The 56,225-nt window shown below is 64.2% G+C and carries 53 protein-coding genes and 1 pseudogene (1 of these 54 running past the window's edge); 26 read left to right on the top strand and 28 right to left on the bottom strand.

What is annotated here, in order from left to right:
- Positions 1-73: 73 nt before the first annotated feature.
- From FJ424_RS19790 to FJ424_RS19810, 5 genes are all read right to left on the bottom strand, one after another.
- Positions 74-1,324 (bottom strand): ATP-binding protein, encoded by a 1,251-nt coding sequence (locus FJ424_RS19790; protein WP_140654468.1) that lies wholly within the window; start codon positions 1,322-1,324, stop codon positions 74-76.
- Positions 1,325-1,699: 375 nt separating this feature from the next.
- Positions 1,700-1,846 carry a hypothetical protein gene (locus FJ424_RS19795; RefSeq protein ID WP_112096623.1) on the bottom strand — a complete coding sequence of 49 codons (147 nt, stop codon included), beginning with the start codon at positions 1,844-1,846 and terminating at the stop codon, positions 1,700-1,702.
- A gap of 51 nt (positions 1,847-1,897) precedes the next feature.
- Positions 1,898-2,095, bottom strand: a complete 198-nt coding sequence (locus FJ424_RS19800) for a hypothetical protein (protein WP_140654466.1) — start codon at positions 2,093-2,095, stop codon at positions 1,898-1,900.
- 52 nt (positions 2,096-2,147) lie between these two features.
- A complete protein-coding gene (locus FJ424_RS19805) occupies positions 2,148-2,771 on the bottom strand; it encodes a ribonuclease D (protein WP_140654465.1) in 624 nt (207 codons plus the stop codon).
- A gap of 92 nt (positions 2,772-2,863) precedes the next feature.
- A complete protein-coding gene (locus FJ424_RS19810) occupies positions 2,864-4,249 on the bottom strand; it encodes a M20/M25/M40 family metallo-hydrolase (RefSeq protein WP_140644597.1) in 1,386 nt (461 codons plus the stop codon).
- A gap of 426 nt (positions 4,250-4,675) precedes the next feature.
- On the opposite strand from FJ424_RS19810, the gene polA reads away from it, so the two are divergent.
- Entirely contained in the window at positions 4,676-7,630 is a 2,955-nt protein-coding gene (gene polA, locus FJ424_RS19815) for a DNA polymerase I (RefSeq protein ID WP_181182055.1), read from the top strand.
- Between the two features lie 157 nt (positions 7,631-7,787).
- Here the strand turns inward: polA and FJ424_RS19820 are convergent, their stop codons facing one another.
- The 8 genes from FJ424_RS19820 to FJ424_RS19855 all read right to left on the bottom strand — a co-directional run bounded on the left by FJ424_RS19820 (position 7,788) and on the right by FJ424_RS19855 (position 15,671).
- Positions 7,788-8,192 carry a Fur family transcriptional regulator gene (locus tag FJ424_RS19820; protein ID WP_041003614.1) on the bottom strand — a complete coding sequence of 135 codons (405 nt, stop codon included), beginning with the start codon at positions 8,190-8,192 and terminating at the stop codon, positions 7,788-7,790.
- A 149-nt stretch (positions 8,193-8,341) separates the two neighbouring features.
- Positions 8,342-9,388 carry an L-glyceraldehyde 3-phosphate reductase gene (mgrA, locus tag FJ424_RS19825; RefSeq protein WP_140654461.1) on the bottom strand — a complete coding sequence of 349 codons (1,047 nt, stop codon included), beginning with the start codon at positions 9,386-9,388 and terminating at the stop codon, positions 8,342-8,344.
- A gap of 111 nt (positions 9,389-9,499) precedes the next feature.
- Positions 9,500-10,642: a Gfo/Idh/MocA family oxidoreductase gene (locus tag FJ424_RS19830; RefSeq protein ID WP_140654460.1), complete on the bottom strand. Its 1,143-nt coding sequence runs from the start codon at positions 10,640-10,642 to the stop codon at positions 9,500-9,502.
- Between the two features lie 5 nt (positions 10,643-10,647).
- Positions 10,648-11,400: a sugar phosphate isomerase/epimerase gene (locus FJ424_RS19835; protein WP_140654458.1), complete on the bottom strand. Its 753-nt coding sequence runs from the start codon at positions 11,398-11,400 to the stop codon at positions 10,648-10,650.
- A 31-nt stretch (positions 11,401-11,431) separates the two neighbouring features.
- Entirely contained in the window at positions 11,432-12,532 is a 1,101-nt protein-coding gene (gene ugpC, locus FJ424_RS19840) for a sn-glycerol-3-phosphate ABC transporter ATP-binding protein UgpC (protein WP_140654475.1), read from the bottom strand.
- A 2-nt stretch (positions 12,533-12,534) separates the two neighbouring features.
- On the bottom strand, positions 12,535-13,467 hold the full coding sequence (locus FJ424_RS19845) for a carbohydrate ABC transporter permease (protein ID WP_140654456.1): 933 nt from the start codon (positions 13,465-13,467) through the stop codon (positions 12,535-12,537).
- Positions 13,460-14,353 carry a sugar ABC transporter permease gene (locus tag FJ424_RS19850; RefSeq protein WP_140644603.1) on the bottom strand — a complete coding sequence of 298 codons (894 nt, stop codon included), beginning with the start codon at positions 14,351-14,353 and terminating at the stop codon, positions 13,460-13,462. Before FJ424_RS19850 ends, FJ424_RS19845 begins: the two co-directional genes overlap by 8 nt.
- Positions 14,354-14,432: 79 nt before the next feature.
- Positions 14,433-15,671 (bottom strand): ABC transporter substrate-binding protein, encoded by a 1,239-nt coding sequence (locus FJ424_RS19855; protein WP_140654454.1) that lies wholly within the window; start codon positions 15,669-15,671, stop codon positions 14,433-14,435.
- Between the two features lie 387 nt (positions 15,672-16,058).
- Between FJ424_RS19855 and FJ424_RS19860 the strand changes: the two genes are divergently transcribed.
- Positions 16,059-17,105 carry a LacI family transcriptional regulator gene (locus FJ424_RS19860; RefSeq protein WP_140654453.1) on the top strand — a complete coding sequence of 349 codons (1,047 nt, stop codon included), beginning with the start codon at positions 16,059-16,061 and terminating at the stop codon, positions 17,103-17,105.
- Here FJ424_RS19860 and gndA read toward each other — a convergent pair.
- From gndA to FJ424_RS19890, 6 genes are all read right to left on the bottom strand, one after another.
- On the bottom strand, positions 17,102-18,592 hold the full coding sequence (gene gndA / locus FJ424_RS19865) for an NADP-dependent phosphogluconate dehydrogenase (RefSeq protein ID WP_281405441.1): 1,491 nt from the start codon (positions 18,590-18,592) through the stop codon (positions 17,102-17,104). The two genes, FJ424_RS19860 and gndA, sit on opposite strands and share 4 nt — an antisense overlap.
- Positions 18,593-18,650: 58 nt before the next feature.
- A complete protein-coding gene (locus FJ424_RS19870; RefSeq protein WP_140654449.1) occupies positions 18,651-20,288 on the bottom strand; it encodes a copper resistance CopC/CopD family protein in 1,638 nt (545 codons plus the stop codon).
- Between the two features lie 51 nt (positions 20,289-20,339).
- A complete protein-coding gene (locus FJ424_RS19875; protein ID WP_140654447.1) occupies positions 20,340-20,855 on the bottom strand; it encodes a YcnI family protein in 516 nt (171 codons plus the stop codon).
- A gap of 30 nt (positions 20,856-20,885) precedes the next feature.
- Positions 20,886-21,440, bottom strand: a complete 555-nt coding sequence (locus FJ424_RS19880) for a copper chaperone PCu(A)C (RefSeq protein ID WP_140654445.1) — start codon at positions 21,438-21,440, stop codon at positions 20,886-20,888.
- A gap of 90 nt (positions 21,441-21,530) precedes the next feature.
- Entirely contained in the window at positions 21,531-21,878 is a 348-nt protein-coding gene (locus tag FJ424_RS19885) for a hypothetical protein (protein ID WP_140654443.1), read from the bottom strand.
- Positions 21,879-22,173: 295 nt separating this feature from the next.
- Positions 22,174-23,076 (bottom strand): GntR family transcriptional regulator, encoded by a 903-nt coding sequence (locus FJ424_RS19890; protein WP_140644611.1) that lies wholly within the window; start codon positions 23,074-23,076, stop codon positions 22,174-22,176.
- Positions 23,077-23,546: 470 nt separating this feature from the next.
- On the opposite strand from FJ424_RS19890, the gene FJ424_RS19895 reads away from it, so the two are divergent.
- From FJ424_RS19895 to FJ424_RS19915, 5 genes are all read left to right on the top strand, one after another.
- Positions 23,547-25,052, top strand: a complete 1,506-nt coding sequence (locus tag FJ424_RS19895; protein ID WP_140654441.1) for an altronate dehydratase family protein — start codon at positions 23,547-23,549, stop codon at positions 25,050-25,052.
- A 318-nt stretch (positions 25,053-25,370) separates the two neighbouring features.
- Positions 25,371-26,366, top strand: coding sequence for an ABC transporter substrate-binding protein (locus FJ424_RS19900; RefSeq protein WP_140654439.1), 996 nt, complete (start codon positions 25,371-25,373; stop codon positions 26,364-26,366).
- 159 nt (positions 26,367-26,525) lie between these two features.
- On the top strand, positions 26,526-28,079 hold the full coding sequence (locus FJ424_RS19905) for a sugar ABC transporter ATP-binding protein (RefSeq protein WP_140654437.1): 1,554 nt from the start codon (positions 26,526-26,528) through the stop codon (positions 28,077-28,079).
- Entirely contained in the window at positions 28,076-29,041 is a 966-nt protein-coding gene (locus tag FJ424_RS19910; RefSeq protein ID WP_140644615.1) for an ABC transporter permease, read from the top strand. Before FJ424_RS19905 ends, FJ424_RS19910 begins: the two co-directional genes overlap by 4 nt.
- Before the next feature lie 70 nt (positions 29,042-29,111).
- Positions 29,112-30,131, top strand: a complete 1,020-nt coding sequence (locus FJ424_RS19915; RefSeq protein ID WP_140654435.1) for a zinc-binding alcohol dehydrogenase family protein — start codon at positions 29,112-29,114, stop codon at positions 30,129-30,131.
- 295 nt (positions 30,132-30,426) lie between these two features.
- Here the strand turns inward: FJ424_RS19915 and phnF are convergent, their stop codons facing one another.
- Entirely contained in the window at positions 30,427-31,161 is a 735-nt protein-coding gene (gene phnF / locus FJ424_RS19920; RefSeq protein ID WP_246677310.1) for a phosphonate metabolism transcriptional regulator PhnF, read from the bottom strand.
- 133 nt (positions 31,162-31,294) lie between these two features.
- Between phnF and phnG the strand changes: the two genes are divergently transcribed.
- The 3 genes from phnG to FJ424_RS19935 are packed head-to-tail and all read left to right on the top strand — an operon-like array spanning position 31,295 to position 33,484.
- Positions 31,295-31,756, top strand: a complete 462-nt coding sequence (phnG, locus tag FJ424_RS19925) for a phosphonate C-P lyase system protein PhnG (protein WP_140654432.1) — start codon at positions 31,295-31,297, stop codon at positions 31,754-31,756.
- Positions 31,756-32,367 carry a phosphonate C-P lyase system protein PhnH gene (gene phnH / locus FJ424_RS19930; RefSeq protein WP_140654430.1) on the top strand — a complete coding sequence of 204 codons (612 nt, stop codon included), beginning with the start codon at positions 31,756-31,758 and terminating at the stop codon, positions 32,365-32,367. Before phnG ends, phnH begins: the two co-directional genes overlap by 1 nt.
- Before the next feature lies 1 nt (position 32,368).
- Positions 32,369-33,484 carry a carbon-phosphorus lyase complex subunit PhnI gene (locus FJ424_RS19935; protein WP_140654428.1) on the top strand — a complete coding sequence of 372 codons (1,116 nt, stop codon included), beginning with the start codon at positions 32,369-32,371 and terminating at the stop codon, positions 33,482-33,484.
- Between the two features lie 2 nt (positions 33,485-33,486).
- On the opposite strand, the gene FJ424_RS19940 is transcribed toward FJ424_RS19935, so the two are convergent.
- Complete coding sequence (locus FJ424_RS19940) at positions 33,487-33,681, bottom strand: hypothetical protein (RefSeq protein WP_140654426.1); 195 nt, start codon at positions 33,679-33,681, stop codon at positions 33,487-33,489.
- Positions 33,682-33,740: 59 nt separating this feature from the next.
- Here FJ424_RS19940 and FJ424_RS19945 point away from each other — a divergent pair, with 59 nt between their 5' ends.
- From FJ424_RS19945 to phnE (FJ424_RS19985), 9 genes are all read left to right on the top strand, one after another.
- Complete coding sequence (locus tag FJ424_RS19945) at positions 33,741-34,640, top strand: alpha-D-ribose 1-methylphosphonate 5-phosphate C-P-lyase PhnJ (RefSeq protein ID WP_140654424.1); 900 nt, start codon at positions 33,741-33,743, stop codon at positions 34,638-34,640.
- Complete coding sequence (gene phnK, locus FJ424_RS19950) at positions 34,637-35,413, top strand: phosphonate C-P lyase system protein PhnK (protein ID WP_140544515.1); 777 nt, start codon at positions 34,637-34,639, stop codon at positions 35,411-35,413. Before FJ424_RS19945 ends, phnK begins: the two co-directional genes overlap by 4 nt.
- Positions 35,414-35,481: 68 nt before the next feature.
- Entirely contained in the window at positions 35,482-36,189 is a 708-nt protein-coding gene (gene phnL, locus FJ424_RS19955) for a phosphonate C-P lyase system protein PhnL (protein ID WP_140654423.1), read from the top strand.
- Positions 36,186-36,797 carry a DapH/DapD/GlmU-related protein gene (locus FJ424_RS19960; protein ID WP_140654421.1) on the top strand — a complete coding sequence of 204 codons (612 nt, stop codon included), beginning with the start codon at positions 36,186-36,188 and terminating at the stop codon, positions 36,795-36,797. The genes phnL and FJ424_RS19960 overlap by 4 nt, the downstream gene beginning before the upstream one ends.
- A gap of 115 nt (positions 36,798-36,912) precedes the next feature.
- Positions 36,913-37,623: a DUF1868 domain-containing protein gene (locus FJ424_RS19965; protein ID WP_140654419.1), complete on the top strand. Its 711-nt coding sequence runs from the start codon at positions 36,913-36,915 to the stop codon at positions 37,621-37,623.
- A gap of 116 nt (positions 37,624-37,739) precedes the next feature.
- Positions 37,740-38,597 carry a phosphonate ABC transporter ATP-binding protein gene (phnC, locus tag FJ424_RS19970; protein WP_140654418.1) on the top strand — a complete coding sequence of 286 codons (858 nt, stop codon included), beginning with the start codon at positions 37,740-37,742 and terminating at the stop codon, positions 38,595-38,597.
- Positions 38,598-38,737: 140 nt separating this feature from the next.
- Positions 38,738-39,646, top strand: a complete 909-nt coding sequence (gene phnD, locus FJ424_RS19975; RefSeq protein WP_140644626.1) for a phosphonate ABC transporter substrate-binding protein — start codon at positions 38,738-38,740, stop codon at positions 39,644-39,646.
- A 58-nt stretch (positions 39,647-39,704) separates the two neighbouring features.
- Complete coding sequence (gene phnE, locus FJ424_RS19980) at positions 39,705-40,658, top strand: phosphonate ABC transporter, permease protein PhnE (protein ID WP_140654416.1); 954 nt, start codon at positions 39,705-39,707, stop codon at positions 40,656-40,658.
- 1 nt (position 40,659) lies between these two features.
- On the top strand, positions 40,660-42,024 hold the full coding sequence (gene phnE / locus FJ424_RS19985) for a phosphonate ABC transporter, permease protein PhnE (protein WP_140654414.1): 1,365 nt from the start codon (positions 40,660-40,662) through the stop codon (positions 42,022-42,024).
- A gap of 290 nt (positions 42,025-42,314) precedes the next feature.
- Here phnE (FJ424_RS19985) and FJ424_RS19990 read toward each other — a convergent pair whose 3' ends face one another.
- From FJ424_RS19990 to FJ424_RS20000, 3 genes are all read right to left on the bottom strand, one after another.
- The gene (locus FJ424_RS19990; RefSeq protein WP_140654412.1) at positions 42,315-43,166 is read right to left on the bottom strand and encodes a sugar phosphate isomerase/epimerase; all 852 of its coding nucleotides are present in this window, start codon (positions 43,164-43,166) and stop codon (positions 42,315-42,317) included.
- 223 nt (positions 43,167-43,389) lie between these two features.
- A complete protein-coding gene (locus tag FJ424_RS19995) occupies positions 43,390-44,577 on the bottom strand; it encodes a Gfo/Idh/MocA family oxidoreductase (protein WP_140654410.1) in 1,188 nt (395 codons plus the stop codon).
- A gap of 145 nt (positions 44,578-44,722) precedes the next feature.
- Positions 44,723-45,778 (bottom strand): sugar phosphate isomerase/epimerase, encoded by a 1,056-nt coding sequence (locus tag FJ424_RS20000; RefSeq protein WP_140654409.1) that lies wholly within the window; start codon positions 45,776-45,778, stop codon positions 44,723-44,725.
- A gap of 400 nt (positions 45,779-46,178) precedes the next feature.
- Between FJ424_RS20000 and FJ424_RS20005 the strand changes: the two genes are divergently transcribed.
- The 4 genes from FJ424_RS20005 to FJ424_RS20020 all read left to right on the top strand — a co-directional run bounded on the left by FJ424_RS20005 (position 46,179) and on the right by FJ424_RS20020 (position 50,055).
- Positions 46,179-47,066, top strand: coding sequence for a sugar phosphate isomerase/epimerase (locus tag FJ424_RS20005; RefSeq protein WP_140654407.1), 888 nt, complete (start codon positions 46,179-46,181; stop codon positions 47,064-47,066).
- 57 nt (positions 47,067-47,123) lie between these two features.
- Positions 47,124-48,293 (top strand): mandelate racemase/muconate lactonizing enzyme family protein, encoded by a 1,170-nt coding sequence (locus tag FJ424_RS20010; RefSeq protein WP_140654405.1) that lies wholly within the window; start codon positions 47,124-47,126, stop codon positions 48,291-48,293.
- A gap of 2 nt (positions 48,294-48,295) precedes the next feature.
- Positions 48,296-49,012, top strand: a complete 717-nt coding sequence (locus FJ424_RS20015; protein WP_140644634.1) for a FadR/GntR family transcriptional regulator — start codon at positions 48,296-48,298, stop codon at positions 49,010-49,012.
- Between the two features lie 62 nt (positions 49,013-49,074).
- Positions 49,075-50,055 (top strand): hydroxyacid dehydrogenase, encoded by a 981-nt coding sequence (locus FJ424_RS20020; RefSeq protein ID WP_140654403.1) that lies wholly within the window; start codon positions 49,075-49,077, stop codon positions 50,053-50,055.
- Positions 50,056-50,127: 72 nt separating this feature from the next.
- On the opposite strand, the gene FJ424_RS20025 is transcribed toward FJ424_RS20020, so the two are convergent.
- Complete coding sequence (locus tag FJ424_RS20025) at positions 50,128-51,423, bottom strand: amidase (RefSeq protein ID WP_140654401.1); 1,296 nt, start codon at positions 51,421-51,423, stop codon at positions 50,128-50,130.
- Positions 51,424-51,541: 118 nt separating this feature from the next.
- Here FJ424_RS20025 and FJ424_RS20030 point away from each other — a divergent pair, with 118 nt between their 5' ends.
- The gene (locus FJ424_RS20030; protein ID WP_140654399.1) at positions 51,542-51,889 is read left to right on the top strand and encodes a GFA family protein; all 348 of its coding nucleotides are present in this window, start codon (positions 51,542-51,544) and stop codon (positions 51,887-51,889) included.
- A gap of 69 nt (positions 51,890-51,958) precedes the next feature.
- Here FJ424_RS20030 and FJ424_RS20035 read toward each other — a convergent pair whose 3' ends face one another.
- Positions 51,959-53,176: an MFS transporter gene (locus tag FJ424_RS20035; protein ID WP_140654397.1), complete on the bottom strand. Its 1,218-nt coding sequence runs from the start codon at positions 53,174-53,176 to the stop codon at positions 51,959-51,961.
- A 171-nt stretch (positions 53,177-53,347) separates the two neighbouring features.
- Here FJ424_RS20035 and FJ424_RS20040 point away from each other — a divergent pair, with 171 nt between their 5' ends.
- Together FJ424_RS20040 and FJ424_RS20045 are read left to right on the top strand one after the other, a co-directional pair.
- The gene (locus FJ424_RS20040; protein WP_140644639.1) at positions 53,348-54,316 is read left to right on the top strand and encodes an AraC family transcriptional regulator; all 969 of its coding nucleotides are present in this window, start codon (positions 53,348-53,350) and stop codon (positions 54,314-54,316) included.
- 104 nt (positions 54,317-54,420) lie between these two features.
- Positions 54,421-54,824, top strand: a pseudogene (locus FJ424_RS20045) (DUF4437 domain-containing protein).
- On the opposite strand, the gene FJ424_RS20050 reads toward FJ424_RS20045, so the two are convergent.
- Both FJ424_RS20050 and FJ424_RS20055 read right to left on the bottom strand, forming a co-directional pair.
- A complete protein-coding gene (locus FJ424_RS20050) occupies positions 54,802-55,905 on the bottom strand; it encodes an ABC transporter ATP-binding protein (protein ID WP_140654395.1) in 1,104 nt (367 codons plus the stop codon). The pseudogene FJ424_RS20045 and the gene FJ424_RS20050 overlap by 23 nt on opposite strands.
- Positions 55,905-56,225, bottom strand: partial view of an ABC transporter ATP-binding protein gene (locus tag FJ424_RS20055; protein ID WP_140644641.1) — the end only. Its footprint extends 783 nt past the window's final position; the window shows 321 of its 1,104 coding nt (coding positions 784-1,104); the start codon falls outside the window, past its right edge; the stop codon is at positions 55,905-55,907. Before FJ424_RS20055 ends, FJ424_RS20050 begins: the two co-directional genes overlap by 1 nt.

Here is a 56,225-nt window from a genome sequence, read left to right on the forward strand (position 1 = left end):
CGCCAACTTCATGGGCTTCGTCAAACTCGCCGCTATCGCCATCTGGCTCAAATAGTTAAATCGTCACCACCGCCTAGTCACAGTTGAGGCTAAGGTTCGGCCCAAGCCGCATGTCAGAACAGTCGATGTCGAGGCCGCACGCCCAGCCGATCTGTTCCGCAAACAGCTGGGCCACATCGTCGAACTCGCCATCTCGACCAAGTTCCAGCCGGTCGGTGCAAGCTGGACTGATCGGCGCTTTCACTTCACCATCAAATTCGGTGACGAACACAACCTCTCCATCCTTTGATCCAAGAATTTCGGCTTCCATAAAAAGAGGGACTTCGACGCGACCTATGTGCCGCCGAAAACGCATCGCGTTGTACAACAACCAAAGTGCCCCGACGGAATACCAGCCGGGGTAATGACGTTCCCGTATTGCAATATGTCGACACATTAGATTCCAAGTGCCATCGCTCGAAACGCTCAGTTGTCTGAACTCTGTATTGTCTCCCTCACGCGCCGTGACACCGCCCGCCATTGGGCGCCAAATCGGACCGCCGAACGTTAGGGCCAGCGGCTGCGCCGATTGAAAGGGGATATGGCTGGACTGAAACGTCCGCCGGCCGAAAATGGAAGGCAGATGCGGGATTTGAAAATGCCGGCCCGGCACAACGGTAGCGCGAAAAAGAACGTGGCTCGGGAAGGACGGTGCCAGGAAGCGATCTACCAGGTCTCTCGCAAACAATTCTCGCCTGATCCTGAAGGTCTCATTCACCCGATCGATTGCGGTTCGAGCCTCCCAAAAGACAGATTGCAAATCACGCATGGTCATCGGTTCGCACGAAGAACCTCGCCGAACATAGCCGGCGGCGGGTCGTCCCACTCCATGCGGCGCCGAAAGCGATTGCGGGACCTTAAAGACTATATAGCCAGCCCCGTCCTCCGTTGCCTTAATGGCCTTGACCTCAAGCAAAGGAAGCGGAGGGTCTATGACGGCACGCAGACTGCTCTCAAGCCTCTCCGCGCACTGCGACACCGAAGGAATGACGGAACCCAAGCCGGCCGAAACCTTGATCCCATCGCCGTTGACTTCTTCCTTGATGCCCAGCAGCAAAACGCCCCCGTAGGCATTTGCAAAGGCAACTATCTCCTCGGCCAACCGATCGCGGCTTCTAGCAGAAATTTGATCTTGGCTCTTGCGCCAACGCTCGTCCGCGCCAGCTTCGAAATCTCCTTTAAATTCAAGGGTGAGCGATTCTGGCAATGCCCTTTTGGCTACAGTCTCGAAGTCAGCAAAGCTCCATTCAACCGCCGGCCGGTTGATCATAGTCACGATTTCCATGCTCGCACCCGCCGAAATTGATGAGACAGATTATACTTTCCCAAAGCGCAAGCCTAGATGCGTCTCCAGAGCATTCACAGTAATCGAGTATAATGAAAGCAACCGCCTAACTTAGAGGTGGATCAAACCAGGACTTATGCAGCCCTTTGAAAATCCCTAAAGCGCGTCGCGATTAATTGGCCTCATGACGAAGAAGATGTCGACCCCGACATAGCCGCCGGGAAGTGCTGCCGGCCAGATATGGAAGATCACCACAAAGGCTACGGCGAGCCCGCGCAGCCCCTGTATCTCCGGCCGAAATCCCCCCGGCGCAATGTCGTCTCGCAAAGCCGGCCTAGCCCCTCACGGCGCCGGTCTCCCGGCTGGCCACCATGGTCAATTCTGCTGGATCGAAATGCCCTTGTCGTCGATCTTGAGCTCGACGCCTTTCGGCCTGGTCTGCTCGCGATAGACATAGATACCAAGCGCGATGACCACCGCGATCAGCGCCCCGATGATGAGATAGAGCGTGTTCTGCCTCATTGCGCCCCCTTGTTTCGGTCGAGACCCGCCTTGAAGCCTGCACGCAGCCTACTAGTCGTCGTCATTTGATGCTGGGCGCCAGCTCGTCGGATCGACCTTCTTTTGCGTGTCGCTGTCGGTGTAGATCCACCAGCCGCCGTCGCGATACTGACCGATGGATTCATTGACGACGCCGTCGCTGTCTTTCCACAGGATGGTGACCTTCGAGCCGTCCTTCGGCGCGCTTTCTATCGGTTTGCGCTCTGCCATCTCACTCCCTCCACGAACCGGCCCCAACGTCCTTTCGACGCGCCGGGTTCCGTCAGCTATGCGCGAAGATGTCTTCCTCGGCCCAGCCCATCAGGTCGAGCTTGGCGCGCGTCGGCAGGAAACGGAAGCAGGCGTCCGCCTCCTTGGTGCGGTTTTCGCGCGCCAGGCGCGCGCCCAGCACCTCATGCAGCCTGTGCAGGTAGAGCACGTCCGAGGCGGCATATTCGAGCTGTTCGGGCGAGAGCGTTTCGGCCGCCCAGTCGGAGGATTGCTGCGCCTTGGAAAGGCCGATGCCGAGCAGTTCGTTGCAGAGATCCTTCAGCCCGTGACGATCGGTATAGGTGCGGGTGAGCCGCGAGGCGATCTTGGTGCAGAACACCGGTTCCGCCATCACGCCGAATGTATGATAGAGCACGGCTATGTCGAAGCGGCCGTAATGGAACAGCTTGGTGATCGCGCGATTCTCGAGCAGGCTGGCGAGGTTCGGCGCCTCTTTCTGGCCTGGAGCGATCTGGATGACGTCGGCGCTGCCGTCGCCGGGCGAAATCTGCACCACGCAGAGCCGGTCGCGATGCGGGTTGAGCCCCAGAGTTTCCGTGTCGATGGCCACCGCGCCGACATTGTAGCGCGACAGGTCAGGCAGATCGTTTTTGTGGAAACGGATGTCGGCGGTCATTCTCTTCTCCGGGTCGGCTTAACCCGTCCTCGCCGCGATCCGGAGAAAAATCAACAAAAAGTTGAATGTCACGTCTTTCGTGAAACCGCGCCTTAGCGGGTCAGCGCGTCGAGAATGCGCGCCCAGGACCGCTGCCCCTTGTGGAAGGAGGTCAGCTCGTATTTCTCGTTCGGCGAGTGGATGCGGTCGTCGTCGAGGCCGAAGCCGACCAGCAGCGATTCCATGCCGAGATAGGTCTGGAAATCGCCCACCACCGGGATCGAGCCGCCGCCGCCGGTGGTCACGGCCTGCCTCTCCCACTCGTCCGACAGCGCGTCCTTGGCTTTGGTCAGGAACGGTGAGTCATAGGAAAGCTGGATCGCCGGCGAGCCGCCATGCGGGTGGAATTCTACCGAGCAGTCGCCGGGGATGCGCTCGCGCACAAAGGCCTGGAAGGCGGCGCGGATCTTCTTCGGATCCTGCCTGTGAACGAGCCGGAACGACACTTTCGCCGACGCTTCCGCCGCGATCACCGTCTTGAAGCCCCTGCCGGTATAGCCGCCGATGATGCCGTTGAATTCCGCGGTCGGCCGCGCCCAGGTGAGCTCGAGCACCGAGCGCCCTTTTTCGCCGGCCGGAATGGAAAGTCCGACCGGTCCAAGGAAGGTCTCGGCCGTTTCGCCGAGCCCTTCCCAGGATTTCAGCACCTGCGAGGGCGTCTCCTCGACGCCGTCATAGAAGCCCGGAATGGTGACATGGCCGTCCTTGTCGTGGACGTCGGCCAGCACCTTGGCCAGGATGCGGATCGGATTGGCGGCCGGCCCGCCATAGAGACCCGAATGCAGGTCGCGGTTGGCTGCCTTGACGGTGATCTCCTCGCCGACCATGCCGCGCAGCGACACGCAGATCGACGGCGTCTCGCGATTCCACATGCTGGTGTCGCAGACCAGCGCGAAATCCGCCTTCAACTCGGCGGCGTTGGCTTCCAGGAACGGCTTCAGCGACGGCGAGCCGGATTCTTCCTCGCCCTCGAACAGGATGGTGACGCGGCACGGCAGATTGCCGTGCACCTGCTTCCAGGCGCGGCAGGCCTCGACGAAGGTCATCAGTTGCCCCTTGTCGTCGGCCGAGCCGCGTCCGGTGATCACTTTGCGTCCAGGCTCGATCTCCTTGATCGACGGCGCGAACGGATCGGTTTCCCACAATTCGATCGGATCGACCGGCTGGACGTCGTAGTGGCCGTAGAACAGCACATGCGGCGCGCCTGCCGGCCCCTCGTGATGCGCCACCACCATCGGATGTCCGGGCGTGTCGCGCACGCTTGCGTCGAAGCCGATCAGCTTGAGTTCGGCCACCAGCCATTCGGCCCCCTTGCGGCAGTCGGCGGCAAAGGCGGGATCGGTGGAGATCGACTTGATGCCGAGCAGGCCGAACAGCCGTTCCAGGCTCTGGTCAAGGTTCTGGTCGAGACGGTCGAGGACGGGGGAGAGTTTGGACATTTGGGGGGCCTTTCGATTTTTGCGGCAGACCCTAAAGGGCGATGCGGAAAACGAAAAGCCGCGATCGTTGGACCAAGCGGGAAAGGCTTGCCTGGAGGCAAAAAAGAACCGCCGTGGTGGAGGGGGAACCACGGCGGTCTTTACTCGAAACGATGCGGCAGCCCGGAGAGGGGGGATAGGCTGCCGCAAGTTGCCCGGGATAGGCGGGGGACGGGCCTTACTCCGGACTTCGGCGAAAACTGCCGATGAGATGTATTTGGGTCTGTGAACGTGGCGATTCAAGGGCACGAAAATTACACTTTTGTAACATGCCCGTGAGCAGTGGATTCCCGCAAGGACAGTATCTGTCAGGGGTGTTGCCCGAACTGGCAGGTTGCACAGCCTTTGGCATGGACCGCGAAGGCTGGCCGCGCTATCCCTGCCGGCATGAAAAAAGGCGATCACCTCTTCCTCGTCGACGGCTCCGGCTACATTTTCCGCGCCTATCACGCGCTGCCGCCGCTGAACCGCAAATCCGACGGCCTGCCGACCAGCGCCGTGCTCGGCTTCTGCAACATGGTGTGGAAGCTGATGCAGGATGCCCGCAACACCAGTGTAGGCATCGTGCCGACGCATTTCGCCGTCATCTTCGACTATTCCTCGAAAACCTTCCGCAGCGATCTCTATCCCGAATACAAGGCGAACCGCTCGGCGCCGCCGGAGGACCTGATCCCGCAATTCGGGCTGATCCGCCAGGCGACCGTGGCCTTCAACCTGCCCTGCATCGAGATGGAGGGGTTCGAGGCCGACGACATCATCGCGACCTATTGCCGGTTGGCCTGCGAGGTCGGCGCCGACACCACCATCATCTCCTCCGACAAGGACCTGATGCAACTGGTCGGTCCGACGGTCGGCATGTACGACCCGATGAAAGACCGCCAGATCGGCATTCCCGAGGTGATCGAGAAATGGGGCGTGCCGCCGGAGAAGATGATCGACCTGCAGGCGCTGACCGGCGATTCGGTCGACAACGTGCCGGGCGTGCCCGGCATCGGCCCGAAGACCGCGGCGCAGCTGCTGGAACAGTTCGGCGACCTCGACGGGCTGCTGGCGCGCGCTTCCGAGATCAAGCAGGACAAGCGCCGCGAAACCATCATCGCCAATACCGACAAGGCGCGCATCTCGCGCGAGCTGGTGACGCTGAGGAACGACGTGCCCCTGAAGGAGGGACTGGACGATTTGGTCCTGCATGAGCCGGACGGGCCGAAGCTGATCGGCTTCCTGAAGACGATGGAATTCACCACGCTGACGCGGCGCGTCGCCGAGGCGACCGCCACCGAGATCGGCGATGTCCAGGCTTCCGCCGTCACCGTCGAGCGCGCCGATACCGCGCATGGCCCCGATGTCGGCGCCGGCGCGCCATCGAGACAGCCGGCACCTGAATCGAAGGGTACCGCGAAACCTGCCACAGGGGGCGAGGACGCGCCGCCGCAGGGCGACACCCCTTCGCTGCTCTCGGCGCTGCGGCTCGAACAGGCGGCGGCCCGCAAGATCGACCCCTCGGCCTATACCGCCATCCGCGATGCGGCGGCGCTCAAGGCCTGGATAGCCGAAGCCCGCGACGCCGGCGTCCTTGCGCTCGACGCCGAGACCAGCTCGTCCGATCCGATGCAGGCCGACCTTATCGGCATTTCCATGGCGATCGCGCCGGGCCGGGCTGTCTATGTGCCGCTCGCCCACAAGAGCGGCAATGGCGACCTGCTCGGCGGCGGCATGCTGGAGAACCAGATCCCGGTCCGCGAGGCGCTGGCGCTGCTCAAGCCGTTGCTCGAGGACCGGTCGGTTCTCAAGATCGTCCAGGACACGAAATACGACATCGTCGTGATGGGCCGGCACGGCATCGAGGTCGGGCCGTTCGACGACACGATGTTGATCTCCTACGTGCTTGACGCGGGCACCTCCGGCGGTCACGACCTCGTCTCGCTGTCGGAGAAGTGGCTCGGTCACGCGCCGGCCTCGAAGAAGGAACTCGCCGGCTCGGGCAAGAGCGCCATCGGCTTCGACCAAGTCGATATCGAGCGCGCGACGAGATACGCCGCCGAGCAGGCCGACATTGCGTTGCAGCTCTGGCTGGTGCTGAAGCCGAGGTTGGCCGCCAAGGGCCTCGTTTCCGTCTACGAGCGACTGGAGCGGCCGCTGGTGCCGGTGCTTGCCCGGATGGAACAGCGCGGCATCTCGGTCGACCGCCAAATCCTGTCGCGACTGTCGGGCGAATTGGCGCAGGGCGCCGCCCGCGTCGAGGAGGAAATCTACGGAATCGTCGGCGAACGCATCAACATCGGCTCGCCGAAGCAGCTCGGCGATATCCTGTTCGGCAAGATGGGCCTGCCGGGCGGTTCCAAGACCAAGACCGGCCAGTGGTCGACCTCGGCGCAGCTTCTGGAAGACCTTGCCACCGAAGGCCACGAGCTGCCGCGCAAGATCGTCGACTGGCGCCAGCTCACGAAGCTGAAATCGACCTATACCGACGCGCTGCCCGGCTTCATCAACCCCGGCACCAACCGCGTCCATACCTCCTATGCGCTCGCCGCGACGACGACGGGGCGTCTGTCGTCCTCCGATCCCAATCTGCAGAACATCCCGGTGCGCACCGCCGAAGGCCGCAAGATCAGGACCGCCTTCATTGCGGAGAAAGGCCACAAGCTGGTCTCGGCCGACTACAGCCAGATCGAATTGCGCGTGCTTGCCCATGTTGCCGAAATCCCGCAGCTCAAGCAGGCTTTCGCCGACGGCGCCGACATCCATGCCATCACCGCATCGGAAATGTTCAACGTGCCGGTCGAAGGCATGCCTTCGGAGGTGCGCCGGCGCGCCAAGGCGATCAATTTCGGCATCATCTACGGCATCTCGGCCTTCGGTCTCGCCAACCAGCTGTCGATCCCGCGCGAAGAGGCGAGCGCCTATATCAAGCGCTATTTCGAGCGCTTCCCGGGCATTCGCGACTATATCGAGGAAACCAAGGCCTATGCGCGGGAAAACGGTTTCGTCGAGACCATCTTCGGCCGCCGCATCCACTATCCGGAGATAAGGTCGTCCAACCCGTCGGTGCGCGCCTTCAACGAGCGCGCGTCGATCAACGCCAGGCTCCAGGGCACCGCGGCCGACATCATCCGCCGTGCCATGGTGCATATGGAAGAGGCGCTGGACAAGGCGAAACTCTCCGCCCGCATGCTGTTGCAGGTGCATGACGAACTGATCTTCGAGACGGTGGACTCGGAGGTCGAGGCGACGATCCCGGTGGTGCGCCGCGTGATGGAGAACGCGCCGATGCCGGCGGTGTCGATGTCGGTGCCGCTGCACGTCGACGCACGAGCGGCGAACAACTGGGACGAGGCGCATTAGGCGCTACCCCACGCTGTAAGAGCGTCGAGATTCAGGTCAGGTCGAGTCGAAAATGGTGGGTCCCGAGAACCGGAGCGGAGCGTACTTAAAGTACGTGAGCACCGGAAGCGCAGGGAGCCGCCATTTGCAGGCCGACCTCACCTGAATATCGGCGTTCTTACGCCGCTTCAGCCCTGCATTTGGCACACACCCCGCGAAACTCGATCACTGCTTTTTTCGCCGCAAATCCGGTCGAGCGCACCCATTCGTCAAGCCGGTGATCGACATCGTGGTCGGACATTTCGGTCACCTGGCCGCAATTGTCGCAAATGGCGAAGGCCGTCATCGAATGGCTGTGGTCGTGCGGCTCGGCGCAGGCGACGAAGGAGTTGAGGCTTTCGAGCCGATGCACGAAGCCGGACTTCACCAGCGTGTCGAGCGCCCGATAGACCTGCAGCGGCGCCCGGAAACCGCGCTCGCGCAGCTGGTCGAGCAGCGTATAGGCGCTGAGCGGCCCGCTGGACGCCTCGAGCTTCTCGAGCACGCAGAGCTGGTTCTTGGTTAGCGCATCTCTTGCCGTCATCTTGTTCGCCCAATCGACGCTCGCAGCAGATCTCGCATGCGAACGACTTCAATTTCCTCTGAGATAGCGACGAACGAGTGATTTTGCCACTGTTTCCGAAGCGCGCCCCCTCCGACACGACGCGATGGCGATGGTTCGCCGGCTAACCGCTACTTGCGCGGCGGTCCCTTGCGTTCGGCGGAAGCCGCCCAAAGGTTGATGTCGGACTCGCGCGCGTAAGTGTCGATCTCGGCCAACTCGGCATCGGAGAACTCGAGCGCCTTGAGCGCGCCGACGCAATCCTCGACCTGTTCCGGCCGGCTGGCGCCGATCAGCGCCGTGGTCACGCGGCCCTTGCGCAGCACCCAGGCCAGCGCCATCTGCGCCAGCGTCTGGCCGCGGCGGCCGGCAATGGCGTTGAGCGCCTGGATGTTGGCGATCGACTGGTCATTGATGAAGGCGGGCTTGAGCGATTTGCCTTGGGATGCGCGGCTGCCGTCGGGAATGCCGCCGAGATATTTGTCGGTCAGCATGCCCTGCGCCAGCGGCGAGAACACGATCGAGCCGATGCCGAGCCCCTCCAGCGTGTCGAGCAGCCCGTCCTCCTCGACCCAGCGGTTGAGCATCGAATAGCTCGGCTGGTGGATCAGGCATGGCGTGCCGAGCTGCCGCAATATGTCGGCCGCCTCGCGCGTGCGCTGCGAATTGTAGGAGGAGATGCCGGCATAGAGCGCCTTGCCCGAGCGCACCGCGTGGTCGAGCGCGCCCATCGTTTCCTCGAGCGGCGTCTCGGGATCGAAACGGTGCGAATAGAAGATGTCGACATAGTCGAGCCCCATGCGCTTGAGGCTCTGGTCGAGGCTGGCCAGCACATATTTGCGGCTGCCCCATTCGCCGTAGGGACCGGCCCACATCTCGTAGCCGGCTTTGGTCGAGATGATGATCTCGTCGCGATAGGCGGCGAAATCGGTGCGCAGGATCTCGCCGAACGCGGTTTCCGCCGAGCCGGGAGGCGGGCCGTAATTGTTGGCGAGGTCGAAATGGGTGATGCCGAGGTCGAAGGCCTTGCGCACGAGCGCCTGCTTGGTCTTGTGCGGCGTGTCGTTGCCAAAATTGTGCCACAGCCCGAGCGAGATCGCCGGCAGCTTCAGGCCGGACCGCCCGCAGCGATTATAGATCATCTTCTGGTAGCGGTTCTCGGCAGCGACATAGGGCATGGGAAATCCTCGGGGTCGAAGCGGCGCCGCGGGCGCCGTCATGGCGGATTGAATCGATGCTTGTCCCCCACCATTACCCTCTCCCCGCCGGGACGGGGAGAGGGTCGCCACCTACTTTTTCTTCGCCAGCAGCGCCTTGGCGTTCTTGACGCCGAGCGCGGCGGGCCGCTCACAGGTCGTCTGCATGGCGACGTACTTGCCGCTTTCGCCGGAACGCAGGATGCCGGTCATGACATCGACCGCGTGCAGCGCCATCTCCATCGAGCAGCGATGCGGCCGTCCTTCGGCAATCGCGACCGCCATGTCGGCCAGGCCGGCGGTGCGGTAGTTCGCCATCATGCCATGGCCATGCATCTCGTTCGGCACGCCGAACGGATGGTTCCATTTCGGCAGTTTCTTCACCGGCTTGGCCGAGTCGGTGAAGCGCACCTCGCCGCCGAAGAAATTCGGGTCCGGCACGAAGACGGTGCCCAATTCACCGTAGAGCTCCATCGGCGCGTGGCCATGGCTCCAGACGTCCCAGCTGGTGTTGAGCGTGATCACCGCGCCATTGGCGAATTCAAGCAGCGCATGGATGGTGGTCGGCGTGTTCACCGGGATCTTTTCGCCCGCACGCGGCTTCGACGAAATCGTACGCTCCTTGGCCGGCGTCGTCGCGAAGGCCGCCACCTGTTTCACCGGCCCGATCAGTTGGATCAGGTTGGTGACATAATACGGCCCGATATCCAGCACCGGACCGGCGCCCGGCTGGAAGAAGAAATCCGGGTTGGGGTGCCAGTGCTCCATGCCGTGGCCCATCACATGGCAGGTGCCGCTGGTGATTGCGCCGAGCTTGCCGCTGTCGATCAGATCGCGGACCAGTTGGTGCGCGCCGCCGAGGAACGTGTCTGGCGCCGAACCGATGCGCAGGCCCCTCTTCTCGGCCCGTTTCTTGAGATCGAGCCCTTCCCCGATCGACAGCACGAACGGCTTTTCCGAATAGACATGCTTGCCGGCGTCGAGCACCGCTTTGGAGACTTCGTAGTGTACCGCCGGAACCGTGAGGTTGACGATGATGTCGATCTCGTCGTCCTTGAGCAGGTCGTTGACCGTCTCGGCACGCAGCTTGAACTCCTTTGCCCGCGCTTTCGCCGCATCCATGTTGATATCCGCGCAGGCGAGCATCTTGATGCCGCGAAACAGCGGCGACAGCGAGAAATACGCCTTCGAGATGTTGCCGCAGCCGACGACGCCGACGCCAAGTTTTTCTGCCATTTCGATCACTCCTGCCAGCTCTTGGCTGCCGCGATGGAGCGGCGGGCATAGCGCTCGATGTCGTTGGGGTTGTCCTGCTCCATGATGAAATACTGCGCCGCGCTCTTGGCGCGCAATGTCTTGAACAGGCCCGCCCAGTCGATCGTGCCGTGGCCGACGTCGGACCAGCCGTCCTCGTCCAACCCCTCGCCTGGCTTCGCCATGTCCTTGACGTGCACGGCGACGATGCGCCTACCGTGCTTTTCAATCCAGGGCAGCGGATCGGCGCCGCCGCGGATCACCCAGGCGACGTCCATCTCCCAGCCGATGTCGGGTGCGGCGGACAGGATATGGTCCTGCGGCAGCGAGCCGTCGGCAAGCGGCTTGAACTCGAAATCATGGTTGTGCCAAGCAAAGCCGTAGCCGGCCTTCTTTGCCACCTCGCCGACCTTGGCGAGACGTTCGCCGAAGCCGCGCCAGCCGACGGCATCGGACGGGCGCTGATCGGGCATCAGATAGGGGCAGATCAGGAGCGTGATGCCGAGCGCGTCGGCGGTTTTGCGCACGCCGTCGAAATCGCTTTCCAGCGCGTCGATCGAGAAATGCCCGGTCGGCATCGCAAGCCCGTTCCTGTCGAGCTCGGCGCGGAACGCTTTCGGGTCGTCATAGACGCCGCCGAAGCCCTCGACTCGGCTGTAGCCGAGCTCGCCGAGCATTTTCACCACGCGGTTCCATGGCTGGAAATTGCGGGCGCTGTAGAGTTGGAATGACCAGTTCATCTGTCCTGTCCGTTCTGTTGGTCCTGGGGAGTTAAATTCGGTTGCCGGTTTGAGCGTCGAAGAGCGAGGCGCGCAGCGGATCGAAGCCGATGCCGACCGCATCCCCGTTCTTCGGCGTGCGTTCGGAGGTGACGCGCACGGTGAAGTTCTGCCGGCCGAGCTTCAGCCACACCAGCGTGTCGGAGCCCATCGGCTCGACGACCTCCACATTGGCCGTCGCGGTGAAAGGCCAGCCCGTGCCGCTGTTGAAGGCGACATGCTCGGGCCGGATGCCGAACACAGCAGGGCCCGGCGCCGGCTCCTTCTCGAAGGAATAGGTCGCAAGCGGAATGCGCAGATCCTCGACGGCAAAGTGCCAGTCGCCGCCGTCCTTCTCCAGCCGGCCGTCGATGAAATTCATCGCCGGCGAGCCGAGGAAGCCGGCAACGAAGCGGTTGACGGGGCGGTTGTAGATCGTCTGCGGCGCGTCGAGCTGCTGGATCACGCCGCCCTTCATCACCGCGATCCGGTCGGCCAGCGTCATCGCCTCGATCTGGTCGTGGGTGACGTAGATCATCGTGTTCTGCAAGCGGCGGTGCAAAAGCTTGATCTCGACGCGCAACTCCGAACGCAGCTTGGCATCGAGATTGGAGAGCGGCTCGTCGAACAGGAAGACGTCGACGTCGCGCACTAGTGCGCGCCCTATCGCCACGCGCTGGCGCTGGCCGCCGGACAGCGCCGAAGGCTTGCGCTGCAGCAGCGGCTCGATCTGCAGGATCTCGGCGGCGCGCGCGATGCGCTTGGCGATCTCGTCCTTCGCCACGCCGGCGACGCGCAGGCCGAAGGAAAGGTTCCTCTCCACCGTCATCTGCGGGTAGAGCGCATAGGACTGGAACACCATGCCGATGCCGCGGTCCTTCGGCTCTTCCCAGGTGACGTTCTTGCCCTTGATGAAGATGCGCCCGTCGGAAATGTCGAGCAGCCCGGCGATGCAGTTGAGCAAGGTCGACTTGCCGCAGCCGGACGGCCCGAGCAGCACGATGAATTCGCCGTCGGCGACATCCAGGTTGAGCGTCTGCAGCACCGAGACGGCACCGAAATTGAGCGAAAGGTCCTGGATCGAAACGCTGGGATTGGCGATTTCAGCGGCCATCATCATCCTTTCACCGCGCCGGCGGCGATGCCGCGCACGAAGAGCTTGCCGGAAATGAAGTAGACGATGAGCGGAACCAGCCCGGTCAGGATGGTCGCGGCCATGTTGACGTTGTATTCCTTCACGCCCTGCACCGAGTTGACGATGTTGTTGAGCTGCACCGTCATCGGATAGGTGTCGGGGCGCGTGTAGACGACACCGAACAGGAAGTCGTTCCAGATGCCGGTCACCTGCAGGATGATGGCGACCACGAAGATCGGCAGCGACATCGGCAGCATGATGCGCAGATAGATGCCCCAGAAACCGGCGCCGTCGACGCGCGCGGCGCGGAACAGCTCCTCCGGCATCGAAGTGAAATAGTTGCGGAAAAGCAGCGTCAGGATCGGCATGCCGAAGATCGAATGCACGATCACCAGGCCGGTCAGCGTGCCGTAAATGCCGATCTCGCGCAGGATAATGACGATCGGATAGATCATCACCTGGTAAGGGATGAAGGCGCCGACGATCAGGATGATGAAGAAGGTGTCGGCGCCCTTGAAGCGCCAGTTGGCCAGGGCATAGCCGTTCACCGAGGCGATCGCGATCGACAGGATCACCGACGGCACGGTGATGCGCACCGAATTCCAGAAACCGCGCGAAAGCCCGTCGCAGTTGAGCCCGGTGCACGCTGTCGCCCAGGCTTTCACCCAGGGTTCGAAGGTGATTTCCACCGGCGGCGAGAAGATGTTGCCGAGGCGGATTTCCGGCATGCCCTTCAGCGACGTGACGATCATCACGTAGAGCGGCAAAAGGTAATAGAGCGCCACGACGATCAGCGTGCCATAAAGGAAGATATTGCGGCGCGACAGCACGTGCCGCGGCTTGGGCCCGCTCGGGCCGGTGGCATTGCGCCCGAGCGCTTCGGCACCGGTGGACGGGGAGGCGACGTCAGCCACGCTTCTTGCCTCCGAATTCGAGATAGGCCCATGGCACGATGACGATCACCACCGACAACAGCATCATGGTCGAGGCGGCGAAACCCTGGCCGAGATTCTGGGCGAAGAACATGTAGTCGTAGACATATTTCGCCGGCACTTCGGAGGCGATGCCGGGGCCGCCGCTGGTCTGCGCCACGACCAGGTCATAGACCTTGACGATGCCGGCGGCGATGATCACCAGCGTGGTGATGAAGACCGGCCGCATCATCGGGATGACGATGAAGAGATAGGTCTTCCAGGCCGGAATGCCGTCCACCCTCGCCGCCTTCCAGATGTCCTCGTCGATGCCGCGCAGTCCGGCGAGCATCAGGCACATGATCAAGCCCGTGCCTTGCCAGAGCGCCGCGATCGAAATGCCGTAGATGACGATGCTGGAATTGTAGAGCGGATCGAAGCTGAAGCTCGTCCAGCCGAGGTCGCGCACGACGCGTTGGACGCCGAAATCCGGATTGAGCAGCCACTGCCATACCAGCCCGGTGACGATGAAGGACAGCGCGAAGGGATAGAGGAAGATGGTGCGGAACGTGTCCTCGAAGCGGATCTTCTGGTCGAGAAGGGCGGCAAGCAGGAAGCCGATGACCAGCGAGAACACCAGCGAGATCACGCCGTAGATCAAAAGGTTCTCGATCGACACCAGCCAACGCGATGTCGACCACAGCCGGTGATACTGGTCGAGCCCGACGAAGTTGAGCCGCGGCAACAGCTTCGAATTGGTGAAGGAGTAGAGCACTGTCCACGCCGTGCCGCCGACGAACACCACCAGCGCGGTGAGCACCATCGGGATCGATGCGACCTTGGCGTTCAGGTTGCGGAAAAGCTTACTCGGGCGTTCGCTGCTGCTCATCTCGGCCGGCCGGGCAATGAGGACATCGAGCTCCCGACCCCGATAGGCTGGGGTCGGAAGCCGGCGGGGGCGCCGGTCGTCAGTCCGCCGAGCCGATGATCTCGGCGAAGCGCTTCTGTGCTTCTTCGATTGTCATGTCGGGCTTGGCGAAGAATTCGGAGAACAGGTCTTCCTTCTGCTTCTGGGTGTCCTGCGAAAGCAGTTGGTCCGTCCACGGCATGACGGCGCCCTTGGCGAGGATGGCGAGGCCCTTCTTCATGCAGTCGTTCGCCGTATTGAGGTCGACGTCGCCGCGCACCGGCAGCGAACCCTTCTTGAGGTTGAAGGCGACCTGGGTCTTCGGATCGAGCAAGGTCTCGGCAAGCACCACCTGCGCCTTCGCCTTCGCCTCGTCCTTGAGCAGCGGGAAGTAGAAGGCGTCGCCGCCGGTGGCGATGACTTCGTTCAGGCCGAGGCCGGGCAGGCAGGTATAGTCCTTGCCGGCGGTCTTGCCGGCGACCTGGAACTCGCCCTGCGCCCAGTCGCCCATGATCTGGCCGCCGGCCTTGCCGGTGATGACCAGATTGGTCGCCTGGTTCCAGTCCTGCACGTTGGTGTTCTTGGCCATCTTGCGGGCATCGTCCGCCGCCTTGAACACCTTGGCGATCTCCGGGCCGGCCGCGAAGGTGGCGTCCTTGTCCTTGTAGACCTTGAGGAACGTGTCGGTGCCGCCGACAGCGGCCATCAGCACGTCGAAGGCGCCGGAGGCCTGCCAGGCCTGTCCGCCGACCGCGAGCGGAATGATGCCGGCCTTTTCCAGCGCCGGCGCATCCGCCACGAATTCATTCCAGTCCTTCGGCAGCGGCAGGCCGGCCTTCTGGAAGGCCTCGTTGGACAGCCATAGCCACTGCCAGGAATGGATGTTGACCGGCACGCAATAGATCTTGCCGTCGATGGTGCAGCTATCGAGCAGGCTCTTCGGCCGCACGATTTCCGTCCACTTGTCCTTGGTGGCGATATCGGTGAGGTCGCGCATCAGCCCGGCCTGCACCAGTTCCTCCGCCTGCCGGCCGTGGTTGAACTGGGTGGCGCCCATCGGGTCGCCGCCGGTGATGCGGCTGATCATGATCGGCCGGGCCGTGCCGCCGGAGCCTGCAATGGCGCCGTCGACCCAGTGATTGCCTGTCGCGTCGAACGCCTTGGCAAGCTCGGCCACCGCCGCCGCCTCGCCGCCGGAAGTCCACCAATGGGTGACTTCCAGGTCGGTCGCGGCCGCCGGACCGGCGAAGTTGAGCGCAACCGTCGCGGCAAAGGCGGCAGTCAGGAATTTGTATCGCATTTCGGCTTCCTCCCAGAATCTGAAACGTTACAGATTTTCGATACGGCAAATGATCCGCATAGGCAACCCCTCGCCTTGAAGCCAATCAGGATTTTTTCGAGGCACGAACAAAATCTTTCTTCCGAAGCGGCAATGCCGGCGCCGGAACAGTCGATTGGTGGCAAAAGTAGGCCTGGATCGATATTTCCTTGTGATTCCAGCGACTTTCGGTTCATCGCCGCACCCGCGACGCAAAGTGGCACGACCTTGCCGGTCGATCACGAAGATTGGCAATCTGTAACGTTTCAGTATATTGAACCGAGCCACAAGCTGAAGGTCGCGCAAATGTCACCGCCGCACGATTGCCGGTCGGCCCTGCGGCTGCTATGCGCCTGACGGGCGGGACGAATGGATAGACGGATAACGAAGAAGGGCGACGACGCCGCGTCGGGCAAGGAACGGCCGACGCTGAAGACGCTTGCCTTCATGACCGGGCTCGGCGTCACGACGGTCTCGCGCGCGCTGAAGGATGCACCCGAGATCGGCGCCGAGACCAGGCGTCGCGTCCAGCTCGTCGCCAAGCAGATCGGCTACCGCCCGAACCGCGCCGGCGTCAGGCTGAGAACAGGCAAGACCAACGTCATCTCGCTTGTGCTGAACACCGAGCACGAGCTGATGAGCTTCGTCTCCGACATCATCTACGGCGTCACCGAGGTGATCGCCGACACGCCCTACCACCTGATCGTCACGCCCTATTCGCGCTCGCAGGATCCGCTGGATCCGGTGCGCTATCTGGTCGAGACGGGCTCTGCCGACGGCGTCATCATCTCGCGCACCCAGCCCAACGATCCGCGGGCGCGCTACATGCTGGAGCGCGGCATTCCCTTCGCCACGCATGGCCGCACCGACATGGGGCTGGTGCATCCCTATCACGACTTCGACAATTACGCCTTTGCCGGCGAAGCCGTGCGCTATCTCGCCAGCCGGGGCCGCAACCGGCTTGCCCTTGTGACGCCGCCGGTCGGCCTCACCTATTACGGCCATACGGTGAACGGCTTTGCCGATGCGCTGAGCGAGGCGGGCGTTAGCGAGGTGCCGTTCAACACCGTCTCCATCGACCAGTCGATCGAACAGATCAGGATGCGCACAGCGCAATTGATGCGTCGCAAGGACCGGCCGGACGGCTTCGTCAGCAGCGCCGCCGCAGCGACGCTCGCCATCGTGGCCGGCATCGAGGACGCCGGGCTGAAACTCGGCCGCGACGTCGACGTGGTGTCGAAACAATCGTCGGAGCTGCTGCATCTGTTCCGGCACGAACTGCTGGTCGTCAACGAAAACTTCCGGCTGGCCGGCTCCGAGCTCGCCCGCGCGGTGCTCGGCTGGATCGGCGGCGCCGACCCCGGCTCGCTGCAATCGCTGAGTACGCCGAGCGAGGTTCTGCCCTATCGGGGTTAATGCCCCGCGCCGCTGCCCCACGGGCCATGAAACGCCCCCTGCTCGCCGATACGCTCGAAGCCGTGCGCGCCGAAGAAATCGCGCTGCGCCTGGATCAGGTTCGACGTGCCGCGCCCCTGCCGGTAGCTGTCGAAATAGGCAAGCGCCGACGACAGTGCCGGCACCGGCGACCCGGCCTCGGAGGCACGCGCCACGATGCGCCTGAGCGACGGATGCGCCTCCTTCATCAAGGCGATGAAGGCCGGCGCCATCAGCAGGTTGGTGGAAGCGCTGCCTGAACCGAACGCCTCGGCCATCGTGTCCAGCATCTGCGAGCGGATGATGCAGCCGGCGCGCCAGATCTTGGCGATGGTCGGCATCGGCAGGTTCCAGTTGAATTCCTTCGAGGCGCCGCTCATCACGGCGAAGCCTTGCGCGTAAGCCGCGATCTTGCCGGCGAACAATGCCAGTTCGAGATCCTTGAGCAACGCCGCCCTGTCGCCGGCAATCTTCTCGACACCGATATTGCCGTAGGCCTTCTCGGCTGCCTGCCGCTCGTCCTTGATCGACGACAGAACGCGCGCCGCGACCGCCGCCTCGATCGCCGTCGCTGGAATGCCGAGCTGCTGCGCTTCGATGACCGACCATTTGCCGGTGCCCTTCTGTCCGGCGCGATCGAGGATGATATCGACCACCGGCTTGCCGGTCTTGGGATCGTCGGCGGCCAGCACCTTGGCGGTGATCTCGATCAGGTAGGAGTTGAGCCGACCCTTGTTCCAGCCGTCGAAGACCTTGCCGATTTCCTTTGGCGCCATGTCGAGCCCGTCGCGCAGGATGCCGTAGATCTCGGCGATCATCTGCATGTCGGCATACTCGATGCCGTTGTGGATGGTTTTCACGAAATGGCCGGCGCCGTCGGTGCCGAGCCAGGCGGCGCAAGGCTCATCCTTGAACTTGGCCGAGATCGCGGTCAGCACCTTCTCGACGCGCTTCCAGGACTCCTCAGTGCCGCCGACCATGATCGACGGCCCGTGGCGCGCGCCCTCCTCGCCGCCCGAAACGCCCATGCCGATGAAGGTCAGGCCCGAGCCGGACAATTCCGAGAAGCGGCGCATCGTGTCGCGGAAATTGGCGTTGCCGGCATCGATGACGATGTCGTTGGCCGACAGCACGCCGCGCAGGGCCGCGATCTGCTCGTCGACCGGCTTGCCGGCCAGCACCATGATGATGATCGGCCGCGGCGGCCGGATCGCCGCGGCGAGCTCCTCCAGGCTGTAGCAGGGAACGACCATGTCCTTCAGCGAACCGGCGCTCTCGATAAAGGCGTCGGTGCGCGACGGCGTGCGGTTGAAGACGGCGATGCGGTGCCCGTGCTCGGCGATGTTGAGCGCCAGGTTGGAGCCCATCGTGCCAAGGCCGATCAGGCCGATTTCGGCTTTTTCCATCGTTTCTTCCCTGCGTTCGGATGCTTGTTGAAGGCTGTGTCCTGGAGAACGCCTTTCCCAGATGAATGACGGGCCTTGGCGGCGGCGTCAACCGTCTCGCCGAATTGTGTCGGCAGGTTGGTTATTGCGCCCTGATCTCCATGGGAGCCTCGATCTTCACCACCTCGAAGTCCGAGACGAGGATGTCGAGCCGCGCATTCCAGCGGCCGGGCAGCGGGATGACGAGGTTGTCGACGCGCCATGTTCCGTCGCCCGGCTTGGTCGCTGGCCGCTTGATCGGCTCGATACCGGAATCCGGCTTCGACAGCACCAGCGTCACCGCCTTGGCATCGAGCAGTCCGAAATCGCCGGTCATGATCATCATCGAAGCGGCGACCTCGCCGGCATGGCCGGGCGTGATGCTGAGATCGGCCATCGCCTTCACCGTGTGGATGTGGATCGACACCGGCTGCGCGGCGGCGATCGCCAGCGCGCGCGGCGGCGGGGTGAAGCGCCAGCCGGCGGCGACGCCGAAGATGGCAAGCACGATGACCACCTCGATGCGGATGGAGCGCGCCAGCCGCCGCTGCACCTCAGTGTCGCCGGCCTCGGCGGGCGCCGTCAGCGTCCAACGATTGACCGCTGCAAGCGTGAACAGGAAGAGCAGCAGAGCCAGCTTCAAGAGCAGCAGCCGGCCATAGGACGTGTCGATCAATGCTGCCGGCTGCTGCACCTGGATGATCGCCAGCACGATGCCGCTTGCGGCAAGCAGGATGACGACCGGCAGGATCGCGCGGGAGAAGCGGCGCAGAAAGGCTTTCGCTTCCGCCGGCTGCCGCCGCAATGCCAGGCCGAGCGGCGTCAGCGAACCGGCCCAGAACGCGATTGCCGCGCCATGCAGGAACACCAGTGGCCGCGTCAGCCATTGCGGTTCAGCCGCACTTGCGTGGCCGCTCGCGGCAAGGGCGCCGCCGACGCAGAGCAGCGCCGCGCCTGCCGACAGCTTGCGAAGAGCCGAAGGTCCGGAAAGCGAAAGCAGCGCGAGACCAAGCACGATCAAGCCGATCAGCACCGTCCAGACGAAGCTCGTCCCCAGCGCGGTCTTCCAGACGGCTGGTGTCGCAAACCGGGCGAGCGGGGCGCCAAGCCCATCCAATCCCTGCAGGCCGAGCGACAACGGCGCGCCGACCAGGCCGAAAAGCAGTGCCAAGGCGACAAAGCGTTGGCCGCGGCGCCGGTCCTCGGCCAGCCAGGCGAGCGCGAACGCGCCGCCGACGCCGAGGAAGAGGCCGGCATAGACTAACAGCCTGGCCGCCCAGATCGCCGCGCGCAGCGTCCAGTCGACGGCTTCGCCCGCCACCGGCGCGGCGCTTGGCGCGCCTATGGAAAACAGCGCCGAGCCACCGACAGGATGACCGTCGACCGACACCACCCGCCAACTCAGCACATGCGTGCCGGGTTTGAGCGTTTCGGGATTGTCGATCTCGACCGTCTGGTCGTTGAGACGGAAGGATGTCAGCGCAAGCTGCGAGCCGTCCGGCCGCACAAGCGTCAGAACCAGTGGCGAGACGGGCTCGCTGAAGCTCAGCGAAAATTGCGCGGGGCTTTGCGTCAGCACGGCGCCGTCGGACGGATCGGTCGCGACCAACGCCGCATGCGCGAAGGCACGACTGGGCAGCGCCAACACCGATATAGCCACGAGCGAAACGAACAGCCAGGCAAGCAGGCCGATATGTCGGCCCGCGGTCCGGTTCGTCGACGAAGGCTGTGCTGCGTTCATGCGATCATGACAGGAAATGGTGGCGCGCCCGATGGAGCGCGCCGACAGAGATCATTTCTTCGGCAGCAGTTTGATGCCGGGCGCCGGAGTTTCCAAGGCGTCCTCATCCTGGCCCGCCGCGGGGATCTCGATCCAGCGGTTGGTGGCGTCGCCGCATTCCTGCACCACCGGGAAATAGAGCATCTGGCCGGCCGGCAGATCGGCCGCCAGCGAGGCGCGGAAAACGAACTCGTCATAGAACTCGTCGGGCAAATTGCCGCCGCTCCAGTCCACTTCCTTGACGCCGGTGGTCAGCGTCTCGCCATAGAGCTGGTAGGATTTCTCGTACTTGCCCTTCTTGGTCTGCAGCGTCCAGCCCGGCTTGGGCATCGGCTTCACCGAGATCACGCCTTCGGGCATCTGCACGCGCACGGCGGTCGTCGCCTTGCCCTCGCAGCCATGCGGCACCCGCAAGACCGCCTTGTAGGTGGAGCCGACAGCCGCTTCCTGCGTTTCGAGCGTGATGTGGGCGAGCGCGGCATTGGTCCCGAGCGCGAACAGCGCGCCGGCAAAAAGATATGTCTTCATGAATTGTCCCTCTGATTTCGAATTGGCGGATTACTCAGCGTGGTCCATGTCCATATCGCCACTGCCCGTCTCGCCCATGCCTTCGACGGCAAACTCGACTTTCACGCTGCCGGCCTTCTCGAAGGTCAGCGTCGCCGGGAATTTCTCGCCCTGCTTCGGCTGCCGCTTCAGCCCGGTGAACATCAGGTGATAGGCGCCCGGCTTCAACGCGACCTTGCCGCCGGCCGGGATCTCCAGCCCGCCCTCGACCGGCCGCATGGTCATGACGCCGTCCTTGACGCCCATCTCATGCAGTTCGGCCTTGTCGGAGATGTCGGAGGAAATCGACAGCAGCCGGTCCGGCGCGCTGCCCTTGTTGACCACGGTGAAATAGCCGCCGGCCACCTTGGCGCCGGGCGGCGCCGCCCGCGACCAGGGGTGCTCGATCTCGAGGTCTCCGACCTTGAATTCATGCGCGAGGGCGGCGGGAATGCAGGCCAAGAGAAGAAGAAGGCTGAGCACGGCAAGGCCAACACGCTGCTGGAGGTGGAACGGCGGCGCGCCGCGAAGGGCATAGGTCCGAGCCCTGGGAAGAAGATTGGACATGGTTGCTCCATGAATGTGAGGATCGCGCCGCTTTGCGGCCGCGAACAGTCTGATCATTGGATGAATAGGCCCGCGAAAAGTTTCCGCGGATCAGACCATTGCCGGCGGCGCGCGTGGATTGGCCGGCGAGCGATCGCGGGCAAAGTCGAGATGCTGGAAGGCCGGAACCGCAAAAGCGACCGTCTCGAACGCCGTCGCCCTGTGAAGCGCGCCTGCCTCCGGCGGCGGCAGATGCGCCGGCGAAACCATGCTGCAGCCGAGCGAGCAGCAGGCCGGCATATTCTGCTGGTGCGGATCGCCGCCGGGGAGCTTTACCGCGCCTTCATGGGTGCAGATGACGTTGCCGAAGACGTCGAGCTGCGAAGGCGCGCCGAACGCGAAAGCGCCGAGAGAGGACTGAAGCAACAGGAGCAGCGCCGCGACGAACGCGGCCGGCATGCTCCATCGTTTCAGCCGGATATCCAACGCAAAGCCTCTCCCGGAAACTTGATCGACACTAGAGCAATTCCAGGAAAAGTGTGAAACGGTTTTCCGTCCGGGATTGCGACCAATAAGGAAATAACACGGAGGATGCGGCTGGAAAATCGGCAAAACCGCGCTGCGGCAACGCGGCGCGACGCGCTTGTTTTTATGCATTGTCGTTGTCCCAAACCGCTGCGCGCTTCTGGGCGACATGCATTAGGGTCTGTTGAGATTCCAGGTCAGGCCGGCATCACCTGAATATCGACAGACCCTAGGCGGGCTGCGCCTGGCGTCCTTCGGGAATCGAGCTCAGCAGCGTCTGGCGCGCCGACTTCAGGTGCTTGCGGCAGGCGGCATCCACCTTGCCGGGATCGCGCGATTTCAGCGCCGCGATGTAGGCAAGATGCTCCTGGACCGCGACCTCGTTGCGCTGGCGCTCCTCGGCCTTGTTCCACTGATAGTGGTAGTGGAAGATCATCGCGATGACATCGTAGAAGTCGACGATGAAGCGGTTGTGCGACGCGCGGTGGATCAGCCGGTGGAAGCGCTCGTCGAGCTCGGAGAATTCGTTGAAGCGCGTGGCGATCTCGCTGGCGAGCTGGCGATGCTCGACCTCCAGCCGATCGAGATCGGCCCAGACCGCGCTATCCTCTGGCAGCGCGGCGAAAGCCGCCGCCGAACGCAGCTCGAACATCTCGCGGATCTCGGTCAGCTCCAGCGCAAAGGCGCGCGTGAAACCCTTCAGCACCCAATGGCTGTTGCGCCGCTTCTCGATCAGCCCGAAGCGCGAGAAGCGGATCAGGAATTCACGCACGCTGGTGGTGCCGACGCCGATCTCGCGCGCCAGCTCCAGCTCGTTGATCTGCATGCCGGCTTCCGCGCCTTCCGCAAGCAGGCGCCGCATGAAGGAGCGCTCGATGATCTCGGCGAGCGAATCGGTCTCTTCCTCGGGGAAGAAATCCTCCGGCCGCGGCGCCCTGAGCACCGTCTTGTTGCGTTTGTTCCAGGCGATCAGCCCGGTTTCTTCCATGCGCGCAAGAATGCTGCGCACCGTGGTGCGGCTGACGCCGAGCAGCGTGCCGAGTTCCGGTTCCGAGGGCAGGCTCTTGGTCTCGTCGAGCAGCCTGAGGCAGCGGTTGAAGGCGTCCTTGTAGACATTGTTGCTCTTCGACATGCCCCGTATCCCCCAACGCTTGCCGCGGCCTGCCGGAAGCGCGATATGATCGGTGTTCCTAGAGCAGTTCAGCGTTTCCCGGAATCGCCGAACTGCTCTAAATCCTTGTTTCTGCGCAATTCCGGACGGAAAACCGCTACGCATTTTTCCTAGAACTGCTCTAGAGCATGATGCCGAAAAGTGTGAAGCGGTTTTCGGGCGACATCATGCTCTATCTCTTTGATTTAGAGCCGGATTCAGATTTCAGATCAAACGGACCTGAAACCATCCGGCTCTAGCGCAAGCCTCCGAAAAGCGGAACGTTTTTCGCCGGCTTGCCAAACGGGTGGCGCGGGCGTCCACAAGACGCGCGCTACCTAGGGTGAGAAAACAATTGACGCAGAATTGTTTTTTCCCGATAAAAGACATTACCTTTAAACGGGCGCAAGTCAATCCGCCCGCATTCCCAGGATCACCCAGGACAGCCGCACGTGACCATTGCAAACACCATCCTTCTCTCGCCCTCCGATAATGTCGCCGTCGCCAACGGACGCATCGAAATCGGAACACCATTGCCGGGCGGCGCCGCCGCGACCGCCGTGATCGAGCCTGGCCACAAGGTGGCGATCAAGTCGATCGCTGCGGGCGAAGCGGTGGTGAAATACGCGCAGGCGATCGGCCGCGCCACGCAAGCCATCGCGGCAGGCGAGCATGTCCACTCGCACAATCTGGTCTTCGAGAGCGGCCGCTTGCCGGTGGTGCCGCCGAGCGAGGCCGAACACGCCACCGAGGCCGACCGCAAGCGCACCTTCATGGGCTACCGCCGCGCCGACGGGCGAGCCGGCACGCGCAACTTCATCGGCATCATCGCCAGCGTCAATTGCTCGTCGACCGTCTGCCACGCCATCGCCGACGAGGCCAATCGCACGCTTCTGCCGAAATATCCCGGCATCGACGGCTTCGTGCCGATCGTCCACGGCCAGGGCTGCGGCATGAGCGCCACCGGCGACGGCATGATGGTCCTGCACCGCACCCTCGCCGGCTATGCGCGCCACCCGAATTTCGGCGGCATCCTGATGGTGGGGCTGGGCTGCGAGGTCAACCAGCTCACGCTTTACGGCCAGAAGGGCGTGGCCGCCGGAAAGCGCCATTTCAACATCCAGGAAGCCGGCGGTTCGCGTAAATCGGTCGAGAGGGCGATGGGCGTGCTGGCTGAGATCGCCGATGAGGTCGGCCACTTGCAGCGCGAGCCGATCCCGGTCTCGGAGATCGTCGTCGGCCTGCAATGCGGCGGCTCGGACGGCATGTCCGGCATCACGGCAAATCCAGCGCTGGGCGCCGCCGTCGATATCCTGGCCGGTTGCGGCGGCATCGGCATCCTGTCGGAGACGACCGAAATCTACGGCGCCGAGCATCTGCTTGCCTATCGCGCCGCCTCGCCCGAGATCGCCGCCAAGCTCGACGGCTATGTGAAATGGTGGGAGGACCATACCGCCAAGCACGGCGCCTCGATCGACAACAACCCCTCGCCCGGCAACAAGCGCGGCGGCTTGACCACGATCCTCGAGAAATCTCTGGGCGCCGTCGCCAAGGGCGGCCAGACGCCGCTCAACGGCGTCTTCGGCTATGCCGAGAAGGTTTCGGGCAGCGGCCTGGTGTTCATGGACACGCCCGGCTACGACCCGGTCTCGGCCACCGGCCAGGTCGCGGGCGGCGCCAATGTCATCGTCTTCACCACCGGCCGCGGCTCCTGCTTCGGCTGCCGCCCGACCCCGTCGATCAAGGTCGCCACCAACTCGACCATGTATCACCAGATGGAAGAGGACATGGACGTCAATTGCGGCGTCATCGCCTCGGGCGAGAAGACAATCGCCGGCATGGGCCGCGAGCTCTTCGAGATGATCATCGAGACGGCGTCCGGCCGCAAGACCAAGAGCGAGGCGTTCGGCTACGGCGACAACGAGTTCGTGCCCTGGCATCTCGGCGCGACGCTTTAAGGAAGCGCTGCCAGCAAGGAAGTCGGCCTTCACAATCGCGCGACCTCACGATGGAATGAATATTCCACATTGACAGTACCATGAAATTATCGTTCCATATCCACAAGGAGGAACGGAAGCGCCCATGTGCTGCCAGGGAGGGGCCGGACAAAGCTCATCCGGCATCACATAAACGGCACCAGACACCGCTTGCATCGACCATGGCGATGCATTATCAAAAAAAGGCATCTGTTTTTTATTGATAAAGTTCTGTTCGGGCCGCGCCTATCCGGATGGAGCTTCCGCAACCTTCACCAGGCGACTTTAGGGAGGAACCTAATGAAATTCGTGACCAGCCTTCTCAACCGCCGTGCTTTCGTGGCCTTGGCCGCCGCGTCGATGCTTGCCGGCGCAATGCATTCCGCGCCCGCCTCGGCGGCCGACGTGACCATTCCGATCATCGTCAAGGATACCACCTCCTTCTACTGGCAGATCGTGCTGGCCGGTGCGCGCAAGGCCGGCAAGGACCTCGGCATCAACGTGCCGGAGCTCGGCGCCCAGGCTGAAACCGACGTCAACGGCCAGGTCTCGATCCTCGAGAACGCCGTCGCCAGCAATCCGGCGGCAATCGTGATCGCCCCGACCGAATTCAAGGCGCTTGGCAAGCCGATCGATGAAGCGGCCTCCAAGGTCAAGGTCATCGGCATCGACTCGGGCGCCGACTCCAAGGCCTTCACCTCCTTCCTGACCACCGACAACGTCCAGGGCGGCCGCGTCGCCGCGGACGGCCTCGCCGCCGCCATCGCCGCCGCCAATGGCGGCAAGATCGAGGGCGACGTCGCGCTGATCACCAACGCCCCCGGCGCCGGCTCGCTCGAACAGCGCAAGCAGGGCTTCACCGAACAGCTGAAGGCAAAATATCCGGGCCTGAAGCTGGTCGCCGACAAATACGCCGACGGCCAGGCCACCACCGGCCTCAACATCGCTACCGACCTGATAACCGCCAATCCGAACCTCAAGGGCATCTTCGCGTCCAACCTGATAATGGCGCAGGGCGTCGGTCAGGCTGTCGCCGAGAACAACCTTGGCGGCAAGCTGGCGTTGGTCGGCTTCGACAGCGACGAGAAGCTGATCAAGTTCCTCAATGACGGCGTCATTTCCGCGCTGGTCGTCCAGGATCCGTACCGGATGGGCTATGACGGCATCAAGACCGCTTTGGCCGCTTCCAAGGGCGAGAAGGTCGAGGCCAATGTCGACACCGGCGCCAATCTGGTGACCAAGGCCAACATGAAGGATCCCAAGATCAACGCGCTGCTCAACCCGAAGCTCAACTGAGCAACGTCGCTTGCAGTCGTTTCCGGGGCCTCGGCGCCCCGGAAACAGCCGTCACAGCGGCTTGGCAATTCGCCGGCTTGCTTTAGGCTCAGTCCTCAAGATGCGCGCCAGACGCATCGCTGTGTATCCAACGGTTAGGATCAATCTGGGAGGATTGTCATGACGTCGACGGCGCAGGACCTGCACCCCGCCCCCACGCTGGCGCCGGGCCGGACGATCCTCGAGCTCCACGGCCTGGAGAAGCGCTATCCCGGCACGCATGCGCTGAAGCCCGTGCATCTCGCGTTCAAGGCGGGCGAGATCCACGCCATCGTCGGCGAGAATGGCGCCGGCAAGTCGACCCTCATAAAGCTTCTCACCGGCGTCATGCCGCGCACCTCGGGCGATGTCATCTGGGAAGGCAAACCGGCAGCCCTGGCGACCCCGCATGAGGCGATGGCGCTCGGCATCAACGCCGTGCACCAGGAGGTCGTGCTTTGCCGTCACCTGACGGTCGCCGCCAACATGTTCCTTGGCGAAGAGGATTCGCGCTTCGGCATCCTCCAGCAGCGCGCCATGGTCAGGGAAGCGCAGAAGATCATCGACGATCTCGGCTTCGACCTGCCGGCGCATGTCGTGCTCGGCGACCTCACCATTGGTCAGCAGCAATTGATCGCCGCCGCCCGCGCCACCGTGCGTGGCACCAAATTCCTGATCTTCGACGAACCCACCGCCTACCTCACCCGCAAGGAAGCCGACCAGTTGTTCACGCTGATCCGACGGCTGAAGGGCGAAGGCGTCACCATCATCTACATCAGCCATCGCATGGAGGAAGTGTTCGAGCTCGCCGACCGCGTCTCGGTGCTGCGCGACGGCACGCTGGTCGGTACCCGCAACATCGCCGAGACCAACGACGCCGAACTGGTCAAGATGATGATCAATCGCTCGATTGAGCAGGTTTACCACAAGGAGCATTTCACGCCGGGCGCGACCATCGTCGAAGCACGGAACCTGTCCGGCAAGGGCTTCGAGAATATCTCGATGACCGTACGCGCCGGCGAGATCGTCGGCCTCTACGGCCTGATCGGCGCCGGCCGCAGCGAGTTCGTCACCACGCTGTACGGCCGCCACAGGAAGTCGGCCGGCCAGATCCTGTGGGAGGGCAAGGAGGTCCAGGTCAATTCCGAGCACGACGCGATCCGGCTCGGCATGGCGCTGGCGCCGGAAAGCCGCCGCGATCAGGGCCTCTGCCTCAATTTGCCGGTCGGCATGAACCTCAACCTGCCGATCTACAAACGCATCTCCAGCAATTTTTTGATTTCCGGCGCAAAGGAGAAGGCCGAGGCCGATCGCCAGATCGCCGGCCTCAGGATCAAGACGCCGACGCGCGGCGCGCTAGCCTCCAGCCTGTCGGGCGGCAATCAGCAGAAGATCGTCATCGGCAAATGGCTGGCGCACGGCGCCAAGCTGTTCATCTTCGACGAGCCGACCGTCGGTGTCGATGTCGGCACCAAGGCCGAGATCTACCGCCTGTTCGGCGAGCTGCTGTCCAAGGGCGCGGGCATCATCCTGATCTCGTCCTACCTGCCTGAGGTCTACGAGCTGGCCGACACGCTGCATGTGTTCCGGCGCGGCAAGCTGGTCGCCACGCATGGCTTCCGCACCGCCGATCACGAGGACATTCTCACCCAGGCGCTCGCCGAGAAACAAGAGAAATTGGGAGGACAGACATGAGCACCGAGGCGATCTCCGCCGAAAAGCCGAAGCGCAACTACAACGTCCTGTTCGGCCTGACGCTGCTGGCGCTGCTGGTGCTGCTCTGGATCGTCCTGTCGGTGGCGACGCCGAGCTTCGCTTCGGGCAACAACATCGCCAATCTGCTGCGCCAGGGTTCCATGATCGCCATCATGGCGGTCGGCCAGACCTTCGTCATCATCACCGGCGGCATCGACCTTTCCGTTGGCGCCGTGGTCGGCTTCGGCACGGTGGTCGTCGCCATGCTGATCAACGCCGGCGTCCCGATCTGGCTGGCCATTCTGGCCACCTTGCTGGTCGGTGTCGCCATCGGCATGTTTCATGGCTTCGGCATCGTCAGGATGGGCCTGCCGCCCTTCATCATCACGCTGGCGACGCTGACCTCGCTGCGCGGCATCGGCCTGCTGATGACCAACGGCAATTCGATCAACATCAACAGCGACAGCTTCACCGCCTTCTCCAGAAATTCCTTTATCGGCATTCCCAATCTGTTCTGGATGGTGATCCTGGTCGGCGTGCCCGCCTACATCTTCCTGCACCACAGCCGCTGGGGCCGCTACCTCTTCTCCGTCGGCTCCAATGCCGAGGCCTCGCGCCTGTCCGGCGTCAACGTCCAGCGCACCATCTACATGGCCTACACGCTGTCCGGCCTGTGCGCGGCCTTCGTCGGCGTGCTGCTTGCCGCCCGCATCGGCATCGGCAATCCGACCCAGGCCGAAGGCTGGGAACTGCAGGCGATCGCCTCTTCCGTCATCGGCGGCACCTCGCTGTTCGGGGCGGTCGGCTCGGTGCACGGACCGCTGCTTGGCGCCTTCATCCTCGCCACCATCAACAACGGCGCCAATCTGCTCAACGTCAATTCGTTCTGGCAGCGCATCATCACCGGCGTGCTGATCATCGTCATCGTCTACTTCGACGGCCTGCGCCGTCGCGGCAAATGAATCCTCCCTGACTTCCGCCGGCCTCGTACGTACGAGGCCGGCGTTCTTTTTTGAATATTGGATTTGCGAAATGAAAGCCGTTGTCTGCCGCTCACCCGGCGAGCTTGTCCTCGAAGACCGCGCCGACCCTGGCGCGCCCCCGCCCGGTTGGGCGCGGGTTGCCGTCAGCCATGTCGGCATCTGCGGCACCGACTACCACATCTTCGAAGGCAAGCACCCGTTTCTGGCCTATCCGCGCATCATGGGCCATGAGGTCTCTGGCACCATCGTCGAGAAGGGCGAAGGCGTCGATCTCGCCGTCGGCGAGCCGGTCGTCATCAACCCCTATCTTTCATGTGGCAAATGCATCGCCTGCCGGCACGGCAAACCGAATTGCTGCGTGAAGATCGAAGTGCTCGGCGTCCACCGCGACGGCGCCATGTGCGACGAGATCCTGGTGCCGGTTGAGAACCTCTACCCGGCAAACGGCCTGTCGCTGGCCGACGCCGCGGCGGTGGAATTCTTGGCCATCGGCGCGCATGCGGTGCGCCGTTCGCTCGGGCCTCCCGGCGCGCGCACGCTGGTCATCGGCGCCGGGCCGATCGGTCTCGGCACGGCGATCTTCGCGCGCATCGCCGGGCTGGATGTCAGCTTGCTCGACATGAGCGCCGAACGTCTCGGCTTCGCCGAAAAGGAACTCGGCTTTACCCCGCTGGACGGCTCGAAGGCGACGGCTACCGAACTGGTCCGGCAAGCAACCTTCGGCGAGGGTTTCGACCTCGTATTCGACGCGACGGGCAACACGCCCTCGGTGCAGTCCGCCTTCGCCCATGTCGCGCATGGCGGCACGCTGGTGCTGGTCAGCGTCGTCAAGGACGACATCGCCTTCTCCGATCCCGAATTCCACAAGCGCGAGATGACGCTGATCGGCAGCCGCAATGCGCTGAAGGCCGATTTCGACCATGTTGCGGCCTCGATCCGCAACGGCGCCGTGCCGCTGAACAAGCTCGTCACCCATCGAACCACGCTTGCCAGGACGCCGCGCGATCTGGCGCGATGGACGCATGAGAAATCAGGGCTGATCAAGGCGGTCATCGAGGTCGGATCATAAACGGCAGCCGGTGAACCTGACCCGAATTGACGCCGCCGCGTAGGTCGACCCCCGCTCCGTCGAGCTTCGCTCGACACCTCTCCCCCGATCGACGGGGGAAGAGGAAAGGTGCGAGCTTATGCCGGCTGGCTCCCTTCCTCTCCCTCCGGAGGGGGGAGAGGTGGCGCCGCGAAGCGGCGACGGAGTGGGGGAAGGCGCTCCTCAAACGCGAAGACTCTGACAATTAAGCGGCCGAGCTGGGCTGACATCAGCGTGAGGCAGATCAATCACGGGTCTGAGACAAGGCCAGCATCTCCTACGACGCCGAGAGCCTCAGCTCCACCCGCTCCGCCGGAAAGCGCGACTCCGCGAACTGGATCGGCTGGCCATCGAGCGTGACGTTCACTGCGACGGTGACCAGCACGATGGCGCCGGGCTGCAAATCGAGTGCTGCAAGGTCGTCGGCGTCGGCGTGCCGCGCTGACAGCACTGTCGAGTGGCGCAGATAATCGTGGATGCCGAAACGCTTGAGCGAGGCAGTGATCGACCCCGTTTCCGCCATAGCGGCCTCGATGCCGGCGAAGCGCTTGGCGTCGAACCAGGCCGTCGCGCGCGACACCGGATGACCGTCGGCCTCGCCGCGCGTCTCAAGGCGGATAACGGCAGCACCCTTGGCGAGACCCAGCGCCTCGGCGATGCGCCGGCTGGCCGGCTCCGTCGATGACGACAACAGCGCGATATGCCGCTCGCTCGTCTGCCCTTGCAGTCCGGTCGAGAAGCGCGTGCGCGCGCCGATCGGATAGGACAGCCGTTTGCGCGACAAGACGAAGGTGCCGCGTCCCTGCTCGGCCTTCAGCACGCCTTCCTGCACAAGTGCGGCAATGGCGCTGCGCACTGTGTGGCGGTTGACGCCGTAACGTTCCGCCAGCGCGACTTCGGGCGGCAGCGCCGCGTTCTCCGCGAAATCGCCATTGGCGATCGCCTGCAGGATCCGATCGGCGATCTGCCGCCACAGCGACACGCCGTTACGCCTTTCGATACTAGCCGCCAGTCCAGTCACCCATCGCCCCCAAGCATTTTCCCGGGTTGTCATCCACCCGTCATGGACTCCCGTTACGAGATGAGTATAATTTGTATAGTTGTCTATATCAATAGACAAATTTATGCATGTGAGGAGCGATGCCATGCGAGGACAGGAAGCGCGCGAGCAGGCCGGGCGGAAGGCCTTGATGGCGACGCTGGCGCATGCCGCGGCCGATGAGATTGCCCGTCTGTGGAACGAAGCGGGCCTGCCGTCCGAGGCAGAGCTTTTGCGCGGCCCGGAGACCGGATTGGTGACGGTGCGCGGGCGGATCGGCGGCGGCGGCGCGCCGTTCAATGTCGGCGAGGCGACGGTCACCCGCGCCACAGTGCGGCTGCCGTCCGGCAAGGTCGGCCACTCCTATGCGCTCGGCCGCGACAAGGGCAAGGCAAAGCTCGCGGCGATCGCCGACGCGCTCTGGCAGGACCCGGCGCATCGCGAGGCGGTCGAGACGAAGCTGGTCGCGCCCTTGCGCGCGGCGCTCGATGCGGCGCGCGAGATGCGGCGCGTCGAGACGGCGGCAACGAAAGTGGATTTCTTCACCATGGTGCGCGGAGAGGACTGATGGACATCGCCACGCAATCGATCGACGGCGGCTTCGCCGAGCCGGTTTTCGACGCGCAGACCGTCTTCCGCGCCATCATGGACGCGATGGCGCGCCCCGGCACCGTCCAGGACCTGCCGCAACTCGCCCGCCCGCCAGCGCCATTGTCGGCGACGGCAGGCGCGGTCGCGCTGGCGCTCTGCGACAACGACACGCCAGTCTGGCTCGATCCGCCGCTGCAGGCGGACGCCTCGGTCAAGGCATGGCTCGGCTTTCACACCGGCGCGCCTTTGGCCAACACGCCCGCCGACGCGCATTTCGCCCTGATCGCCAATCCGAAAGAGATGGCGGCGCTCGACGGTTTTGCGCAGGGCACGCAAGAATATCCCGATCGCTCGACGACGCTGATCCTCCTGGTCGATGATCTCGCTTCGGGCCCGTCGCTGCTGCTCGACGGTCCTGGGATCGAAAAGACGTCGATGATCGCGCCTCCGGGCATGCCGCGCCATTTCGTCGAGCAGTGGAAGCAAAACAACCAGCGTTTCCCGCGCGGCGTCGACATCATCCTGGCGGCGCCCGGCAGCCTCGCCTGCCTGCCGCGCACCACCCGCATCAAGTCGATGGAGGCATGACATGTATGTCGCGGTGAAAGGCGGCGAGGCCGCAATTGCCAACGCCCATCGGCTGCTGGCCGACCGCCGCCGCGGTGACCGCTCGGTGCCGGCGCTGCGCCTCGACCAGATCGTCGAGCAGCTGGCGCTCGGCGTCGACCGCGTGATGAGCGAAGGCTCGCTCTACGATCGCGAGCTTGCCGCACTCGCCGTCGTCCAGGCGCGCGGCGATATGATCGAGGCGATCTTCCTGGTGCGCGCCTATCGCACCACGCTGCCGCGCTTCGGCTACACCAACCCCGTCGATACCGGCACGATGCACCTCGAGCGGCGCGTGTCGGCAACCTACAAGGACCTGCCCGGCGGCCAGGTGCTTGGTCCGACTTTCGACTACACCCACCGCCTGCTCGATCCCGAGCTTGCCGCCGGCGCCGAGGTCGAGACGCCGGCGCAGCGTCCGGTCGGGCCAGAGGCCATGCCGCGCGTTTCGGCGATCCTCGCCCATGAAGGCCTGATCGAGGCCGATGGCGACATGCCGCTTGACCACGTGCCTGGCGATATCACGCGCGAGCCGCTGCAATTCCCGATGGCGCGCGACATCCGCTTGCAGGCGCTGTCACGGGGCGACGAGGGTTTTCTCCTGGCGCTCGGCTATTCGACGCAGCGCGGCTACGCCCGCAACCATCCCTTCGTGGGCGAGGTGCGCATCGGCGAGGTCGAGCTTGAACTCGACGTGCCGGAACTGCCCTTCGCCGTGCCGCTCGGCTCCATCCGCGTCACCGAATGCCAGATGGTCAACCAGTTCAAGGGCTCGGCCAAGGCGCCGCCGCAGTTCACCCGCGGCTACGGCCTGGTCTTCGGCCAGAGCGAGCGCAAGGCGATGGCCATGGCGCTGTGCGACCGGGCGCTGCGCGCGAGCGAGCTTGGCGAGGACGTCGTCGCCGCCGCGCAGGACGAGGAATTCGTCATCTCACATTCCGACAATGTCCAGGCCACAGGCTTCGTCGAGCACCTGAAGCTGCCGCATTATGTCGACTTCCAGGCCGAGCTCGGCCTGGTTCGCCGCATGCGCGCCGAATACGAGGCGCGGGAAAACGAGGACAAGGCCGCCGAGGAAAAGCGGGAGGCGGCGGAATGAGTTCAGTGCCCGCTACCGGAATGTCCGCCGCCATCGAACGAGCCGCCGCCCGAGCCGTAGCCACTGGCGCCGGCAACGGTCTCGCCGTGCGGGGGCTCCTTTGGCGCGGGGAGAAACATCTTCCGAAGCGCAAAAGCCGCAACGCCGGCGAAGACCAGCAACAGCACGCCAAGATGCATCCAACCGGTAGAGTCCATGTGGATCTGCTTCCGCGTCTTGAGCGTCAAATCCATAGCACGAAGCGGATGTGATCGCCATGACCGACATCGCCACCTACAACTTCGCCTATCTCGACGAGCAGACCAAGCGGATGATCCGCCGCGCCATTTTGAAGGGCATCGCCATTCCCGGTTACCAGGTGCCCTTCGCCTCGCGCGAGATGCCGATGCCTTATGGCTGGGGCACCGGCGGCGTGCAGGTCACCGCCTCGATCATCGGCCCGGATGACGTGTTGAAGGTCATCGACCAGGGCGCCGACGACACCACCAACGCCGTTTCGATCCGCGCCTTCTTCAAGAAGGTCGCCAAGGTCGCCGTGACCACCGAAACCGCGACGGCGACCATCATCCAGACCCGCCACCGTATCCCCGAGCATCCGCTCAACGCGGGCCAGGTGCTGGTCTTCCAGGTGCCGATCCCCGAGCCGCTGCGCTTCCTCGAGCCGCGCGAGACCGAAACGCGAAAAATGCATGCGCTGGAGGAATACGGCCTCATGCATGTGAAGCTCTACGAGGACATCGCCAAGCACGGCCGCATCGCCACCACCTATGCGTACCCGGTCAAGGTCGAGGGCCGTTATGTGATGGACCCTTCGCCGACGCCCAAATTCGACAATCCGAAGATGCACCGCTCGCCGGCCCTGCAGTTGTTCGGCGCCGGCCGCGAGAAGCGCATTTATGCGGTGCCGCCCTTCACCGACGTCGTCAGCCTGGACTTCGAGGACCATCCCTTCGAGGTGCAGACCTTCGACCAGCCCTGCGCGCTCTGCGGCGCCGAGAATGTCTATCTCGACGAGGTCATCCTCGATGACCATGGCGGCCACATGTTCGTCTGCTCGGACACCGACCACTGCGAGAAGCGCCGCGCCGATGGCCATCAAGGCCACCTTGCGCCGGAAACCCATCTCGCCCTTGAAACAAAGGAGCCGGCCGAATGACCGACGAACCGCTGCTGCGCGTCTCGGCGCTGTCCAAATTCTACGGCTCGCGCGTCGGCTGCGAGAACGTCACCTTCGACCTTTGGCCGGGCGAGGTTCTGGCGGTGGTCGGCGAGTCCGGCTCCGGCAAGACGACCCTGCTCAACTGCCTGTCGACCAGGCTGCTGCCCTCCTCCGGCACCGCGAGCTACCGCATGCGCGACGGCCAGTGGCGCGAGCTCTACCGCATGAGCGAGGCCGAGCGCCGCTTCCTGATGCGCACCGACTGGGGTTTCGTCCATCAGAACCCGGCCGATGGGTTGCGCATGACGGTGTCGGCGGGCGCCAATGTGGGCGAGCGGCTGATGGCGGTCGGCGACCGCCACTACGGCAAGATCCGCGCCACCGCCGTCGACTGGCTGTCGCGCGTCGAGATCGACGAGGACCGCATCGACGACGAGCCGCGCGCCTTTTCCGGCGGCATGCGCCAGCGCCTGCAGATTGCCCGCAATCTGGTCACCGGCCCGCGGCTCGTCTTCATGGACGAGCCGACCGGCGGCCTCGACGTCTCGGTGCAGGCGCGCCTGCTCGACCTGTTGCGCGGACTGGTCACCGACCTCGGGCTGGCCGCGATCGTCGTCACCCACGACCTCGCCGTGGCGCGGCTTTTGTCGCAGCGCATGATGGTGATGAAGGACGGCCGCGTGGTCGAAAGCGGCCTCACCGACCGCGTGCTCGACGACCCGCGCGCGCCCTATACCCAGCTTCTCGTTTCTTCCATCCTGCAGGTGTGACCGCATGATCCCGAAAAGTGGAAGCCGGTTCTCGGATCAGATCATGCGGAAAAACGAAGGACTCTAATATGCCCACTCCTCTCGTCGTTTCCGATGTCGCCAAGAGCTTCACCATGCATCTGCGCGACGGCGTCACGCTGCCGGTGGTGGCAGGCGTCTCCTTCTCGATCCGCGCCGGCGAATGCGCCGTGCTCGGCGGCCCTTCCGGCGCCGGAAAAAGCTCGATCCTGAAGATGCTCTATGGCAACTACGCCGTGGATGAAGGCCAGATCATCGTCCAGCATGGCGGCGGCTTGATCGACCTCGCCTCCGCCAGCCCGCGCACCGTGCTTTCCGTGCGCCGCCACACCATAGGTTATGTCAGCCAGTTCCTGCGCACCGTGCCGCGCGTCTCCGCGCTCGATGTCGTCGCCGAACCGCTGGTCGAGCGCGGCGAGGATAGGGAAAGCGCGCGGACGAGAGCGCGCGCCCTGTTGGCGCAGCTCAACCTGCCGGAAAAGCTCTGGGCACTGCCGCCGGCGACCTTCTCCGGCGGCGAGCAGCAGCGCGTCAACATCGCGCGCGGCTTCATCACCGAGCATCCGATCCTGCTGCTCGACGAACCCACCGCCTCGCTCGACGCGAAGAACCGCGATGTCGTGGTCGAGCTCATCGCCGCCAAGAAGGCGGCGGGCGTTGCCTTGCTCGGCATCTTCCACGACCTCGACGTGCGCGACGCGGTGGCCGATCGCGTCATCGACGTCACCGCTTTCGCCGCCGGAAAGATCGCCGCATGAAGCTTTCGGAGACGCCACTGATCCACCCGACAGCGCAGGTCGAAAACTCGACGCTCGGCCGCTGGACCGAGATCGCCGAGCGCAGCTGCGTCGCCGAATGCGAACTCGGCGACTATTCCTACATGATGCAGGACTGTGCCGTGTGGTGCGCGACCATCGGCAAGTTCTCCAACATCGCGGCAAGCGTCCGCCTCAACGCCACCAATCATCCGACATGGCGGCCGACGCTGCATCACTTCACCTATCGGGCGTCCGACTATTGGGACGACGCCGAACATGAAAGCGAGTTTTTCGCGCAGCGTCGCGCCAGGCGCGTCACCATCGGCCACGATACCTGGCTCGGCCATGGGTCGACCGTCCTGCCGGGCGTGACAGTCGGCGACGGCGCGGCAGTTGGAGCGGGCGCGGTGGTGTCGAAGGACGTCGCGCCCTACTCCATCGTCGGCGGCGTGCCGGCAAAGCCGATCCGCGAACGCTTCGACCGCCGCACCGCCGAGCGCTACCAGGCTTTAGCCTGGTGGGATTGGGATCACGCAAGGCTGCGCGCCGCCCTCGACGATTTCCGAGAGTTGTCGGCCGAGGCGTTCCTGGAGAAATATGGCGGCTAGGTGCGGTGAATGGCGAATGGCGGAAGACAAGGTCCCGGCCAGGGAAATTCTCTTCACCATTCACACCGTTGACACATGACTCGGACAGGACGCCATCTCCCCCAAGGAGATCGCGATGCTCGCCACAGTCAGACCTTCGCTCGCCGGATTTTTCGAAGGCACCAATCCGGTGGCACCAGTGCATCTCGGCACTCGTTACGACACGTCGGGCAATTTCCTCCTCGAGCCCGGCAACACGGTCGTCAGTCACCTCGTCGGCGGCTCTACTTCCGAAGCTGCAATCATCGAGGTGCGCAAGCGCATGCTGGCCATGCCCGACGCCGATCGGCTCGCCTTCACGCCGATCTCCAGCCTTCACATGACGCTCTTGCAGGGCATCATCGAATACCGGCGCCGCCTTCCCTACTGGCCATCGGACGTGCCGCTCGACACCGGCATCGACGACATGACCCGGCTCTATCTCGGTTGCCTGCAAGGCTTCGAGGGCCACGGCCCCTTCAAGGTCAAGATTGTCGAAGTCGTGCCGACCGGCCTCACCGTCGCCGGCGCCACCGACGAAGACCGCCGCGTCCTGAAAGCGTGGCGCGATGCCCTTTCAGTGCCGTTCGGCTACCGCCATCCGGACCACGAGACTTATGCCTTCCACATCACCTTCGCCTACCAGATCCGCCGCCTCGCCGACGAGCGGGCCGCTGCCTGGCAGCACCTGTTCGATGACTGCCTGTCATTCCTCGAGCGCGGGGCTCCGGTGATCGAGCTCAGGCCCCCGGCCTTCTGCAGCTTCAAGGACATGAAGCATTTCGAGGAATTGCTGGTGCTTGGTTGAATCCCCAAGCCTGTGGGACGTAACAAAACTGACATCAATCCGACACCCCAGCTTCATCGGCCTGCGCTAGCGAAGGTTAACAGACCTGCAAAAGCGCGACGGACTGGAGTTTTGGTATGTCAGCATCATCGGCCACGCTTGAGATCCGCGGCGTAACCCGACGATTTGGCAAGAACACCGCCGTCAGCGACATCAACATCTCGATCCCGCGCGGCCAGATGGTTGGCATTATCGGCCGTTCGGGCGCCGGCAAGTCGACGCTTTTGCGCATGATCAACCGTCTCATCGATCCCAGCCGGGGGTCGATTTTTTTTGACGGCGCCGAGGTCTCCAGCCTGCAGGGTCCGCCGTTGCGCCGCTGGCAGCGCGACTGCGCCATGATCTTCCAGCAGTTCAACCTCGTGCCGCGCCTCGACGTCTTGACCAATGTGCTGCTCGGCCGCCTCAACCATCGCTCGACGGTTTCCAACCTGCTGGGCATGTTCACGCGCACCGAGTGCGCCGAGGCGGTCGCCGCGCTCGAGCGCCTCGACATCGCCCGCACCGCGCTGCAGCCGGCCGGCACGCTGTCCGGCGGCCAGCAGCAGCGTGTCGCGATCGCCCGCGCCATGATGCAGCAGCCGAAAGTGCTGCTGGCCGACGAGCCGATCGCCTCGCTCGATCCGCTCAACGCCAAGGTGGTGATGGACTCGCTGCGCGACATCAATCTGCGCGAAGGCATCACCGTCGTCACCAACCTGCACACGCTGGACACCGCGCGCGCCTATTGCACCCGGATCATCGGCATGGCCGCCGGCAAGGTCGTCTTCGACGGCGCCCCGGAAGACCTCGACCGCGACGCCGTGCGCACGGTCTATGGCGCCGACGCCAGCGGCGCCGAGATCTCCGAAGCCATCACGTCGACCAGCGTGACCATCAAGCCGAAGATGACCGCATCCGCCGGACCGCTCGAACCAGCCTTCCCTGGCTACTGAGTCCACCGTCCCGGGCCCAGCCGGTGCGGGCAAATCGTGGATTTCAGCAGAGCAACCCGGATCGCCCGCCAGCGTCAAAGGCAAGACTTGAAAAATCAGAACGCAGCCGGCGCAGCCGGAACAACAGGAGAGAGATCGAAATGTTCAGGAAGATGGTTTTTGGGGCGGTTTCGCTGCTCGCCATGGCGGCAAGCGCCGCGCATGCCGCTGATATCAAGGAATTCCGCGTCGGCATCCTCGGCGGCGAGAACGAGACCGACCGCCTGCGCAATTACCAATGCCTCGCCGACCACCTGAAGTCGGAATTCGGCTTCGAGAAGGTTTCGCTGTTCCCCGCCGCCGACTATGACGGCGTCATCCAGGGCCTGCTCGGCGGCACGCTCGACTTCGCCGAACTCGGCGCGTCCGGTTATGCCAGCGTCTATCTCAAGGATCCGAAGGCTGTCACCCCGATCCTCACCACCAAGCAGACCGACGGGTCCACCGGCTATTATTCGATCGGCCTGGCGCTCAAGACTTCCGGCATCACCGACATCAAGTCGGCAAAGGGCAAGAAGCTCGGCTACGCCGATCCGGATTCTACCTCGGGCTACCTGATCCCGCTGACCCAGATTCCGAAGGACACCGGCGCTTCCAACGAGACCTACTTCGCCTCGACCCAGTTCAACGGCGGCCACGAGAACAACGTGCTGGCCGTGCGCGATGGCAAGGTCGATGTGGCGGTGGACGATTCCTCGGGTATCGGCGACTTCAAGAACGGCTACACCTCCGGCACCTTCCACAAGGAAGTCTCCAAGGGCGCCGTCGACCCGAACGACTTCGTCGAAGTGTGGCGCTCGGGTCTGATCCCGAACGGTCCGCTGGTCGTGCGCACCGCGCTGGGCGACGACATGACCGCCAAGCTTACCGCTTTCTTCACCGCCCTGCCGGCCAAGGACAAGGCTTGCTTCGAAGGCGTCGAGGGTGGCGACTTCACCGGCTACGTGCCTGTAAAGCCGGAATTCTACAACGTCATCGTCGAAGCCCGCAAAGCCGCCATCGGCGGCTAATGGCAAGATCAGAAAGGGCGGTGTGCCTCCAGCACCGCCCTTTTTGCATGTCCCGATCATGACATCAGCGACATTCCATTCCGACGCCACCCGCCAGCAGGCCGACGCCTGGCGGCGCCAGACCTCGCTGCGCCGCTTCTACACCGCGCTTGGCGTGGGGCTGCTGCTTGTCGCCATGTGCGCCACCATGTGGTTCGCCGACGAGGCCAATGCCGGCCACTTCTTCGACCGGCTGCCGCATATCCTCGATTTCCTGAGCTGGCTGGTCCCGAAGGACTGGAACGACGTCTGGCGGGCGTTGTTTGACATCGCCTCGCCCAACGACAAGGGCACGCAGGAATTCAACTTCCCGCTCGGCCGCGTCTATGTCTGGGGCGGTTTCTACATCCCTGAATATTTCGAGCTGATGCTGACCACGGTGAATGTGGCGCTGGTCTCGACCTTCATCGGTTTCGTCTTCGCCGTGCCCTTCTCCTTCATCGCCGCGCGCAACCTGACGCCGAACCCGATCCTGCGGCTCGTCGTCAAGCGCTTCATGGAACTGCTGCGTGCCTTCCCCGAGATCGTCATTGCCGGCCTGTTCGCGGCCATCGTCTCGATCGGCCCTGTCGCCGCCATCATCGCCATCGGCCTGCATTCGATCGGCGCGCTCGGCAAGCTGTTCTACGAGATCAACGAGAACATCGACATGCGCCCGGAGGAGGGCCTGCGCGCCGTCGGCGCCAACTGGTTCGAGCGCGTGCGCTTCGCCGACCTGCCGCAGGTTCTGCCCAACTTCATGTCCTACACGCTGCTCAGGATCGAGATCAACGTGCGCATCTCGACCATCATGGGCGCGGTCGGCGGCGGCGGTATCGGCGAAGAGCTGAAGCTTTCCATCTCGCGCGGCTTCGGCGCCAAGACGCTGGCGCTGGTGCTCCTGCTCTTCATCACCATCTTCCTCGTCGACCAGTTCTCCGCCTGGCTGCGCCGCAAGCTTGTCGGCGAGCAGGCTTTCCTGATGAGCGCTTGATATGGCTATGACCGCCGACGAACTAAGCGCCATCGAAAGCCGCTACCCGCAGGTGTTCCATCGTCCGGCCTACAAGCGTTTCTGGCCGTTGCTGCTGATCGCGGGCACGGTGCTCTATCTCGGCTATGCCTTGTGGTTCTTCAGCTTGCCGCAGGTGCTGCGCGAGTCGCACTGGGAGCGCCTGCCCCTCTTCCTGTCGCAATGGATCAGCTACGACCTGCAGCCGGAGTTCCGCCTCGACCAGCCACAGATCACGCCGAAATATCCGCGCTTTTCGGCGCTCGGCGAGAACCCCAATCCCGATTGGGTGGTCAGGAACCCCGACGGCACCTTCACGGTCCGGATCGACGGCGATGCGAAATCCGTTACCTTCGACAAGACCAGGGCGACGATCACGGCCAATGGCGTGACCGTGCCGATAGCGCTGACCGCCGGCAAGCCGGTCGTGACTGGCCCGGTGCCTGATTGGGTGACCGTCCATGACGACGAGATCGTCGCCAAGATGGGCTTCGCCGGCGAGGTGCGCGTCACCGTCGACCGCGTCAAGGTTCGCAAGCGCTTCCTCGGCTGGGCCAATTTCGTCTTCGACACGCGCTCGCCCTTCTTCGGCAAATCGGCCGGCGAGGTCATCTCGCTGATCGTCTCCGGGCCTGAGCTTCAGCCCGGCACGTCGAACCTCGCTTTGGCCGCCGACAACATCTGGAACAACGCGCAGTGGCAGCACGGCGATGTCTGGACGAAACTCCTGCAGACCATCGTCATGGCGTTCCTCGGCACCCTGCTCGGCGGTATCGTCGCCTTCCCGCTCGCCTTCTTCGCCGCCCGCAACATCACGCCGAGCGGCCTGCTCAGCCAGGTGCTGAAACGCTTCTTCGACTTCATGCGCTCGGTCGACATGCTGATCTGGGCGCTGTTCTTCACCCGCGCCTTCGGCCCCGGACCGCTGGCCGGCAGTGCGGCGATCTTCTTCACCGAGATCGGCACATTGGGCAAAACCTATTCCGAAGCGCTTGAGAACATCGACGACAAGCCGCGCGAAGGCGTGCTCTCGACCGGCGCCAACGGCCTGCTCGTGCAGCGCTACGGCGTGATGCCGGAAGTGGTGCCGGTCTTCATCAGCCAGACGCTCTATCAGTGGGAATCCAACACCCGCGGCGCCACCATCATCGGCGCCGTCGGCGCCGGCGGCATCGGCCTGAAACTATGGGAAGCTATGCGCACCAACTCGAACTGGGCCAACGTCTTCTACATGGTGCTGCTGACGCTGCTCGTCGTCTTCATCTTCGACAACATCTCGAACTTCCTGCGCCGAAGGCTGAGCCGCACGCTGCACGATTACAACAGGCTGCAGGCCGAGCGGGGGTAGCCTTGTGGCGCGGAAGCGCGGGCATCGTATAGTGCCGCGCCAAGGGTCGACCCCCACTCCGTCGAGCTTCGCTCGACACCTCTCCCCCGATCGACGGGGGAGAGGAAAGGCGCCAGACGAGCCGCGCCTGTCCTCGAGGCAGAGGCCTTCTTCCTCTCCCGTCGCCACCAAGCGCCCTTTCCTCTCCCTCCGGAGGGGGGAGAGGTGGCTCGGCGAAGCCGAGACGGAGTGGGGGAACCACCTGGCAACCGTTGCCAACGCAAATAGAAAATGGATCAGGCGCAGGGCCCCTAAGCCGCCTTCTTCCACCCGTCCCTGATATGCTTATACCCCTCGCGATAAACCGCCTCCGGGCTCTCCGCGAAATCGCGCCACACCTTCGTCGCCGCAGCCAGGTCCTTCAGCGAGCGTCCGAACGACTCGATGGTCAGCCAGTCGTCGTATCCGGTCCGGCGGATCGCCGCGAAAGTCTCCTTCCAGGGGATGTTGCCGCGCCCAGGCACGCCGCGGTCATTCTCCGAAATGTGGATATGGACGACGTTTCGGCGATGCTTCGTATAGGCGCCGATCGGGTCGGCCTCCTCGATATTGGCATGAAAGGTGTCGTACATCGCCTTGATGTGCGGCCGGTCGATCGCGTCGATATGCTCCGACAGGTCGGCCATGGTGTTGACGAGGTAGCATTCGAAGCGGTTGAGCGCTTCGAGCCCGATGGTCACGCCCTTCTTGCCGGCATGGTCGCCAATGGCGCGCTGCGAGGCGACCGAGCGCTTCTTCTCGGCCGCCGTCGGCCCGCTGCCGGAAAAGGCGCCCAGCGTCGAATGCAGCGGCCCGCTGAGGGTGTCCGCTCCGAGCGCGGCGCTGCAGTCGACCGCCCATTTCATGTAGTCGATGCCAGCTTTGCGGGTCGCGGCATCCGGCGAGATCAGGTTCATCGCCGGATCGCCCATCGCCGAGACCGCGGTGCGCTCAAGGCCGATGCGGTCGAGCATTTCGCCGAGTTTCTTGTAGTCGTCGGGCGCCCCGACGAAGACCGGTATCTCGACGCCGTCGAAGCCGGTCGCCTTGATGTCCTTGAGCAGCGTCTCGTGCTTCTTCGAGACGCTGGTCGTCCATAAGAACATGCACATGCCGATCTTCATCGACGCCCCCTCCCCGCTTGCGGCCAACCCTTTGCGTTGGCCGGCCACACTCCCCCTCATCCGGCCGCTTCGCGGCCACCTTCTCCCGAGGGGGAGAAGAGGTCAGCGCCGGCGTCGCTTGTCTCCTCTCCCCTCGGGGAGAGGTCGGATTGCCCCGAATTGCTCTTCGTAATTCGGCTGGCAATCCGGGTGAGGGGGACTCCCTTGGACGACGCGGCCGTCCCTAGAGCTTCGTCCACGCCCCATTCTTCTTCGACGACTTCACGCAGGCCTCGATGAAGGCCATGCCTTCGACGCCGTCCGCGATCGTCGGGAAGACGACGTCCTTGCCTGGCTTGCCGCCCTTCCGGCGTGCCGCACGGATGGCGCGGGCCGCTTCCTGGTAGATATTGGCAAAACCTTCGAGATAGCCCTCCGGATGGCCGGACGGCACGCGGCTGACGCGGGCCGCGACCGGCATCGCGCCGGCGCCGGCCCGGGTGAGCAACTGCTTCGGCTGGCCGAACCGCGTGTACCAGAGATAGTTCGGGTCGGCCTGCACCCATTCCAGCCCACCCTTGGAGCCATAGATGCGCAGCTTCAGCCCATTCTCATGGCCGGGCGCCACCTGGCTTGCCCAGATCATGCCCTTGGCCGGATGCTTGTTGCCGACCGGCTTGAAGCGCAGCATGACGTTGACGTTGTCGTCGAGCTGGCGCCCCGGCACGAACGCATCGAGATCGGCCGAAAGTGAATCTAGCTCCAGCCCGGACACGAAGCGGGCGAGATTGTAGGCATGCGTGCCGATGTCGCCCAGTGCGCCGCCGGCGCCTGCCTGCTTAGGGTCGGAGCGCCACGAGGCCTGCTTCTGGCCGGTGGCGGCGAGGTCCTCGGTCAGCCAGTCCTGCGGATATTCCGACTGCACGATGCGGATGTCGCCGAGTTGGCCCTTGGCCACCATCTCGCGCGCCTGCCGGATCATCGGGTAGGCGGTGTAGTTGTGCGTCAGCACGAACACCTTGCCGGTCTTCTCGACAAGGGCCGCGAGCTTCTTCGCCTCGGCCAGCGAAGTCGCCAGCGGCTTGTCGCAGATGACATGGATGCCGGCCTCAAGGAAGGCCTTGGCAGCCGGCACATGCACATTGTTGGGCGTCACGATCGCCACCGCCTCGATGCCGTCGGGGCGCTTGGCCTCGGCCTTCGCCATCTCGGCATAGGAGCTGTAGCTGCGCGCGGGATCGAGTCCGAGTTCTTCGGCCGATGCCTTCGCCCGCGCCGGATCCGACGACAGCGCGCCGGCCACCAGCACGAAGTCGCTGTCCATGCGCGCCGCGATGCGATGCACCGCGCCGATGAAGGCACCCTGCCCGCCGCCAACCATGCCATAGCGGATCGGGCCGCCTCCCGCTTCCGACTTCGATGCGCCGACCATTTCTTGTCCTCTCTTTAGCTCCTCACCCTCCCCCTTGCGGGAAGGTCGACGCGCAGCGTCGGGGTTGGGGTATAAGAGTCCGCTGCGACTTGGGATTCAACCCACCCGGACCTGTGGCCGAATCTCCTCAAGCAGAGTTCGTAGGTCAAATCCCCATCATCGCCCGCAACAGCTTCTTGTCGCTGGTGCCGCCGGCGAAATCGTCGAAGGCTTTCTCCGTGACCCGGATGATGTGATGCTGGATGAAGGGCGCGCCTTCGGCCGCCCCGTCCTCGGGATGTTTCAGGCAGCATTCCCACTCCAGCACCGCCCAGGAATCGTAGTTGTACTGGGTAAGCTTGGAGAAGATGCCGCCGAAATCCACCTGCCCGTCTCCCAGCGAACGGAAGCGGCCCGCCCGGTTCACCCAGCCCTGGTAGCCGGAATAGACGCCTTGCCGCCCGGTCGGATTGAACTCGGCGTCCTTGACGTGGAACGCCTTGATCCGCTCGTGGTAGATGTCGATGAACTCGAGATAATCGAGCTGCTGCAGCAGGAAATGCGACGGGTCGTAGTTGATGTTGCAGCGCTTGTGGCCGCCGACCGCGTCGAGGAACATCTCGAAGGTGGCGCCGTCGAACACGTCCTCGGAAGGGTGGATCTCATAACCGACATCGACGCCATTGTCCTCGTAGACATCGAGGATCGGCTTCCAGCGCTTGCCGAGTTCGGAGAAGGCCTCCTCGATCAGCCCGGCCGGCCGCTGCGGGAACGGATAAAGGTAGGGGAAAGCCAGCGAGCCGGTGAACGACACCGAAGCATTCAGCCCGAGATTCCTCGATGCCTTGGCGCCGAACTTCATCTGCTCGACTGCCCATTTTTGGCGCGCCTTGGGGTTGTTGTGCACTTCGGCCGGCGCGAAGCCGTCGAACTGCGCGTCATAGGCTGGATGAACGGCGACCAGTTGGCCCTGCAGATGCGTCGACAATTCCGTGATCTCGACGCCGGCATCGGCGCAGATGCCTTTCACCTCGTCACAATAGGCGTTCGACGACGCCGCCTTCTTGAGGTCGAACAGGCGCCCGTCCCAGGTCGGGATCTGCACGCCCTTGTAGCCGAGCCCGGCCGCCCATTTGGTGATCGAAGCCAGCGAATTGAACGGCGCGGCATCGCCCGCGAACTGCGCCAGAAACAGGCCGGGGCCCTTCATCGTCGTCGGCATCGGCATCCTCCCTCATTGTTTTCGCGACCAAGCATAGCGCCGATTGAAGTGAGGGCCAGCCTGTTTGGTCAATACTGTCGGCGTCTATGCGTCGCGCCATTCTGGTATTACCAAATCCCGAAATTCGGTCAAGCGGTCCAAATCGACGAGGACGGCGCAGGCTTTCGAACAAATGAGCGAAATTACCGTATAAAATCAGACTATTGACCGATTGATTTGGTGTCATCCACCCACTTCTTGCCGTGCAGGAAAATTTGCTGTAGAGGTCATGGAAGGCCCAATTGGTCGAACCAGTTTCAAGAAAATGCTGGCAAACGCCTTGGGGAGGAAACGTGCGACCGCTTCTATCGGAGCCGTCGTGGGGTAAAACGTGACAGGCGAATTCTGGGAAGGATAGACCATGCATCTTTCGACGCACAATTGGATGCGGGCGGAGCCGCTGGAGGTGACGCTCAAGCGCATCAAGAAATTCGGCTACGAATCGATCGAGATTTCCGGCGAGCCCGAGCAGTACAAGACCAAGGAGACGCGTGCGCTTCTGAAGGAGCACGGCATACGCTGCTGGGGTTCGGTGACGCTGATGCTGGGCGAGCGCAACCTCGCCGCCAAGGACCAGGGCCAGCGCGAGCGCTCGGTCCAGTATGTCAAGGACGTGCTCACCATGGTGAGCGAGCTCGAGGGCGAGATCATCACGCTGGTGCCCGCGACTGTCGGCAAGGTCGTGCCGGACGGCACCGAGGCGGAGGAATGGGGCTGGGTGGTCGACGCCACGCGCGAGTGTTTCACCCATGCCAAGAAGGTCGGCGTCAGGATCGCCGTCGAGCCGCTCAACCGCTTCGAGACCTATCTCTTCAACCGCGGCGCCCAGGCGCTGGCGCTCGCCGATGCGGTGAGCCCCGAATGCGGCGTCTGCCTCGACGCCTACCATATCCACATGGAGGAATTTAACGTCTATGATGCGATCCGCCAGGTCGGCAAGCGCCTGTTCGATTTCCATGTCGCCGACAACAACCGCTTCGCCGCCGGCCTTGGCCAGATCGACTGGCCGAAGATCGTGCGCACGCTGAAGGAAGTCGGCTATGACGGCGCGCTGACCAACGAGTTCGTCGCGCCCGTCGACCGCACGCCGGCGGCGCCCTATCCTGAGATGGTCGAGCGCAATCCGGTCGACATCTCGCCCGAGCAGCTCAAGTTCATCCAGGACCACGGCTCCAGCGTGCTCACGGAAAAATTCTACACCGACCAGATGCGCATCACCGCCGAAACGCTGCTGCCGCTGATCAAGTAGGCCTCCGATTGAAACCTATCCCTTCCACCCGGCGGGCGGAGGGGCCGAAGGGAAAACATGCGCATCAAACGCGTCCAGGCCTGGTGGGTTCGTATCCCGATCGAAGTCGCGAAGCAGCATCGCAGCGACTTCGGTCAGGTGACGACGTTCGACGCCGCCATTTTGCGCATCGAAACCGACGATGGCCTGGTCGGCTGGGGCGAGGGCAAGAACGCCGCCGGCAGCGCCGGCAGCTATGGCGCGCTCGTCCATATGCTCAACCACGAGATCGGCCCACAGCTCATCGGCCGCGATCCGGCCGACATCGGCATCATCTGGGAAATGCTCTACAACGGTGTGCGGTACGAGACGGCCGCGCATGCCGGCCATGCCATGCCGCAGCTGGCGCGGCGCGGCATGAGCGTCGCGGCGATCAGCGCCGTCGACATCGCGCTCTGGGACATTCTCGGCAAATCGCTGGGGCAGCCGGTATGGCGGCTGCTCGGCGGCCGCAAGGTCGAGCGGATGCAGGCCTATGCCTCGGGCGGCTGGGCCTCCGCCGACGCCATCGGCGAGCAGTTGAAATCCTATATCGCCAAGGGCGGCTTCAAGGCGCTGAAGATGCGCGTCGGCGCCATGGACGGCGCCCCGCATGTCTCGGCCGCGCGCGTCCGCGCCGCAAGGCAGGCGATCGGGCCCGATGTCGATCTGATGGTCGACGCGCATGGCACTTACACCGTCGCCGAGGCCAAGCGCTTCATCAAGCTCACCGCCGATCTCGACCTTGCCTGGTTCGAGGAACCGGTGATCGCCGACGACAAGCCGGGCATGGCCGAAGTGCGCGCCTCGGGCGCGACGCCGATCGCGACAGGCGAAAGCGAGGCGACGCGCTACGCCTTCCGCGATCTGGCGGTGCTGAAATCGGCCGACATCTTCCAGCCGGATCCCGCCTTCTGCGGCGGCATCAGCGAGGCGATGAAGATCGGTACCATCGCCAGCGCCTTCAACCTGCGTTTCGCGCCGCACCTTTGGGCCGGCGCGCCCTGCTTCTTTGCCGGGCTGCATGTCTGTGCCGCCTCGCCCGCCAGCTTCATCATCGAATATTCGCTCGGCGCCAACCCGATGATCCACGACCTTGTCGAGGAGACTGTCGAAGCGAAGGACGGTATGATAGCGATCCCTGAAAAGCCTGGATTGGGTTTCACCATCTCCGAGCGATTCCTGGAGGCGCACGCGCAACGTATTTGACGATGAAAGAAAAGAACCTTCTCGCGGAACTTGCCGCCTACCTCTTCGCCAACTCGGACAAAGAGTCCGGCCGCACGCCCTCGGAGCGCGAGCTGGCGGAGCATTTCGGCGTCAGCCGTGGCCAGATCCGCGAAGCGCTGGCCATCCTGGAAGCCATGCGCATCGTCGAGCGACGCGCCAAGTCCGGCATCTATATCGACACCAAGCAGGCGAGCGTGGAAGCGCTGGCGCTTTTCGCCCGCGCCGGCCTGCCGCTCGATCCGGTGCAGATCTACGAGACCGTCGAGTTGCGCAAGATCCACGAGATCAAGGCGGCCGAGCTTGCCTGCTCGCGCGCAACGGAAGAAAACTTCGAACGCCTGCGCGAGATCCTGAAAGCCTCCGAAGAGCGCATCGCCGCCGGCGAGGGCCTCGCCAAGGAGGACCGCGAGTTCCACCTCGAGATCGTGCGCGCGACCAAGAACAGCGTCTTTCACAACATCTGCAGCGTCTATTACCTGATGGGCGAGCAGCGCCTGCCGATCTATTTCAACGATCCCGAACGCAGCGTGCGCTCACATGCCGAGCACATCCAGATCTACGAGGCGCTGTTGCGCCGCGACGGCAACCTCGCCCAGGCCCTGATGAATGCCCATTTGCAGGGCGCCGAGAGCTACTGGAAGGGGATCATCGAAGGCCGCGGAATGGAGCCGAAAAGCCCGGCGCTCGAAAAGGCCTAGAGCATTTTGCAGCCAAGCGTTGTCGCTTGGCGTCGCAGAAATGCGGAGAAAAACAAAACCTCATGCGCAAGATCCTGTCGACGCATCCGCTGCATCCTCGCGCCACGGCCATGCTGGCCGGAGCCGGGCGGCTGGCCGTCGCTTCCGCGCTCGATCCCAAGACTCTGATCGCCGAAGCGAGCGATGCCGATATCGTCATCGTGCGCGCGCCGCTGCCGCCGGAGCTGTTTGCGGGTGCTTCGAGCCTGCGCGCCGCGATCCGCCACGGCGCCGGGCTGGACATGATCCCGGTGGAGGCCGCGACCGCCGCCGGCGTGCTGGTGGCAAATGTGCCCGCCGTCAATGCCCGCTCGGTCGCCGAGCATGTGATGTTCGTGGCCCTTGCGCTGCTGCGGCGCTTCCGACCGATGGACCGCGACCTGCGCGCCAAGGGCTGGCTTGCGGGGCGCGAGCATGCCAATTCGACCAGCGAGCTTGCCGGCAAGACGATCGGCATCGTCGGCCTCGGCGCGGTCGGTCAGGCCGTCGGCCATATCGCCGCGCACGGCTTCGACCTCAATGTCGTGGCGACCACGCGAAGCCTGCGCCCGGCGCCCGAACGTGTCGGCTTCCTGTCGATCGACGCGCTGGTCGAGCAGAGCGATATCATTGTGCTCTGCTGCCCGCTGACGGAGGAGACCCGCGGCCTGATCGGCCGCGAGCGCATCGCCCGCATGAAGCCCAACGCGTTGCTGATCAATGTCTCGCGCGGCCCGGTGGTCGACGACGAGGCGCTGATCGAAGCGTTGCGAGCGGGCCGCATCGGCGGCGCCGCGCTGGACGTTTTTTCCACGCAGCCGCTGCCGCCCAACCATCCTTATTTCGGCTTCGACAATGTCATCGTCACCCCGCATATGGCCGGCATCACCGAGGAATCGATGATGCGCATGGGGGTCGGCGCCGCCGGCGAGGCGTTGCTGGTGCTCGCCGGCAAATTGCCGGTCAATCTGCGCAATCCGGAAGTCGTCGAGCACTACCGGCGGCGCTTTCCAGCCGACGGTTAGTTCCCGGCGACCATCCCGACGATGCAGCCAGAGATGACAGCGGGACAGCGAATTCCCGGGCGCCGCGCCCTATCAACGGCCAAGCAAAGTCTCGACCGCGGCGGCAATGCGCAGCAGATGACTGTCATGCCCGTGCTTGCCCACCAGCATCACACCAGCCGGCAGCTTCATGCCGGGCATGGGCAGCGAGATCGCGCAGAGGTCGAACTGGTTGGCGACCTGCGTGTTGCGCAGGAGCAGCCCTTCCGCCTTGTCGCGCAGCGCTTCGTCGCCAGCCATGGCGGCAATGGAGGGCGCGACCATCGGCACGGTCGGCAAGGCCAGCACATCAATCGTCTCCAGCCGTTCCGCCATTACCGCCACAAGCTCGCCGCGACGGCGGATCGTGCGGATGTAGGCGGAAGCGGGAACGGCCAGCGCGCGCGACAACGGCCCGGTGACATGCGGATCGACCGGTACCGAGGCGCCGCTCGCCAGCCAGTCGGCATGCACTTCCGCACCTTCCATGGAAGCGATGGTCCCGCGTTTGGTGGCGGCCCGCATCTCGGCGATGAGATCGTCGATGGACAAATCGGCAGCACGGGCGCCGGCTAGCCCGATCCGGTCGATGCAGCCCTCGAAAGCCGCGGCGACCTCCGCTTGCGTCTCGCCGAACAAGTCGCCGCGCGGAATGCCGACGCGCAGGCCGGCGAGTGGGACCGGCCGAAGCTCCGTTGGCTCAGTTCCCGCCATGATCGCATCGGCAATCGCGCAATCGGCGACGTTGCCGGCAAGCGGCCCGATCGAATCCAGCGTCATCGACAGCGGAAAAGCGCCTACCAAAGGCACCCGCCCCGCCGTCGGCTTGAAGCCGACGACACCGTTGAGCGAGGCCGGGATGCGCACCGAGCCGCCGGTGTCCGAACCGATCGAGATGTCGCTCGTGCCCTCGCCGACCGCAACGCCCGCCCCCGATGACGACCCGCCCGGGATCAGGCTTGCATCGGCGGCATTGCCCGGCGTGCCGTAATGCGGATTGTCGCCGATCGCGGTGAAGGCGAACTCGGTCATGTTGGTCTTGCCGGGGATGACGGCTCCCGCCTGGCGCAGCCTCCGCACGATCGCCGCATCTCGCGCGGCGGCTGAGGCCTCGGCATGGATCAGTGACCCGGCGGTCGTCGGCTCCCCGGCGGCATCGAACAGGTCCTTGATCGAGACGATGCGCCCGTCGAGCGGTCCGAGGCTCACACCCGCCTTGCGGCGGGCATCGGCCGCATCGGCGGCTGCACGCGCCGCCTCGGCGTAGAGCTTCGTATAGACCTTCTCGTCGGCCGCGCGATTGGCAAGACGTGACAGGATGATTTCAAGACGGTCGCGAACGGATTGCATTTTCGATGTCGGGCCCTGCAAAGTTGCAACGTCTTTTAGGCACGGCCTGATGTTGGGCCAGCCAAGAGATAACCCGGCAAGCGTGCCTTTGCACCCTGCCAGCGATGGGAAGATGCTGATGCTGTACAAAGGCAGCTGCCACTGCGGCAAGGTGGCGTTTGAGGTCGAGGGCGAGCTTGGCATGGCCGTGCGCTGCAATTGCTCGATCTGCCGGCGCAAGGGCGCGCTGTTGTGGGCCGTGCCGCATGAGAAGCTCAATCTGGTCGCCTGGGGCGACGACCTCGGCCGCTACACATTCGGCAAAGGCGCGATCGCGCATCGCTTCTGCCGCACCTGCGGCATGCACCCTTTCGCCGAGGATGTAAGCGAGGGCAACGAACGATCCGCCTATGTCAACATCAACTGCCTGGAAGACGTCGACCTGGCGACCATCGAAGTCTTCGAGTTCGACGGTGGCGCGGCCTGAAGCTAAAAATTATCGGCCCGGCGCTCGTGAGAGCCGCCGGGCCGATGCCTGGGAGGCAAGCAGTCTTAGCTACTCGGCAGCCTGCTTCGGTCCCATCAGGAAGGCCACCAGCGCCGCGAGCAAGGTCGCCACGCCGCTATAGGCGAAGGCGGTGGCGACACCGGCATGATCGACCAGAAGGCCGCCGACGACGGCGCCAAGCGCGATCGCCACCTGGAAGGTCGCGACCATCAGGCCGCCGGCGCTCTCGGCCTGGTCGGGAGCGGCGCGCACCAGCCAGGTCTGCAGGCCGACCGGAACGGCGCCGAAGGCAAAGCCCCAGGCGGTGACTGCTACAGCCGCCGTTATCGGCGAGGCGCCAAGCATGAGCAGCGCCGCCGCCGACAAGGCGATCAGCAGCGGCGCCAGGCCGACCGCCATCTTCAGGTTGCGCTCGGCCAGGAAGGCGCCGGCGAAATTGCCGAAGAAGCCGCCGATGCCATAGGCGAGCAGCACCAGCGAGATGGTTTCGATCGGCATTGCCGGTACCGTCTCCAGGAACGGCCGCACATAGGTGAAGCCGGCAAACTGCCCGGACGCGACCAGCAGCACCACCAGCAGCGCGATCCGGATCATCGGTCGCTTCAGCACCTCGGCCAGCGTGCGGAAGCTCGCGACCGCGGTCGGCGGCAGGCTTGGCAGGGTGGCGAGTTGCACCAGGAGCGCCAGCCCGCCGACGACCGCCGCGATCATGAAGGCGGTGCGCCAGCCCCAGATATCGCCGACATAGGCGCCGACCGGAGCCGCCGTGACCGTGGCGACCGAGACGCCGGTCAGGATGATCGACATGGCGCGCGGCATCAGCCGCATCGGCACAAGCCGCAGCGCCATGGCCGCCGACATCGACCAGAAACCGCCAAGCGCAACGCCGAGCACCACGCGGGCAAGAAGCAGCATGGTGAGCGAGGACGCGAAGGCGGCGACGAGGTTGGAGACGATCAAAAGGACGGAGAGGATCCACATGACCAACCGGCGGTCGAGCCGCTTGGTGACGATCGCCATGGTCGGCGCCGCGATCGCGCCGACGACGGCCGTCGCCGTCACCGCCTGGCCGGCGGCGCCTTCGCTGACGCCGAGGTCCTGCGCCAGCCGCGTCAACAGGCTGGCGGGCAGGAATTCGGCGGTCACCAGGCCGAAAACGCCGAGCGCCAGCGAGACCACCGCCGCCCAGGCCGGTTCGGTTCGTTCGTCCGGCTCGCTTACGTCGAGAATAGTGGCGTCGACGGCGCCCGTTGCGGGTTCGGTCATGGCAAAATCTCCGATCTGTTTGCGGCGCCACGCAAGAGATGACCAGATCGGACTCCCCCCGTTACATGCCGGCGGGCGGCTCTGTCAGTTCGATTCGGTTGCGGCGCAACATTTGGCTGCAGCGCAACATAGGGAGTGACCGGCTGGAGTTTCCATGCTAGAAACGCCGAAATGAATTACAATTCGTCCAAAACCATTCTGCAGGCTTCCGGCGACCCGCTGACCGACATGTTGCGGGGCCTGCGCCTTGACGGCGTCGATTACGGCCGCTGCGTGCTTGGCGAGCCGTGGGCCGTTTCCTTTCCCGCGCAGAAGGCGGCGCGCTTCCATTTCATCGGACAGCGAGGCTGCTGGCTGTTCTCGCCGGCCAAGGAATGGATAAAGCTCTCGGTGGGCGACGCGCTGCTGATCCCGCGCGGCGACGAGCATGTGCTGGCGAGCGCGCCCGGCGTGCCGCCGGTGCCGATCGGCCGCTACACGATCGAGCCGGTGTGCGAGAACATCTACGACGTCTCGAACGGCTGCGACGGCTGCAAGACCTTGCTGTTTTGCGGCAGCATGCATTTCAACCTCGACGGCTCGCATCCGCTGCTGGAGATGATGCCCGACCTGATGCAGGCGCATAAGCTGATGGCCAACGCGCCCGGCATCCAGCATCTGCTCGACGCGATGGCGGGCGAGGTGACGATGGACCGCGTCGGCTCCGGCGGCATCCTCGCCCGCCTGGCCGACGTGCTCGCGGCCACCATCATCCGCTCCTGGGTGGAGAATGGCTGCGGCGACGCCACCGGATGGATCGCCGCCGTGCGCAACCCGGATGTCGGCAAGGTGCTTGCCGCTATCCACCTGCAGCCGGAGCGCGACTGGACGGTCGAGGCGCTGGCCAGGATGATGGGCGCCTCACGCTCCGCCTTTGCGCAGCGCTTCGCCACCGTGGTCGGTGAGACGCCGGCCAAATATGTGCTGCGTGTGCGCATGCACCAGGCCCGGCAATGGCTCACCCGCGACGGCATGCGGGTTTCGGTGGCGGCATCGAGGCTGGGTTACGATTCGGAAGCCTCCTTCAGCCGCGCCTTCAAGCGGGTGATGGGCGTGGCGCCGAGCCATTTCCGTCACACCGGCGCCGACGAACAATCCTGATTACAAGCAGCCGGTGGCCAGGCTGGAGGAATTGCCAAGTCCTTTGGACACCGTGTCATTCCCGCCGGCCGAGGCGGCATAGGCTGGCTGACGGAGGAAACAGCATGCCCAATCATCTTGCATCGCTTGCGCTTGCGCTTGCCGCGCTCGCCATCCTGCCAAGCCCGGCTTTCGCGCTCGAGGACAGCTACCTGCCGTCGAAGCGCCGGGCCAGCCACAGCGCCTTGGCCCGCTATGGGGCGAACGAACGAAAGGCCCGGCCGGCACGCTGCTGAAGGTTCCCCGCAACTGGAGCGCGCCCGTCCATGCCCACACCGCCGATTACCGCGCCGTGGTCATCAAGGGCCTCTGGGCGCATTGGCAGATGCAGGGCGGCGAAGCCAACAGGGCCGAGTTGCCGCCGGCTCCTACTGGACCCCAGAAGGCCGACGAAATGCATGACGATGCCTGCCTGTCGGACACCGAATGCGTGATCCTGCTGACCGCTATCCGGCGTGCCGCAGGCTGACGCCGCTGCCCTTGTCGAACAGCACCACCTTGTCCGGGTTCCAGGCAAAGCGCACCGGCTGTTCGATCGCGACATCGGTCCTGGCCGGCACGGTTGCCCGCAGCATCGTTTCGCCGACCCTGAGCGTCAGGATCTTCTCCACACCGTGGTTCTCGACGTCGTGGACGTGCGCCTCGACCGGCGCGCCGCTCTCCAGGTAGACGTCCTCCGGACGGATGCCGAAGACGAGTGGCCGACCGTTGGTCGCGCCACTCGTCCTGCCCCCGCCAAAAGTCTTGGCCCCAACTGTCAGCGGCAGCTCGAAATTCATCGGCGCCATCACGGCGCGGTCGTTGACCAGTCTGCCGTCGATGAGGTTCATCGGCGGCGAACCGACGAAGCTCGCGACATAGGTGTCGCGAGGATTGTTGTAGATCTCATGCGGCGTGCCCGTCTGGACGATGCGGCCATGGTTGAGCACGCCGACCTTGTCGCCCATCGACATGGCTTCGATCTGGTCATGCGTGACGAACAGGAATGTGGCGCCAAGCTGCATCTGCAGGTTCTTCAATTCCGTGCGCAGCGCCTCGCGCAGCTTGGCGTCGAGCGCCGACAGCGGCTCGTCCATCAGGAACACGCGCGGCTTGCGCACGATCGCCCGGCCGATCGACACGCGCTGCATCTCGCCGCCGGAAAGCCGGTCCGTCTTGCGGTCGAGAAGGTGCTCGATCCTGAGCGTGCGGGCCGCGCGCGCCACGCGGTCCTTGATCTCGGCATCCGGCAGCCGGCGGATCTTCGGCTTTAGCGGAAATTCGAGGTTCTGCCGCACCGTGTAGCGCGGATAGAGCGAATATTGCTGCAGCACCAGCGCCACGTCGCGTTCGGCAGCGCCCCAGTCGGCGACGTCGACGCCGTCGATGAAGACCTGGCCCTCGGTCGGCTTCTCAAGGCCCGCGACCATCCTCAGCGTCGTCGTCTTGCCGGCGCCCGTCTCGCCGAGCAGCACGAAGAATTCGCCGTCGGCGATGTCGAGATCGAGATTGGACAGAGCCGTGTGGGTGCCGAACGTCTTGGAGATGTTCTTCAGCTGGATATGGGCCATTACAATCTCACTCCGAGCGACTTGCCGCTCGCGGCGTCGAAGAAATGCGCCTGCGAAGGATCGATCCGCGCATAGACCTTTTCGCCCGCACCGCCGATGAAGCCGCTCTTGGTGCGGGCGCGCAGCATCTTGGAGCCGACCTTGAGATCGACGATATCGAAGGATCCCAGCGGCTCGACGATCTGTGTTTCGACTGGCAGGAAGCCGTCCGTCGCCTCGCGGCGCACCAGCACGCCTTCCGGCCGGATGCCGAGCGTCAGCTGGCCGCCGGCATGGCCGTTGAGCTTGGAAAGCAGCGCGCGCGGAAACTCGAAGCCGGT

It is taken from the genome of Mesorhizobium sp. B3-1-8 (assembly GCF_006439495.1).
Classification (GTDB): domain Bacteria; phylum Pseudomonadota; class Alphaproteobacteria; order Rhizobiales; family Rhizobiaceae; genus Mesorhizobium.

Bases quoted from the DNA above. Each gene is read 5' to 3' on its own strand.
- FJ424_RS19995 (WP_140654410.1), bottom strand. From the start codon at position 44,577: ATGGTCGGCGCATCGAAGTCGGAAGCGGGAGGCGGCCCGATCCGCTAT.
- FJ424_RS19800 (WP_140654466.1), bottom strand. From the start codon at position 2,095: ATGGCAGAGCGCAAACCGATAGAAAGCGCGCCGAAGGACGGCTCGAAG.
- FJ424_RS19830 (WP_140654460.1), bottom strand. From the start codon at position 10,642: ATGGCAGAAAAACTTGGCGTCGGCGTCGTCGGCTGCGGCAACATCTCG.
- FJ424_RS19875 (WP_140654447.1), bottom strand. From the start codon at position 20,855: ATGAAGACATATCTTTTTGCCGGCGCGCTGTTCGCGCTCGGGACCAAT.
- phnL (WP_140654423.1), top strand. From the start codon at position 35,482: ATGCCCACTCCTCTCGTCGTTTCCGATGTCGCCAAGAGCTTCACCATG.
- FJ424_RS19915 (WP_140654435.1), top strand. From the start codon at position 29,112: ATGAAAGCCGTTGTCTGCCGCTCACCCGGCGAGCTTGTCCTCGAAGAC.
- FJ424_RS19860 (WP_140654453.1), top strand. From the start codon at position 16,059: ATGGATAGACGGATAACGAAGAAGGGCGACGACGCCGCGTCGGGCAAG.
- ugpC (WP_140654475.1), bottom strand. From the start codon at position 12,532: ATGGCCGCTGAAATCGCCAATCCCAGCGTTTCGATCCAGGACCTTTCG.
- FJ424_RS19905 (WP_140654437.1), top strand. From the start codon at position 26,526: ATGACGTCGACGGCGCAGGACCTGCACCCCGCCCCCACGCTGGCGCCG.
- FJ424_RS19890 (WP_140644611.1), bottom strand. From the start codon at position 23,076: ATGTCGAAGAGCAACAATGTCTACAAGGACGCCTTCAACCGCTGCCTC.
- FJ424_RS20010 (WP_140654405.1), top strand. From the start codon at position 47,124: ATGCGCATCAAACGCGTCCAGGCCTGGTGGGTTCGTATCCCGATCGAA.
- polA (WP_181182055.1), top strand. From the start codon at position 4,676: ATGAAAAAAGGCGATCACCTCTTCCTCGTCGACGGCTCCGGCTACATT.
- FJ424_RS20040 (WP_140644639.1), top strand. From the start codon at position 53,348: ATGAATTACAATTCGTCCAAAACCATTCTGCAGGCTTCCGGCGACCCG.
- FJ424_RS20050 (WP_140654395.1), bottom strand. From the start codon at position 55,905: ATGGCCCATATCCAGCTGAAGAACATCTCCAAGACGTTCGGCACCCAC.
- FJ424_RS19805 (WP_140654465.1), bottom strand. From the start codon at position 2,771: ATGACCGCCGACATCCGTTTCCACAAAAACGATCTGCCTGACCTGTCG.
- FJ424_RS19910 (WP_140644615.1), top strand. From the start codon at position 28,076: ATGAGCACCGAGGCGATCTCCGCCGAAAAGCCGAAGCGCAACTACAAC.
- phnD (WP_140644626.1), top strand. From the start codon at position 38,738: ATGTTCAGGAAGATGGTTTTTGGGGCGGTTTCGCTGCTCGCCATGGCG.
- FJ424_RS19990 (WP_140654412.1), bottom strand. From the start codon at position 43,166: ATGAAGATCGGCATGTGCATGTTCTTATGGACGACCAGCGTCTCGAAG.
- FJ424_RS19945 (WP_140654424.1), top strand. From the start codon at position 33,741: ATGACCGACATCGCCACCTACAACTTCGCCTATCTCGACGAGCAGACC.
- FJ424_RS19795 (WP_112096623.1), bottom strand. From the start codon at position 1,846: ATGAGGCAGAACACGCTCTATCTCATCATCGGGGCGCTGATCGCGGTG.
- FJ424_RS19935 (WP_140654428.1), top strand. From the start codon at position 32,369: ATGTATGTCGCGGTGAAAGGCGGCGAGGCCGCAATTGCCAACGCCCAT.
- FJ424_RS20005 (WP_140654407.1), top strand. From the start codon at position 46,179: ATGCATCTTTCGACGCACAATTGGATGCGGGCGGAGCCGCTGGAGGTG.
- FJ424_RS19835 (WP_140654458.1), bottom strand. From the start codon at position 11,400: ATGAACTGGTCATTCCAACTCTACAGCGCCCGCAATTTCCAGCCATGG.
- phnG (WP_140654432.1), top strand. From the start codon at position 31,295: ATGCGAGGACAGGAAGCGCGCGAGCAGGCCGGGCGGAAGGCCTTGATG.
- FJ424_RS19850 (WP_140644603.1), bottom strand. From the start codon at position 14,353: ATGAGCAGCAGCGAACGCCCGAGTAAGCTTTTCCGCAACCTGAACGCC.
- FJ424_RS20015 (WP_140644634.1), top strand. From the start codon at position 48,296: ATGAAAGAAAAGAACCTTCTCGCGGAACTTGCCGCCTACCTCTTCGCC.
- FJ424_RS19790 (WP_140654468.1), bottom strand. From the start codon at position 1,324: ATGGAAATCGTGACTATGATCAACCGGCCGGCGGTTGAATGGAGCTTT.
- phnK (WP_140544515.1), top strand. From the start codon at position 34,637: ATGACCGACGAACCGCTGCTGCGCGTCTCGGCGCTGTCCAAATTCTAC.
- FJ424_RS19870 (WP_140654449.1), bottom strand. From the start codon at position 20,288: ATGAACGCAGCACAGCCTTCGTCGACGAACCGGACCGCGGGCCGACAT.
- phnC (WP_140654418.1), top strand. From the start codon at position 37,740: ATGTCAGCATCATCGGCCACGCTTGAGATCCGCGGCGTAACCCGACGA.
- FJ424_RS19885 (WP_140654443.1), bottom strand. From the start codon at position 21,878: ATGCCGGCCGCGTTCGTCGCGGCGCTGCTCCTGTTGCTTCAGTCCTCT.
- FJ424_RS19855 (WP_140654454.1), bottom strand. From the start codon at position 15,671: ATGCGATACAAATTCCTGACTGCCGCCTTTGCCGCGACGGTTGCGCTC.
- FJ424_RS19965 (WP_140654419.1), top strand. From the start codon at position 36,913: ATGCTCGCCACAGTCAGACCTTCGCTCGCCGGATTTTTCGAAGGCACC.
- FJ424_RS20035 (WP_140654397.1), bottom strand. From the start codon at position 53,176: ATGACCGAACCCGCAACGGGCGCCGTCGACGCCACTATTCTCGACGTA.
- FJ424_RS20000 (WP_140654409.1), bottom strand. From the start codon at position 45,778: ATGCCGACGACGATGAAGGGCCCCGGCCTGTTTCTGGCGCAGTTCGCG.
- FJ424_RS19880 (WP_140654445.1), bottom strand. From the start codon at position 21,440: ATGTCCAATCTTCTTCCCAGGGCTCGGACCTATGCCCTTCGCGGCGCG.
- FJ424_RS19940 (WP_140654426.1), bottom strand. From the start codon at position 33,681: ATGGACTCTACCGGTTGGATGCATCTTGGCGTGCTGTTGCTGGTCTTC.
- FJ424_RS19810 (WP_140644597.1), bottom strand. From the start codon at position 4,249: ATGTCCAAACTCTCCCCCGTCCTCGACCGTCTCGACCAGAACCTTGAC.
- FJ424_RS19960 (WP_140654421.1), top strand. From the start codon at position 36,186: ATGAAGCTTTCGGAGACGCCACTGATCCACCCGACAGCGCAGGTCGAA.
- FJ424_RS20025 (WP_140654401.1), bottom strand. From the start codon at position 51,423: ATGCAATCCGTTCGCGACCGTCTTGAAATCATCCTGTCACGTCTTGCC.
- FJ424_RS19820 (WP_041003614.1), bottom strand. From the start codon at position 8,192: ATGACGGCAAGAGATGCGCTAACCAAGAACCAGCTCTGCGTGCTCGAG.
- phnE (WP_140654416.1), top strand. From the start codon at position 39,705: ATGACATCAGCGACATTCCATTCCGACGCCACCCGCCAGCAGGCCGAC.
- FJ424_RS20020 (WP_140654403.1), top strand. From the start codon at position 49,075: ATGCGCAAGATCCTGTCGACGCATCCGCTGCATCCTCGCGCCACGGCC.
- phnE (WP_140654414.1), top strand. From the start codon at position 40,660: ATGGCTATGACCGCCGACGAACTAAGCGCCATCGAAAGCCGCTACCCG.
- mgrA (WP_140654461.1), bottom strand. From the start codon at position 9,388: ATGCCCTATGTCGCTGCCGAGAACCGCTACCAGAAGATGATCTATAAT.
- phnH (WP_140654430.1), top strand. From the start codon at position 31,756: ATGGACATCGCCACGCAATCGATCGACGGCGGCTTCGCCGAGCCGGTT.
- FJ424_RS20030 (WP_140654399.1), top strand. From the start codon at position 51,542: ATGCTGTACAAAGGCAGCTGCCACTGCGGCAAGGTGGCGTTTGAGGTC.
- FJ424_RS19900 (WP_140654439.1), top strand. From the start codon at position 25,371: ATGAAATTCGTGACCAGCCTTCTCAACCGCCGTGCTTTCGTGGCCTTG.